This is a genomic window from Nocardiopsis nanhaiensis (assembly GCF_054778635.1).
The window spans coordinates 115,669-156,506 of the sequence record NZ_BAAGZJ010000005.1 but is presented as its reverse complement, the minus strand read 5'-3'; the positions used below and the strand labels follow the sequence as shown (position 1 = coordinate 156,506).

45 protein-coding genes and 3 pseudogenes are annotated in these 40,838 nt (G+C 69.7%); 28 read left to right on the top strand and 20 right to left on the bottom strand.

Going from position 1 to position 40,838, the window contains the following annotated elements; all coding sequences use genetic code 11:
* Window positions 1-130: 130 nt before the first annotated feature.
* The gene (locus tag ACYVD1_RS04130) at window positions 131-313 is read right to left on the bottom strand and encodes an alpha/beta hydrolase (protein ID WP_460767924.1); all 183 of its coding nucleotides are present in this window, start codon (window positions 311-313) and stop codon (window positions 131-133) included.
* Between the two features lie 215 nt (window positions 314-528).
* On the opposite strand from ACYVD1_RS04130, the pseudogene ACYVD1_RS04125 reads away from it, so the two are divergent.
* Window positions 529-1,371, top strand: a pseudogene (locus ACYVD1_RS04125) (helix-turn-helix domain-containing protein); the annotation flags it as partial.
* Between the two features lie 174 nt (window positions 1,372-1,545).
* On the opposite strand, the gene ACYVD1_RS04120 reads toward ACYVD1_RS04125, so the two are convergent.
* Window positions 1,546-2,178: a TetR/AcrR family transcriptional regulator gene (locus ACYVD1_RS04120; protein ID WP_460767921.1), complete on the bottom strand. Its 633-nt coding sequence runs from the start codon at window positions 2,176-2,178 to the stop codon at window positions 1,546-1,548.
* 70 nt (window positions 2,179-2,248) lie between these two features.
* Between ACYVD1_RS04120 and ACYVD1_RS04115 the strand changes: the two genes are divergently transcribed.
* The 6 genes from ACYVD1_RS04115 (at window position 2,249) to ACYVD1_RS04090 (ending at window position 8,442) form a co-directional block, all read left to right on the top strand.
* Entirely contained in the window at window positions 2,249-2,938 is a 690-nt protein-coding gene (locus tag ACYVD1_RS04115) for a GAP family protein (protein ID WP_460767918.1), read from the top strand.
* Window positions 2,939-3,043: 105 nt separating this feature from the next.
* Window positions 3,044-3,772, top strand: a complete 729-nt coding sequence (locus ACYVD1_RS04110; protein ID WP_460767915.1) for a sensor domain-containing protein — start codon at window positions 3,044-3,046, stop codon at window positions 3,770-3,772.
* Between the two features lie 140 nt (window positions 3,773-3,912).
* Window positions 3,913-4,830, top strand: a complete 918-nt coding sequence (locus ACYVD1_RS04105) for a P1 family peptidase (protein ID WP_460767912.1) — start codon at window positions 3,913-3,915, stop codon at window positions 4,828-4,830.
* 182 nt (window positions 4,831-5,012) lie between these two features.
* Window positions 5,013-6,899, top strand: coding sequence for an ABC transporter ATP-binding protein (locus ACYVD1_RS04100; protein ID WP_460767909.1), 1,887 nt, complete (start codon window positions 5,013-5,015; stop codon window positions 6,897-6,899).
* Between the two features lie 104 nt (window positions 6,900-7,003).
* The gene (locus ACYVD1_RS04095; protein WP_460767906.1) at window positions 7,004-7,642 is read left to right on the top strand and encodes a GNAT family N-acetyltransferase; all 639 of its coding nucleotides are present in this window, start codon (window positions 7,004-7,006) and stop codon (window positions 7,640-7,642) included.
* Window positions 7,643-7,713: 71 nt separating this feature from the next.
* Window positions 7,714-8,442, top strand: a complete 729-nt coding sequence (locus tag ACYVD1_RS04090) for an SDR family oxidoreductase (protein ID WP_460767903.1) — start codon at window positions 7,714-7,716, stop codon at window positions 8,440-8,442.
* Here ACYVD1_RS04090 and ACYVD1_RS04085 read toward each other — a convergent pair.
* The 4 genes from ACYVD1_RS04085 to ACYVD1_RS04070 all read right to left on the bottom strand — a co-directional run bounded on the left by ACYVD1_RS04085 (window position 8,423) and on the right by ACYVD1_RS04070 (window position 11,155).
* A complete protein-coding gene (locus tag ACYVD1_RS04085) occupies window positions 8,423-8,800 on the bottom strand; it encodes an MmcQ/YjbR family DNA-binding protein (RefSeq protein WP_460767900.1) in 378 nt (125 codons plus the stop codon). The genes ACYVD1_RS04090 and ACYVD1_RS04085 overlap by 20 nt on opposite strands.
* A gap of 64 nt (window positions 8,801-8,864) precedes the next feature.
* The gene (locus ACYVD1_RS04080) at window positions 8,865-10,055 is read right to left on the bottom strand and encodes an acyltransferase family protein (RefSeq protein ID WP_460767897.1); all 1,191 of its coding nucleotides are present in this window, start codon (window positions 10,053-10,055) and stop codon (window positions 8,865-8,867) included.
* A gap of 49 nt (window positions 10,056-10,104) precedes the next feature.
* Window positions 10,105-10,716: a TetR/AcrR family transcriptional regulator gene (locus ACYVD1_RS04075; RefSeq protein ID WP_460767894.1), complete on the bottom strand. Its 612-nt coding sequence runs from the start codon at window positions 10,714-10,716 to the stop codon at window positions 10,105-10,107.
* Window positions 10,717-10,777: 61 nt separating this feature from the next.
* Window positions 10,778-11,155, bottom strand: coding sequence for a VOC family protein (locus ACYVD1_RS04070; protein WP_460767891.1), 378 nt, complete (start codon window positions 11,153-11,155; stop codon window positions 10,778-10,780).
* A 64-nt stretch (window positions 11,156-11,219) separates the two neighbouring features.
* Here ACYVD1_RS04070 and ACYVD1_RS04065 point away from each other — a divergent pair, with 64 nt between their 5' ends.
* The 5 genes from ACYVD1_RS04065 to ACYVD1_RS04045 all read left to right on the top strand — a co-directional run bounded on the left by ACYVD1_RS04065 (window position 11,220) and on the right by ACYVD1_RS04045 (window position 13,920).
* Window positions 11,220-11,645 (top strand): fluoride efflux transporter FluC, encoded by a 426-nt coding sequence (locus ACYVD1_RS04065; RefSeq protein ID WP_460767888.1) that lies wholly within the window; start codon window positions 11,220-11,222, stop codon window positions 11,643-11,645.
* A complete protein-coding gene (gene crcB / locus ACYVD1_RS04060; protein WP_460767885.1) occupies window positions 11,642-12,004 on the top strand; it encodes a fluoride efflux transporter CrcB in 363 nt (120 codons plus the stop codon). The genes ACYVD1_RS04065 and crcB overlap by 4 nt, the downstream gene beginning before the upstream one ends.
* An 86-nt stretch (window positions 12,005-12,090) precedes the next feature.
* Entirely contained in the window at window positions 12,091-12,642 is a 552-nt protein-coding gene (locus ACYVD1_RS04055) for a Uma2 family endonuclease (RefSeq protein ID WP_460767882.1), read from the top strand.
* A 231-nt stretch (window positions 12,643-12,873) separates the two neighbouring features.
* Window positions 12,874-13,560, top strand: coding sequence for a hypothetical protein (locus ACYVD1_RS04050; protein ID WP_460767879.1), 687 nt, complete (start codon window positions 12,874-12,876; stop codon window positions 13,558-13,560).
* A gap of 189 nt (window positions 13,561-13,749) precedes the next feature.
* Window positions 13,750-13,920, top strand: a complete 171-nt coding sequence (locus tag ACYVD1_RS04045; protein WP_460767876.1) for a hypothetical protein — start codon at window positions 13,750-13,752, stop codon at window positions 13,918-13,920.
* A gap of 40 nt (window positions 13,921-13,960) precedes the next feature.
* Here ACYVD1_RS04045 and ACYVD1_RS04040 read toward each other — a convergent pair whose 3' ends face one another.
* The gene (locus ACYVD1_RS04040; RefSeq protein ID WP_460767873.1) at window positions 13,961-14,659 is read right to left on the bottom strand and encodes a hypothetical protein; all 699 of its coding nucleotides are present in this window, start codon (window positions 14,657-14,659) and stop codon (window positions 13,961-13,963) included.
* A gap of 34 nt (window positions 14,660-14,693) precedes the next feature.
* Between ACYVD1_RS04040 and ACYVD1_RS04035 the strand changes: the two genes are divergently transcribed.
* Window positions 14,694-15,329 carry a TetR/AcrR family transcriptional regulator gene (locus ACYVD1_RS04035; protein WP_460767870.1) on the top strand — a complete coding sequence of 212 codons (636 nt, stop codon included), beginning with the start codon at window positions 14,694-14,696 and terminating at the stop codon, window positions 15,327-15,329.
* 36 nt (window positions 15,330-15,365) lie between these two features.
* Here ACYVD1_RS04035 and ACYVD1_RS04030 read toward each other — a convergent pair.
* From ACYVD1_RS04030 to ACYVD1_RS04020, 3 genes and pseudogenes are all read right to left on the bottom strand, one after another.
* Window positions 15,366-16,253 (bottom strand): annotated as a pseudogene (locus tag ACYVD1_RS04030) (phosphotransferase).
* A 48-nt stretch (window positions 16,254-16,301) separates the two neighbouring features.
* Entirely contained in the window at window positions 16,302-16,790 is a 489-nt protein-coding gene (locus tag ACYVD1_RS04025; protein ID WP_460767867.1) for a GNAT family N-acetyltransferase, read from the bottom strand.
* Between the two features lie 104 nt (window positions 16,791-16,894).
* Window positions 16,895-19,168, bottom strand: coding sequence for an ATP-binding cassette domain-containing protein (locus ACYVD1_RS04020; protein WP_460767864.1), 2,274 nt, complete (start codon window positions 19,166-19,168; stop codon window positions 16,895-16,897).
* Between the two features lie 82 nt (window positions 19,169-19,250).
* On the opposite strand from ACYVD1_RS04020, the gene ACYVD1_RS04015 reads away from it, so the two are divergent.
* A complete protein-coding gene (locus ACYVD1_RS04015; protein ID WP_460767861.1) occupies window positions 19,251-20,060 on the top strand; it encodes a TetR/AcrR family transcriptional regulator in 810 nt (269 codons plus the stop codon).
* Window positions 20,061-20,140: 80 nt separating this feature from the next.
* Entirely contained in the window at window positions 20,141-20,695 is a 555-nt protein-coding gene (locus ACYVD1_RS04010; protein ID WP_460758288.1) for a pyridoxamine 5'-phosphate oxidase family protein, read from the top strand.
* A gap of 235 nt (window positions 20,696-20,930) precedes the next feature.
* Here ACYVD1_RS04010 and ACYVD1_RS04005 read toward each other — a convergent pair whose 3' ends face one another.
* Entirely contained in the window at window positions 20,931-21,695 is a 765-nt protein-coding gene (locus tag ACYVD1_RS04005) for a class I SAM-dependent methyltransferase (RefSeq protein WP_460767858.1), read from the bottom strand.
* A 133-nt stretch (window positions 21,696-21,828) separates the two neighbouring features.
* The gene (locus tag ACYVD1_RS04000) at window positions 21,829-22,152 is read right to left on the bottom strand and encodes a hypothetical protein (protein ID WP_460767856.1); all 324 of its coding nucleotides are present in this window, start codon (window positions 22,150-22,152) and stop codon (window positions 21,829-21,831) included.
* 213 nt (window positions 22,153-22,365) lie between these two features.
* On the opposite strand from ACYVD1_RS04000, the gene ACYVD1_RS03995 reads away from it, so the two are divergent.
* The 5 genes from ACYVD1_RS03995 (at window position 22,366) to ACYVD1_RS03975 (ending at window position 25,560) form a co-directional block, all read left to right on the top strand.
* Window positions 22,366-23,184 carry a helix-turn-helix domain-containing protein gene (locus ACYVD1_RS03995; protein WP_460767942.1) on the top strand — a complete coding sequence of 273 codons (819 nt, stop codon included), beginning with the start codon at window positions 22,366-22,368 and terminating at the stop codon, window positions 23,182-23,184.
* A gap of 2 nt (window positions 23,185-23,186) precedes the next feature.
* On the top strand, window positions 23,187-23,372 hold the full coding sequence (locus tag ACYVD1_RS03990) for a DUF397 domain-containing protein (protein ID WP_460767939.1): 186 nt from the start codon (window positions 23,187-23,189) through the stop codon (window positions 23,370-23,372).
* A gap of 141 nt (window positions 23,373-23,513) precedes the next feature.
* Window positions 23,514-24,299: a phosphodiesterase gene (locus ACYVD1_RS03985; protein ID WP_460767853.1), complete on the top strand. Its 786-nt coding sequence runs from the start codon at window positions 23,514-23,516 to the stop codon at window positions 24,297-24,299.
* A gap of 84 nt (window positions 24,300-24,383) precedes the next feature.
* Window positions 24,384-24,836, top strand: a complete 453-nt coding sequence (locus ACYVD1_RS03980; protein ID WP_460758268.1) for a pyridoxamine 5'-phosphate oxidase family protein — start codon at window positions 24,384-24,386, stop codon at window positions 24,834-24,836.
* Between the two features lie 70 nt (window positions 24,837-24,906).
* Window positions 24,907-25,560, top strand: a complete 654-nt coding sequence (locus ACYVD1_RS03975) for a CatB-related O-acetyltransferase (protein ID WP_460767850.1) — start codon at window positions 24,907-24,909, stop codon at window positions 25,558-25,560.
* Window positions 25,561-25,592: 32 nt separating this feature from the next.
* Here ACYVD1_RS03975 and ACYVD1_RS03970 read toward each other — a convergent pair whose 3' ends face one another.
* Together ACYVD1_RS03970 and ACYVD1_RS03965 are read right to left on the bottom strand one after the other, a co-directional pair.
* Window positions 25,593-27,746: a hypothetical protein gene (locus ACYVD1_RS03970; RefSeq protein ID WP_460767847.1), complete on the bottom strand. Its 2,154-nt coding sequence runs from the start codon at window positions 27,744-27,746 to the stop codon at window positions 25,593-25,595.
* Window positions 27,747-27,921: 175 nt separating this feature from the next.
* Window positions 27,922-28,428 (bottom strand): DinB family protein, encoded by a 507-nt coding sequence (locus ACYVD1_RS03965; RefSeq protein WP_460767843.1) that lies wholly within the window; start codon window positions 28,426-28,428, stop codon window positions 27,922-27,924.
* 172 nt (window positions 28,429-28,600) lie between these two features.
* Here ACYVD1_RS03965 and ACYVD1_RS03960 point away from each other — a divergent pair, with 172 nt between their 5' ends.
* Together ACYVD1_RS03960 and ACYVD1_RS03955 are read left to right on the top strand one after the other, a co-directional pair.
* Complete coding sequence (locus ACYVD1_RS03960; RefSeq protein ID WP_460767839.1) at window positions 28,601-29,575, top strand: aldo/keto reductase; 975 nt, start codon at window positions 28,601-28,603, stop codon at window positions 29,573-29,575.
* Between the two features lie 28 nt (window positions 29,576-29,603).
* Window positions 29,604-29,990: a VOC family protein gene (locus tag ACYVD1_RS03955; protein WP_460767836.1), complete on the top strand. Its 387-nt coding sequence runs from the start codon at window positions 29,604-29,606 to the stop codon at window positions 29,988-29,990.
* Between the two features lie 111 nt (window positions 29,991-30,101).
* On the opposite strand, the gene gdhA is transcribed toward ACYVD1_RS03955, so the two are convergent.
* The gene (gene gdhA / locus ACYVD1_RS03950; protein WP_460767833.1) at window positions 30,102-31,469 is read right to left on the bottom strand and encodes an NADP-specific glutamate dehydrogenase; all 1,368 of its coding nucleotides are present in this window, start codon (window positions 31,467-31,469) and stop codon (window positions 30,102-30,104) included.
* Window positions 31,470-31,844: 375 nt separating this feature from the next.
* On the opposite strand from gdhA, the gene ACYVD1_RS03945 reads away from it, so the two are divergent.
* Window positions 31,845-32,606 (top strand): phosphotransferase, encoded by a 762-nt coding sequence (locus ACYVD1_RS03945; protein WP_460767936.1) that lies wholly within the window; start codon window positions 31,845-31,847, stop codon window positions 32,604-32,606.
* Between the two features lie 60 nt (window positions 32,607-32,666).
* On the opposite strand, the gene ACYVD1_RS03940 is transcribed toward ACYVD1_RS03945, so the two are convergent.
* From ACYVD1_RS03940 to ACYVD1_RS03930, 3 genes are all read right to left on the bottom strand, one after another.
* Window positions 32,667-33,563 (bottom strand): NADP-dependent oxidoreductase, encoded by an 897-nt coding sequence (locus ACYVD1_RS03940; RefSeq protein ID WP_460767830.1) that lies wholly within the window; start codon window positions 33,561-33,563, stop codon window positions 32,667-32,669.
* A gap of 403 nt (window positions 33,564-33,966) precedes the next feature.
* Window positions 33,967-34,467: a DinB family protein gene (locus tag ACYVD1_RS03935; RefSeq protein WP_460767827.1), complete on the bottom strand. Its 501-nt coding sequence runs from the start codon at window positions 34,465-34,467 to the stop codon at window positions 33,967-33,969.
* Between the two features lie 35 nt (window positions 34,468-34,502).
* A complete protein-coding gene (locus ACYVD1_RS03930) occupies window positions 34,503-35,129 on the bottom strand; it encodes a class I SAM-dependent methyltransferase (protein WP_460767824.1) in 627 nt (208 codons plus the stop codon).
* A gap of 87 nt (window positions 35,130-35,216) precedes the next feature.
* On the opposite strand from ACYVD1_RS03930, the gene ACYVD1_RS03925 reads away from it, so the two are divergent.
* Window positions 35,217-35,813 (top strand): helix-turn-helix domain-containing protein, encoded by a 597-nt coding sequence (locus ACYVD1_RS03925; protein WP_460767821.1) that lies wholly within the window; start codon window positions 35,217-35,219, stop codon window positions 35,811-35,813.
* A gap of 60 nt (window positions 35,814-35,873) precedes the next feature.
* Here the strand turns inward: ACYVD1_RS03925 and ACYVD1_RS03920 are convergent, their stop codons facing one another.
* Window positions 35,874-36,434 carry a helix-turn-helix domain-containing protein gene (locus tag ACYVD1_RS03920; RefSeq protein WP_460767818.1) on the bottom strand — a complete coding sequence of 187 codons (561 nt, stop codon included), beginning with the start codon at window positions 36,432-36,434 and terminating at the stop codon, window positions 35,874-35,876.
* Between the two features lie 41 nt (window positions 36,435-36,475).
* Here ACYVD1_RS03920 and ACYVD1_RS03915 point away from each other — a divergent pair, with 41 nt between their 5' ends.
* On the top strand, window positions 36,476-36,994 hold the full coding sequence (locus ACYVD1_RS03915) for a GNAT family N-acetyltransferase (RefSeq protein ID WP_460767815.1): 519 nt from the start codon (window positions 36,476-36,478) through the stop codon (window positions 36,992-36,994).
* Window positions 36,995-37,156: 162 nt separating this feature from the next.
* A complete protein-coding gene (locus tag ACYVD1_RS03910; RefSeq protein ID WP_460767812.1) occupies window positions 37,157-38,128 on the top strand; it encodes an EamA family transporter in 972 nt (323 codons plus the stop codon).
* 27 nt (window positions 38,129-38,155) lie between these two features.
* Here ACYVD1_RS03910 and ACYVD1_RS03905 read toward each other — a convergent pair.
* Window positions 38,156-38,723: pseudogene (locus ACYVD1_RS03905) on the bottom strand (ribonuclease Z).
* 325 nt (window positions 38,724-39,048) lie between these two features.
* Here ACYVD1_RS03905 and ACYVD1_RS03900 point away from each other — a divergent pair.
* Window positions 39,049-40,668 (top strand): sodium-dependent transporter, encoded by a 1,620-nt coding sequence (locus ACYVD1_RS03900; RefSeq protein WP_460767809.1) that lies wholly within the window; start codon window positions 39,049-39,051, stop codon window positions 40,666-40,668.
* Window positions 40,668-40,781, top strand: a complete 114-nt coding sequence (locus ACYVD1_RS03895; RefSeq protein WP_460758206.1) for a methionine/alanine import family NSS transporter small subunit — start codon at window positions 40,668-40,670, stop codon at window positions 40,779-40,781. Before ACYVD1_RS03900 ends, ACYVD1_RS03895 begins: the two co-directional genes overlap by 1 nt.
* The last annotated feature ends 57 nt before the right edge of the window (window positions 40,782-40,838 follow it).

The following is a 40,838-nucleotide window of genomic DNA, read 5'->3' as shown; positions in this document are numbered from 1 at the left end:
GCTAGGTCTTGGGCGGACTTGCGCCGCCGGACCCACCGCTCCAGCTCGGCTCGGTCTTCAGCGGTCAGGTCCAGCGGTGCGAGTTTGGGTCCCGGTCGTGCCATGGCACAACCCTAGGCAATTTAACAACTCAGGACACTAGGTAGGACACGGCGGTCCGGAAGTCGTCGGCGCGCTGGAAGGGGTCCTCCAGCCCGCGCGGCTCACCCTGGCTCTCACCCTGGTAGGCGGCGTCGAAGGCCAGCGTGACGAAGCCTCGGTCCGCGAGCCGCTGGGCATAGATCCCGGCGGTCTGCTCCTTGACGCTCGTCATGGGGTGTCCGACCACGATGGCGGGGCGGCGTTCTCCATCGGTGAGGTCTGCGGGCGTGTACAGGTGCCCGGCTAGGTCCAGGCTGTTGTTGGGAAAAGTGACGTGCGTCTGTATTGCCTTTGTATCTTCCGTCGTGAAAAGGAGATCAAGCGGCCGGAGAAGCACTTCTCCGTCGGCCACATGATCAAGCTTCACGCGGGCAGCGCCTTCGCACAATGGGACATTTACAGCCTTGGACGGGTGTGTCCCAGGGGCAGGAATGGCCCCCTCACACGCGCGGGATTTTCCGCGAGACTGGCGCCATGAGCGGCAACGAGCACTCCAACGAACTGGGCGCGTTCCTCAAGGCACGGCGTGGCGAGCTCATCCCGCACGCGGCCGGCCTGCCCGACACCGGTGCCAAGCGGCGGGTCAAGGGCCTGCGGCGGGAGGAGTTCGGCCTGCTCGCCTCGATCAGCATCGACTACTACACCCGCATCGAGCAGGGGCGCAGGCTGGCCTCCGAGCTCGTTCTGGCAACCCTCGCCCAGGTCCTGCGGCTGAGTGACGAAGAGCGCGCGCACCTGTTGGAGGTGGCCGGTAAGGACGCCGCCCGGCCGCGCCGGCAGGCAATGCAGAAAGTCCAACCGCAGCTTCGCCGCATACTCGACGAGTTGACCACGTCCCCGGCCATGGTCCTGGGGCGCCGAATGGACATTCTCGCGTGGAACCCGATCGCGGCCACCCTGTTCACCGATTTCGCAAATTTTCCCGAAGGGAAACGTAATTACGCGTGGCTCATCTTTACGGATGCAGATATCAGGGCGCTGCACACGAACTGGGAGCGTGAGGCCCGCGGTTGCGTAGCGATGCTGCGAATGGAAGCGGGGCAGAACTCGAAGGATCAGCGCATGGCGTCTCTGGTGGGTGAGCTCTCGATGCGCGACGACGACTTCCGCCGCTGGTGGGGCGAGCACCACGTCGCCACTCGGAGCAAGGGCACCAAGGTGTTGCGCCATCCGGTCGTCGGTGAGCTGACCCTGGACTGGGACGCCCTCGCCTGCGCTGGGGACCCCGAACAGCAAATCGTCGTCTGGACTGCCGAGCCCGGCACCGCCCCGCACGACGGTCTGCGCATCCTCGCCTCGTGGAGCGCCGAACCCGCCGAACCCGCGGAATCCGCGTCCGGATCCGCCGCTGAGCCCACTTCGGGCTCCGCTTCGGGGCCTCGGACTGACCCGTCTCGGCCCGGGTCAGGCCCCGCCGCGCCCCGCGCGCGTGGACTCGATGTGGGCCAGGAAGGCGCGCAGCTGTCGGCGGGCGGCCTCCGGCGGGAACTGCTGGGGCGTCACCATGGTCTGCAGGGAGAGGCCGTCGACGAACGCGTGCAGGTGCTCCGACCAGGTCTCCAACCAGGGGTCTGGGTGGACTTGGGCCGGGTCCTCGGGCGGGGCCAGCCCGCCCAAGCCGGCGACCAGCTGCCGGTAGAGGCTTCGCTGCTTGTTCCAGCGCTCCTCCAGGCGGGGGTCATCAGTACCCAGGTCGCCGGTGGCCTCCCACGCGCGAAACTCCGCCCTGCGCGTCTCGTCCAGGGGCATCATCTGCTCGGCGAAGCCCGCGACCCGCTCGACCACGGGGGCCTCGGGATCCAGGGTTCGCGCGTGCTCGTGCATTCGCTCGGCCACACGTTCCTGGGACCGGTCGATCGCGAAGACCAGGAGTTCCTCGCGGGTCTGGAAGTAGTGGCGCAACGCTCCCGCGGACAGGCCCGCCTCGGCGGCGACGCTACGGATGGACACGGCGTGCGGGCCGGAGGCGGCGATCACTCTCCACAGGGCTTCGGCGAGCTCGCGGCGGCGCTCTTCGTGGTCGACGATCTTAGGCACCTCCCTTTTTTATCACACCCGGGCTATTTTATTTAACACAGTCGGGTTTCCAAAACGGGGAGACCACACCATGCCACCTCTGGACGTCCTGATACCGGTCGCCGGGCTCGCCCTCCTGGACACCCTGAGCCCCACCACCCTGGGGGTCTCGCTTTTCGTCCTCCTGAGCGGGGCCGGCTCGATCGCCCGGCCGCTCTTCGCCTACCTCGGCACCGTCGCGGTCTTCTACTTCACCCTTGGCTGCGCGCTGATGCTGGGCCTGGGCGCCGCGATCAGCAGCCTGTCCCACCTGGCCGACACCCCCGCCGCGGGCTGGGGCATGGTGCTCCTGGGCGGGGGCCTGCTCGCCTACTCCTTCGTCATGCCAGCCAAGGCACGCCCACCGCGCAGGCCCGCCTCCTTCCGCACCGGCACCATGGTCGCCCTGGGGCTGGCCACCGGCCTGCTGGAGGCCGGGACCGCCTTCCCCTACCTCGGGGCGATCGGCATCATGGGCACCGCCGGACTGGCCGCACACACCTGGGTGCCGATGCTCGCCGCCTACAACCTGATGATGGTGCTGCCACCCGTCCTGCTCTACCTGGGCCACCGCGCCTTCGGCGAGCGCCTGCGCCCCCGCCTGGACCGCTGGCGGGAGAAGGTCGACGCGGGCTCCCGCGAGGCACTGGCCTGGACCATCGGCATCGTCGGCGTGATCGTTCTCGCCAACGGCCTCCAACAGGTGGGCGTCGCCGACCTCATCGACGACCTTCCACTCTGAAGCACTCACCCGCCATGCCCCAGCGTGGGGTAGAGCCAGCACCACCCCCGATCCTCACGTCCACCGCCCTGACCCGACGCGGTTCTCGGGCGTACCTTCGAGAGCATGAACTCCTCCTTCCTTTCCCGGCTGGCCCGAGACACCCGCTACTTACTTCTGGGCTTTCCCCTGGCGGTCATCTCCTTCGCCCTCGTCCTGCCGGGCCTGGCTGCCGGAATCGGCACCTCAGTGATCTTCGTGGGGCTGATCCTGCTGTCCGGCACGCTGGTCATGGCCCGGGGTCTGGCCCACGTGGACCGCATCCGCCTGTCCGACCTGTACCGGCGACCGGTGGTACGCCTGCCCTACCGTGCGGCCCCGGCCGCGGCCGGACCGGTGCGCCGCCTCCTGAACCCGCTGACCTGCTCCCGCAGCTGGTTGGACGCGCTGCACGCCCTGCTGCGCTTTCCCGTCTCCGCGGTCGCCTTCCTCGTGGCCGTACTCTGGTGGGCCCTCACCCTGGGCGGGCTGCTCTACCCGCTCTGGGGTTGGTCGCTCTACCTGGTCCCCGGATACACCGACGTGGGCAGCTTCATCCTTCCGGAGTCCCCGGCCCTGGCCACGCTCGCCGTCTACATGGTGGGCGGCGCACTCTTCGGGCTCACCCTCCCGCTGGTCCTGCGCGGCCTGGCCCAGGCAGAGTCCACCCTGGTCCGCGCCCTCCTGCTCGCCCCGGAGGACACCAGCGTCCAGGTGCTCACCGCCCGCAGCGGCGGGACGGAGCGGCCGCAGGGCCAAGATCACACCGAGTCCGAGCAGGTGCCAGCGGACCGAAGGATCGTCTCCGCCCGCTGACACGGTGGCGGTGCGCCCCGGCGCCGCGGCACGACAGCAGTAGTCTTCGACCGCGGCTCCGGCAGCCAGGGGAACCGTCCCGCACCGGATGCCGCCATCAGTACCACACCCGACAGCGATCCGACCATGGAGGCCGCACCATGACCGATCCCGGGCGCTCGGACGCGCCACAGGACGCGGATCGTCAGCACAGGCGCGTGGGCGTCGACGGTGTCCGCGTCGGCCACTGGACCGACGCGGTGTCGCAGACGGGCTGCACCGTCGTCGAACTCCCCGAGGAGACCGTGGCCTCCTGTGAGGTGCGCGGCGGCGCGCCCGCCTCTCGCGAACTGGACCTGCTGGGACCGGACAAGACCGTAACGCGCGTCGACGCGGTGCTGCTGACCGGCGGATCGGCGTTCGGTCTGGCCGCCGCCGACGGTGTCATGCGCTACTACGAGGAACTGGGGCGCGGGGTGGCGACCCCCGGAGGGGTCGTCCCGATCGTCCCGGCGATGGCGCTGTTCGATCTCGCGGTCGGCGACCCCAGGGTGCGGCCGACAAGCGAGTCCGGATACCTCGCAGCTCAGGCCGCCCGGGGCGAACAGCGACTCACTGGACGGGTCGGTGCCGGGGCCGGGGCCTACGTCAGCCATTGGCGAGGCCCGGAGGGCCGTCGGCGAGGCGGGCTCGGCTACTCCGAGCACAGCATGGACGATCTGGTGGTCGGCGCGCTGTGCGCCGTCAACGCGTTCGGTGACGTCGACGACGGGCAGAGGGGGATCTCGCTCGACGCGGTGCGTGCCTTGGCGAAGCCGTTCGAGATCGCACCGGAGCGGACCCATACGACCATCGGGGCCGTCGTCACCAACGCCCGTCTCGACAAGGTCGAGTGCCGGATCGTGGCGCAGGGGGCCCACGACGGGCTCTCGCGAGCACTGACCCCGCCGCACACCCGCTTTGACGGCGACGGTTTCGTCGCCGCCGCGACCGGCCACGTCGCGGCGCATGTGGACACGGTCAGAATGCTCGCGCTGGCAGCGGTCACCGAGGCCGTCCGCTCGGTGGGGCACTGGTGAGGGCAGCACCCCTGGAGCGGCCGCTCCGCGGGGTGGTCAGCGCGGCGACGGTGGGCTGACCGGGGGCGGCGGGGCCTGTTCTGTAGGGAGTCCGGGGAAGGTTTCGCCCCGCGGAGTTGACCTCAATCAATCTTAAGGTTCTACGGTTCAGGGGAACCCAACCCAACGGACCGGTGACCACCATGAGCATGGAAATGGCCGCGTGGAGCTCGATGTACCACGCGATACACGCCAAAGAGGACCAGCGCCCCTTCTCGATGCAGGTCCTGCGCAGAATCGGCTCCTTCGCCCGCCCCTACGCACGACACCTGGCCTGGTTCCTCGGACTGAGCATCCTGACGGCGGCCCTGGCCGTGGCCTCACCGCTCCTGGCCGGCGAGGTCGTCAACGAGATCATCGACGGCTCCGCGCTCAGCGCCATCCTGTTCCTGGCCGGCCTCATCGCCCTGGTCGCGGTCGCCGAAGCCAGCCTCGGCCTCATCGTGCGGTGGCTGTCCGCCCGGGTGGGCGAAGGACTCATCCTGGACCTGCGCACCACCGTCTACGACCACGTCCAACGCATGCCGGTCGCCTTCTTCACCCGCACCCGCACCGGCGCCCTGGTCAGCCGGCTCAACAACGACGTCATCGGTGCCCAACGCGCCTTCAGCGACGTCCTCTCCGGCGTGATGAGCAACTTCGTCACCCTGATCCTGGCCCTGGTCGTCATGGTCACCCTGTCCTGGCAGATCACCCTCATCGCACTCCTGCTGCTGCCGGTCTTCGTCCTACCCGCCCGCCGCATGGGCGCCCGACTCGCCAAGATCGAACGCGAACGCACCGTCCACAACGCCGCCATGGGCACCCAGATGACCGAGCGCTTCTCCGCACCCGGCGCCACCCTGGTCAAGCTCTTCGGCCGCCCCGACGAGGAGTCCGCCGAATTCACCCGGCGCGCCTCCCGAGTCCGCGACATCGGTGTCCGCACCGCCATGCTCCAAGAGGTGTTCTTCACCGCCCTGACCCTGGTCTCCGCGCTCGCACTCGCCCTGGTCTACGGACTCGGCGGCTTCTACGCCCTGCGCGGCCAGCTCGACGCCGGAACCGTCGTCGCCATGGGCATGCTCCTCACCCGCCTGTACGCCCCGCTCACCGAGCTGGCCAGCGCCCGCGTGGAGGTCATGAGCGCCCTGGTCAGCTTCAGCAGGGTGTTCGAGGTCCTCGACCTCAAGCCCTTGGTGGACGAGAAACCCGCCGCACGCCCCGTCCCCAGCGGGCCCGTGTCCCTGGAGTTCGACGACGTCACCTTCGGCTACCCCAACGCGGAAAAAGTGTCCCTGGCCTCCCTCGAGGACGTCGTCACCCTGGACACCGTCGAAAACGGACCCGTCCTACACGACGTGTCCTTCCGCGTCGAACCGGGCCAGACCGTCGCCCTGGTCGGCTCCTCCGGCGCCGGCAAGTCCACCATCGCCCAACTCACCCCGCGCCTGTACGACGCAGACGAAGGCACCGTCCGACTGGGCGGAGCCGACATCCGCGACCTGACCTTCGACTCCATCCGCGCCAACCTCGGCATGGTCACCCAGGACGGACACCTCTTCCACGAATCCATCCGCGACAACCTGCGCCTGGGCTCACCCGAGTCCACCGACGAGCAGATCTGGGACGCCCTGCGCCGCGCCCGCCTGGACGACCTGGTCAGGAACCTTCCCGACGGACTCGACACGGTGGTCGGCGAACGCGGCTACCGCTTCTCCGGCGGCGAACGCCAGCGCCTGACCATCGCCCGCCTGCTGCTGACCGGACCCGAGGTGGTCATCCTCGACGAGGCCACCTCCGCACTGGACTCCACATCGGAGGCGGCCGTCCAGGCCGCGCTGGCCGAGGCCCTCGAAGGGCGGACCGCGCTGGTCATCGCCCACCGGCTGTCCACCATCCGGGCCGCCGACGCCATCCTCGTCGTCGAGGAAGGGCGCATCGCCGAACGCGGAACCCACAGCGAACTGCTGGCCCGCAACGGCCGATACGCCGAGCTGTACCGGACCCAGTTCGCCGGAGGGGAAACCGAACCGGCCATGACGGGGTAAGCACCCGAACAGAACTCCGTCCCCCGGTGGCGCCACACCGGGGGACGGTCGCGTTCGAGCACCCGGACCGGATCCCCCGCGGGCCCGAACGCGACAATGAGGCCATGACCAAGAGCGTGGCGCACCCCGAACGGATCAACCGATTGGCCGAACAGTGGGTACACGGCTGGGCTATAGCCCGCAGTACGCCCGCACCCGTCCGCGTCCCCCACGGATACCGCCTGGACGTCGGCCTGCCCGGCCACCGAACCCGCCATGTCCTGACCGACCCCGGGCCCGTGGCTCGCCTCAGCAGGATCCTGACCGCCCCGGACACGTGGTTGAAGGTGTGCGGCCCGCGCGAGGCCGCGGTTTCCACCCTTGACCCGCGTTGGCGCGTGGGCGAGACCGAGTACCTGATGACCGCCGAGCTCTCCCCCGATCCCGTCCCGGCACCGGATCACTACACCGTCAAGGTCACCGAGAGCCACCGGTGCTTCCAGGCACGGGCGTGGTCCGCTACAGGCACCGAAGCAGCGAGCTCGATCATGGCCCTCCACGCGGGCACAGCCGTCTTCGACCGCGTGGTCACCGACCCCGACCACCGCCGACGCGGACTGGGTAGGGCGCTCATGAACACCCTCGGCCGGGCCGCCCTCGACCAGGGGCCGAACACGGACTCTTGGTGGCGACCGACGACGGCCGCGGCCTGTACGAACGCCTCGGTTGGGAACTGGTCTGCCCGGTCACCCCTGCCCGTCTGATGGGCTGAGGCCGGACCCTTTCGGAACCAACCCCTTCGCCCCGGTGCGGCATCCGTGCCGAGATCCCCCGCATGGAAGCAGACGAGAAGCACGACGGGGTGCTGGTGACCGGGGCGACCGGAGGGATCGGCTCAGCCCTGGTGGACGCACTCGTGGAACGCGGTCGGCCCGTCCTGGCCCTGGGCCGCGACCCCGAACGCCTCGCCGGACTCACGCGCGACAGACCGCAGGTGCGCGCGGTACGGGCCGACCTGCGCCGCCCCGAGACCCTCGCCGATGCGGTGGCCGGGATCGCCAAGCTGGACGCCTTCGTGCACTGCGCGGGTGTGTCCCCGGTGGCGTCGGTCGAGGATTCGTCCGTGGGGCTGTGGCAGGAGGTGCTGACGGTCAACCTGGTCTCCGCCGCCGAACTCACCCGTGCGCTGCTGCCAGCGCTGCGCGCAAGGCGGGGGCACGTGGTGCTGGTCAACGCCTCCCCCGGCCTGCACGGCGTACCGAACTGGGCGGCGTTCACCGCCAGCAAGTCGGGGTTGAGCGAGCTGGCCGACGCTCTGCGGCAAGAGGAGGCCGCGCACGGGATCCGGGTGACCAGCGTCCACCCGGGTGGGACGGCCACGGACCTGCTGCGCGAGGTCCGGAGCGCGTTCGGACACGACTACGACCCGGCGGCGTGCATCCAACCGGCCACCCTGGCGAGTGCTGTCGCCGACGTCCTGGACCTACCGCGCGACGCGCAGGTCACCGAGCTCAACCTGCACCCGGGGCCCTGCACGGGGCCTGCTAGCTCTTCGGGTCGGTGAGGCGGCGAGGCCCGCGGAACCGCCAGGCTTCGTCCAGCAGTTCCGCCAGTTCTTCCGCACCGATCTGCTCCAGGCGCACCAGAACACTGGCGTGTCCCCGATAGTGGTCGGTCGTGCAGAAGACCTCCGGGGCACTGTCCAGCAGCTCTTGTCGTTCTTCGACGCTGGCGCACCACAGGACCAGGACACCCGGCTGATCGTGGAACCGGGCGAAGATCTTGCCCGCCACGTAGAAGGCGGGCGTTCCGTAGCAGAGGCGTTCAGTGACCTCCGATAGCTCCAGCGCGATCCGCCGTACGTCGTCCTCGGTGGCCATGCCCATCTCCGCCTCTCCCAGGCGCCGCGCCCGTGTGGTCACGGTAGCTGTTTTCCGGCCTCTGCCCGCCGACATGGTGGCGGGCAGAGGCTCGGCAACCGGCCGGTCAGAGGATGCGCTTGACCCCCGGGACCGCCCGCAGGGCCGCGGCAGCCGTCCAGGTCAGGGGTACGGCCAGCGCGGCCAGGCCCGCGAACTTGGCCAGCGCGCTCGCCTCCCATCCGCTCAGCGCCACAGCGACCGCGACCAGCACCAAAGCGTGCAGGACGTAGACAGCGAAGGCGTTGTCGGCGAGGAAACCCAGAAAGCGGTTGCTCCGGTTGAGGAAACGGCGGAAGAACACCAGCAGGGCCAGCACCACGCCCATGGTGAAGAAGGACTCCACCAGGATGTGGACCAGCGCTTGCCAGGAGCCTGGGACCGAGAGCGCCTCACCGAGTGCCCCCATCACCACGGTCAGGCCGAGAAAGCTCACCGCCGCCATGGCCAGGCCGCCCCAGCCCGCCGAGTTCGGCAGCCGCATCAGCCAGTTCCCCCGGTAGGCGAACACCCCCGCGGTGAACAGGGCGGCGTACTGCGGCAGGTAGCCGGGGCTGGGCAGCCCCACGAACGGCCAGTACGGGGCGGGGAAGGCGTACCGCCAGGCGAAGGTGGCCAGGGCCAGACCCGCCGCGAAGAGCATGGCCGGGCCCAACCACCGCAGCGGGACGGTGTCGGCGGAGCGTTCGACCGGGCCCGTCACGCTTGCCATCACGCCCCCGTCGGCGGTGGCACGGCGCTCACGGAACCGGCGGACCATCACGTAGACCAGGCTCATGACCAGCAGGACCTCCACGAACCACATGGGCCCGGGGTCGATCGTGACCAGGTACAGCAGCCAGTACGGCAGATCGGGGTCGGCCGCGAGCGCCTCGGCGTGGGAGGGCGCCATGGCCAGCGGCCGCAGCAGGATCACGAACAGCAGCAGGGGTAGGCCCAACCGGACCAGGCGTTCGCGGACGAACCCGCGTCGGCCCCTGCGGTCCGTCGCTCCGGGGACGAAGTACCCCGCGAGCAGGAAGAACATGCCCATGAAGAAGGTCTGGTTGAGGATCACGAACAGGTCCAGCACAACCCCGGTGGGGTCCTGGGCGGGTTCGGTGTAGTACCAGACCGGGATGTTGCCGTAGGTGATCGCGGCGTGGTGCAGGACGACGAGGAGGGTCAGCACGACCCGCAGGTTGTCGACGAAGAATAGGCGCGTCCGGGTGGTCAGCCCCGGTTCCGCGGTGGTGGGTGGTGCTTTCTGGTGTGTCATGGTGCCCTCGTTGGTCGGGGTGTGCGAGGGCCAGTGGCCGTCAGTCGGCTCAGGTGGCACGGACCAGGAGTTCGCCCAGTTCGTCGGCGTGTGCGAGCAGGTCGTGGTCGGGATGGACCCGCCAGTACTCGAACATGGCGTCGATGGACGCCTGATGGCTGATCGCCATCACCCGCACGTCGAAGCCGCGGAACTCGCCGCTCTCCTGACCGCTCCGGTAGAGCCCTTCCAGGGACTCGTAGAGCGGTTCGGCCTGGCGCCCCCCGAACCGGGGGTTGCCTTCGGCGTCGCGGGCGTGGATGAAGATCTGGCCGACGGCCGCCAGGCGGCCGCGGTGCGCCAGGCCGTACTCGGCCACACCCCGAACGTGTGTGCGCAGCATCGCCGCGGCGTTGTCCTGCGCCAGGATCCGGGGGACGACAGTCTCCGCGATCTCCGTGTAGACGCCCGTCACCACCTGGTCCATCAGCTCGTCCTTGCCGTTGAAGTGGTAGGAGATCACGCCCTTGCTGATCCCCGCCGTCCGTGCGATCCGAGCCAGCGACGCGTTGGGGTAGCCCACCTCGGCGATGGTGTCGATCGCCGCGTCGGTGATCTGTGCCCTCCGCGCCTCCTCGATGAAGGACCGCTTCTGGCCATCTGGCTTGTTTTCTGCCTGCATGGCCAGAATCTAACACGCGGGGCCAGACAGCTATCGGGTATGTCCCTGAGCCTCCCGCCCCTCAGCCGTCGATCAGGCAGAACTCGTTGCCCTCAGGGTCGGCCAGCACCACCAGGTCAGGTCCGCGGTCCACCACCGATGCGCCCAGGGACAGCAACCGCTCCAGCTCCGCGTTGTCACCCGCCAGGTCCACGTGCACCCGGTTCTTGACCGTCTTGGGCTCGGGAACCCGCTGGAAGAAGAAGGACGGGCTGCCCTCGGGCCCCTCGACCAATACCTGCGGGTCGTCCTCGGGGTCGAAGACCCCCTCCGAGCGCAGCCGGGCCAACTCCTCCTCGTCGTAGGGCGCCACGGCGTACCCCTCCATGGCGGCCGCCCAGAAGCGGGCCAGCGAAGCGGGGTGGCGGCAGTCGACGACGATGTCACGCATACGGGCCATGCAGCGACCCTAGATACACGCGTGCCGGAAAGCCCACGGGTTTTCACGGGTGCAGGATGGGTCCATGCCACCCACCACCCAGGGCCCGCTGTGGCCCCTGGTCGCCGCGGTGTCCGCTGGCGGGGCCCTGGGCGCCCTGACCCGCCACGGCCTGGACGTGCTCTGGCCACCCGCGGCCACCGGGGTCTCCTGGACCATCCTGGCGATCAACGTCACCGGAAGCCTGCTCATCGGCCTGCTCATGGAACTCATCGCCCACCGCTGGCCCCGCAACCGCTACGTCCGGCCCTTCTGGGGTGTGGGCTTCCTCGGCGGCTACACGACCTTCTCCGCCTACGCCATGGACGTCGTCACCGCGCTGGAACGCGGCCACCCCCAGGTCGCGCTCGCCTACCTGGGCCTCACCTTGGCGGGAGCGGTGATCGCGGCTTGGGCCGCCTCGGCCCTGGCCCACCGCATCCTCTTCCAAGGCGGGGGGCGGTTCCCGTGAGCGCGCTGATGGTCGCCCTCGGGGCAGCCGTGGGAGCTCCGGTGCGTTTCCTGGTCGACCTGGCGCTCAAGCGCCGCTTCGGTGAGGCTTTTCCGTGGGGGACGCTACTGGTGAACGTCGCGGGCAGCCTGATCCTGGGCACGCTCATGGCGCTGCCGGTGTCCGCAGAAGCCATGGCGCTGGTGGGCACCGGGCTGTGCGGGGCGCTGACCACCTACTCCACGTTCGCCTACGAGACCGTCCAACTCACCCGGACCGGAGCCCGCCTCAGGGCGCTCCTGTACGTCCTGGCCAGCCTCGCCCTGGGGATCGGTGCAGCGTGGCTGGGGCTCGCTGCCGGGACCATCCTCCTCGGCTAGGAACGGTGCCGCCGCTACCGTTCCGTGCCTGACCCTCATCGCCCGCCTGGCCCTGGTCCACGACAGAAGAAGGAGTGCACACGACCGTGACCGAACAGTTCGAGAGCATCGCCCAGGCTGCCACCCGTGAGGACGCATCCCTCGAATACCTCAACGGCCGGACGCAGATCAGCACCGTGCCCGACGGCGACCACAACGCGATCCTCATGTGGTTGGTGCGCCAGTGCATGGCGCAACGGGCGGACCTGGACCTCAACGTCACCGGTCAGGGCCTCAAGGTCGACTCCTACCGCAAGGGCCGTGCACGCCCGGACGGCATACTCGCACCGGTCGACCACTTCGCCGGACAGGGCGAATGGGCCGATCCCCATGGGGTTCTCGCGGTCGTCGAAGTCACCTCGTGGGACTCCGACACCAATGCCCGGGACCGGACCGAGAAGGCGCGCGCCTACGCGGCCTGCGACATCGGCGTCTATCTGCTCGTCGACCGGGACGACGACAGCGTCACCTTCCACAGCGAGCCCGCGGGCGGCCGGTACCGCAGCGTCGCCAAGCTCGGCTTCGGGCACACCATCGACATCCCCGGGGTCGGGATCACCCTGAACACCGACGGGCTCAAGCGGTACGCCGGGAACTGAGCCCCAGCCCAGCCACCCCCGGGACCGGGCAACGGGGTGGTGGCCAGACGGCGAGCGGAGTATCGTGGGAAGCGGCGCGGTCCCGCGCCCAACCTCCGGCCCTGGCGCCCACGCCGTCGGCCTCGCGGAGGCAAAGGGGACCCTGGAGTTCTCGGGACGCCGGTCTGACGCAAGCCCTTCCGGCGGGGCGACGGGAGCGTGGGTTCTGTCGCGGACCGCCGAGGAGCCGTCATGACCAGCCAGAAGTCCTTCAAGCAGCGGGTGCGCGCCCGGATGGACAAGACCGGCGAGAGCTACACCGCCGCCCGCGCCCACCTGATCACCGAGCCCGAACCGGCGCCCGTCGAAGCACCTGCCTCTCCCAGCGCCGCCACCATGCGCGCACGCGTGTCCGGGGACAAGGTCCGCGAAGCCACCGGCCGCGACTACGAAGCGTGGTTCGCGCTGCTGGACGCGTGGGAGGCCACCACCAGGTCCCACACCGAGATCGCCGCGCACCTGACCGGCGACCACGGGGTCCACGACTGGTGGGCCCAGACCGTCACCGTCGCCTACGAACAGGAGCGCGGGCTGCGCGTGCCCGGGCAGAAGAAGGACGGGTTCGCGGCGAGCGCGAGCAAGACCGTGAACGTGCCGGTCGAGCCGTTGTTCGCGGCCTTCGCCGACCCCGAGACGCGTGCCCGGTGGCTTCCCCAGGAGGCGACGGAGCGCACCGCCAAGCCGGGCAAGCGCTTCACCGCGGACATGCCGGAAGACACCCGTATGGCCGCGACGTTCCAGGCCAAGGGCGAGGGCAAGGCCATGGTGGGCATCGAGCACACCCGCATCGACAGCGCCGAACGCTCCGCCCGGTGGAAGGCCGACTGGCGCACGTGGCTGGGCGACCTCAAGAAGCTCCTGGAGGACTCCCCCGGCTGACCCCCGACCATCGGCGCCGGGGCACGTGAACACCACGTGCCCCGGCGCCCGGTTGCGCTTTGGGACACCCACCCCCGGGCCGTAGAGGGCTTCGACCGCCGGTTGAGGGTTGTTGGCGCGTTGCCCCTGCACCGCCGGTTCTGATCGGACCAGAGTCTCCGGGGCCACTTCAACGGAATGCTTGAAGACATGCACGGAGACCAGAACCAACACCCCTCCTCTGACCAACAGCCCGACGAGGGGCGCAAGGCAGCCGCCGGGGTCGCCACCGTGACGACCCTGGCCATCGCGTTCGGCACCTCGGTCGCTGGGGTCCTGGTCAACGTGGGCGAAGGAGTCATGGTCGACTCCGCCCGCTAGGTGCTCTTCGGTTTCGCGGCCCTCTGCGCGGTCGGCGTCCTCACCGCGGTCGCGGCCCGCCGCCCGGTGCGCGCCACCTGACCAGGGCCACCCCGTAGGCGACGATCCAGACGACCCACAGCAGCCAACCGGCCAAGCCCACCTGCCCCCAAAGTCCACCATGCTCAATCACCCAGGGTGTGAGCGTGGCGGACCCGAACAACAAGGCGGCCGAGACCAACCCGAGCCCCGTGTGCCAGCGGCCGACCACACCCGAGCGCAGTCCGCTCACGGACAGGCCGAGCAGGGCCAGGGCCAGGAAGGTGCCGTTGAGGGTGAACAGGGAATCGTGCAGCGCCCACAGGGCGGGCGGCGCGCTCTCGGTGGCGGCCAGGGCCAGGCGGATCGCGATGACCCCGCAGAAGGCGGCGTTCTGCAGGATCAACCCGGCCAGGCCCACCAGGGACCAGGCCTCGTTGCGATCCCCTTCCGAGCCTCGGGTGGCCGCGAACACCCCCGCGCCGAACAGCACCGCCAGTACCCAGGCCGTGGGGATCAGCGCCGAGGCCAGGCCCACCGCGTCCCCGTGCGAGCCGAAGAACGCGGCCGCTTCCTCGATGTCGGACCCCGCGTGCGGAAACCCGGCGGGGACCGTGATCAGGTTCCCGGCGACGATCAGGATGGCGAAGCCGATCGCCGCGATTCCGGCCAGCCGGGTGAAGGGCAGACGCGGTGCGCCATTATTAGATACATGTGTCATATATTCAATATATGAGACGGAAAACCGGAGGGCGATGATGGGTACCGAAACGGGGCGACGGCGCTATGACTCCCTGCGGCGCACCGCACAGGCACAGGAGACCAGGGGCGGGATCGCCCGCGCCGCCCGCCGACTCTTCGTCACGCGCGGGTGGTTGGCCACGACCGTGCGCGAGGTGGCGCACGAGGCAGGCGTCTCGGTACCGACCGTCTACGCGGCCTACGGCAATAAGACCGGTCTGCTCCTGGCGCTGACCGAGGCGGCCAACCTGCCCGCCGACGCGGAGCGCATGCTCGCGGAGCTGGAGGACACGGCGGCCACCCCCGAAAACGAGCTCCTGGCGATGGCCGCCTTCGACCGGCGGCTGTTCGAGCACTCGGGTGATGTCATCACCCTGGTGCGCGAGGCGGGCCGCACGCACCCCGAACTCGCCGAGGCCTACCGGGAGGGCCGCCGCCAAGGCGACCAGACCCGCGTCCAGGTCCTGTCCGCCTGGCCCGAGGGCACACTGAGGCAGGGGTTGGACGTGCCCGCGGCCGTCGACGTCTACGCGGCCCTGTGCAACATCGACGTCTACACCACGCTCACGGTCGAGCGCGGTTGGGAACCCGAGCGGGTGGAACGCTGGTGGGGTGGGGCGCTGGTGCGCGAGCTCCTAGCCCCCGGCTGAACTCCTCCAGTCGAACGGGTTCCGACCCAGCGTGCGTCACACACCCTGCAGAACACGATCCAGTGCTGCCCGACCCGCGGGTCCCCAGTGCGGCTTGCCACCGGCAAGACCCCGGTCCCCGTTCTGCCCCATGAGCATCAGGAAGAGGCTCTTCATGGCGGCCAGCCCGCGGGCGCGCCGGATCGCCGCCTCATCCGCCCGCGCGTATACGTCGAAGAACCGTGCGGCCGTGCCCGCGGGTAGCAGCACCCATGCGGCGGCCAGGTCCCACGCTGGATCGCCGGCGAACAGGTCACCGAAGTCGACGATGCCCGAGAGTGTTCCGTCCGAGACGACGACGTTGGCGGGATGCAGGTCGCCGTGCACCCACACCGGCGGGCCCTGCCACGCCTGGGTCGTGACGGCCTCGTCCCACACGGTCCGGACGTCAGCGGCGATGTCGCCGGCAACGGCCTGGAGGAAGTTCTCGAATCCGTCCGTGCAGTCCTTGGGATGGGCACCGCGGCCCGTGGCGATCGGCGCCTCGGCGGGCGCCTGGACATGGAGCGCCCGGAGGAATCCCGCCAGAGTGTCGGCCGCGTGGGCGCCGCGGCTGATCGAGCCTTGGTCCAGCGGTTCGCCGGGAACCCACGTCATGACGGTCCAGTGCTTGGGGAAGCGCTCGGACGGCGCGCCGAACCGCACTGGGGCCGGCACGGGGAGCGGCAGGCTCGGCGCCAGCAAAGGGAGCCATCACCGCTCCTTGAGTTGGAGCTCCGGGGTGGGGTCCATGCGCTGTACGCGCACGGCCAGGTCCTCCCCCAGGCGCCACATCTGGTTGCCCCAGCCGCCCGGTACCTCACGGATGGGCAGCCCAGCAAGGTCGGGATGTTGCTCCCGCAAAAGGTCGCGGATCAGGTCCGCGGTGATCTCGGTGTCACTCATAGGACGGCACACTACTGAGGCAGGCAGGCGCACCAACACCGCCCGCGCTCAGAGCAGGCGGTACATGATGTGCAGCCCCACAAAGCCGTGCTCGGGGTGGCGGAAACCCTCCTTGAGGGTTCCCACCACCTCGAAGCCGAGCGACTCGTACAGCCCCACCGCGCGGGTGTTGGTCGCCGCGACCGCGTTGAACTGCATGGCCCGGTACCCCTCCGAGCGGGCCCACTCCAGCGAGTACGCACACAGCGCACGCCCCACCCCTCGGCCGGTGTGGGCAGACGCGACCATGTAGCTGGCCGAGGCGATGTGGGAGGCGTTGCCCATGTGGTTCTGGTTCATCTTCGCCGTGCCCAGAACCGTCCCGGTCTCGTCCACGGCAACCACCGTCCGGTCCGGGGCGGCCAGCAGCCACCCGTCATGGGCCTGCTTCTCATCCATGTCCGACGAATAGGTGAAGGTGTCCCCCGCCGCGACGATACGGCTCAGGAACGGCCAGATCGCGTCCCAGTCGGACGCTTTCGCTTCTCGGATCAGCATCCGGACAGCATGGCAGGGCACCCGGCGGGCCGCCCCTGGTTTTTCGGGCGGCCCGCCCGTCCCTGCCCTCTGATGCACCGGGACCGCACGAACCCGCTCCCTGGCTACCGCCCCAGGTAGGTGCGCAGGTGGCGGGCGGTCAGGGACTCACCCTTCTCCACCAGCTCAGCGGGGCTGCCCTCGAAGACCACGCGGCCGCCGTCGTGCCCGGCGCCCGGGCCGAGGTCGATGATGTGGTCGGCGTGGGCCATGACGGCCTGGTGGTGCTCGATCACCACCACCGAGTTCCCGTCGTCCACCAAGCGGTCCAGCAGGGCCAGCAGCCGGTCCACGTCGGCCAGGTGCAGTCCGGTGGTGGGCTCGTCCAGCACGTACACCGCGCCCTTCTTGGCCATGGAGATCGCCAGCTTCAGGCGCTGGCGCTCACCTCCGGAGAGCGTGGTCAGCGGCTGGCCCAGCCCCAGGTAGCCCAGGCCGACGTCGTACATGCGGTCCAGGATGGTGCGGGCGTTGCCGGTGGTGAAGAAGTCGCGCGCCTCCACCACGGACATGGCCAGCACCTGGCTGATGTCCTTGCCGCGCAGCTTGTGTTCGAGCACCTCGGCCTTGAACCGGCGCCCCTCGCACTGCTCGCAGGTGGAGGCGACCCCGGCCATCATGGCCAGGTCGGTGTAGATGACCCCGGCGCCCTTGCACTCGGGGCAGGCCCCCTCGGAGTTCGCGCTGAACAGGGACGACTTGACCTTGTTGGCGCGGGCGAAGGCGGTACGGATCGGGTCGAGCAACCCGGTGTAGGTGGCCGGGTTGGACCGCCGGGACCCCCGGATCGCCGACTGGTCGACGACCACCACGCCCTCGCGGCCGGGCAGCGCCCCGTGGATGAGCGAGCTCTTGCCCGACCCGGCCACGCCGGTGACGACGGTGAGCACCCCCAGGGGTACGTCCACCGACACGTCCTGGAGGTTGTGGGAGTTCGCCCCGCGAATGGGGATGGCCCCGGTGGGTGTGCGCACGCTCGCGCGCAGCGCGGCCCGGTGGTCCAGGTGGCGCCCGGTGAGGGTGTCCGAGGCGCGCAGCCCCGCGACGTCGCCGGTGTAGGTGACGGTGCCGCCGGTGGGTCCGGCGCCCGGGCCCAGGTCCACGACGTGGTCGGCGATGGCGATGGTCTCCGGTTTGTGTTCGACCACCAGCACGGTGTTGCCCTTTTCGCGCAGGCTGATGAGGAGGTTGTTCATCCGTTCGATGTCGTGCGGGTGCAGGCCCACGGTGGGTTCGTCGAAGACGTAGGTGACGTCGCTGAGGCTGGATCCCAGGTGGCGGACCATCTTGACCCGCTGGGCCTCGCCGCCGGAGAGCGTGCCCGATTCCCGGTCCAGGCTCAGGTAGCCCAGCCCCACCTCCACCAGGGAGTCCAGGGTGTGGCTGAGGGTGTCTGCCAGCGGCTTGACGGAGGGCTCATCGATCCCGCGAACGAACTCCGCCAGGTCGCTGATCTGCATCGACGCGCACTCGGTGATGGTGCGCCCACTGACCTTCACCTCGCGGGCGGCGGCGTTGAGCCGGGTACCCTCGCACTCGGGGCAGACCGAGAAGACCACGGCACGGTCCACGAAGGCGCCGATGGTGCTCTGCATCTTCTCGCGGTCCTTGGCCAGGTAGGTCCGCTTGATCTTGGGGACCAGGCCCTCGTAGGTGAGGTTGCTGGTGCCGACCTTGACCTTGGTGATCGGCTTGTACAGGAAGTCGTGCCACTCCTGGTCCGTGTAGTCGCGCAGCTTCTTGTCCGGGTCCAGCAGCCCGGAGTGCGCGAAGATCTGCCAGTACCAGTGGTCCACCGCGTACCCGGGGACGGTGATGGCGCCCTCGTTCAGGGAGAGGTCGCGGTCGTAGAGCTCGTCGAGGTCCATCTGGTTGGTGCGGCCCAGGCCCTCGCACTCGGGGCACATGCCCTCGGAGTTGTTGAAGCTGAAGACGCTGGAGGGCTCCAGCCGCGGGGTGCCCACGCGGCTGAAGACGATGCGGAGCATGGCGTGGGCGTCGGTGGCGGTGCCCACGGTGGACCGGGAGTTGGCGCCCATCCGCTCCTGGTCGACGATGATCGCCGCGCTGAGGTTGCGCAGTGCGTCCACGTCCGGTCGGGCCGTGCTCGGCATGAAGGACTGGATGAAGGCCGTGTAGGTTTCGTTGATCAGCCGCTGGGACTCGGCGGCGATGGTGCCGAAGACGAGCGAGGACTTACCGGAGCCGGACAGGCCGGTGAAGACGCTCAGCCTGCGCTTGGGGATGTCCACGGAGACGTTGTCGAGGTTGTTCTCCCTGGCCCCACGGACCTCGATGGTGTCGTGGGTGTCCGCCATGGTGGTGGGTACGGAAGACAAGCTGCTCCTCAAGATCCTGGGAAATCCTTATGCGGTAAACTAACAGCCAGCGAACATTAGTTTATTCCGTAAGGAGATGCAAGTGGTGATCTACGCCGGGCAGGGTGACCCCCGCCGCTCCATGGCTCTGCTGTGGCGCGAGCACGAACCGGCCGAGCGCACCGGCCCCGGACCCAAGTCGGAACTGAGCGTGGACCTGGTGGTGGAGACCGCCATCGCCGTCGCCGATTCCGAGGGCATGCAGGCCCTGTCCATGCGCGCCGTGGGCGAACGGCTCGGCCGCACCGCCATGTCCCTGTACACCTACGTGGCCAGCAAGAACGAACTCATCGACCTCATGTACGACCACGCCGTCGGTGAGCTCACCGGCCGGGGTGAACAGGCGGAACACCCGGGCTGGCGCGAGGCCACCTCGGACTGGTCCGCCCGCCTGTGGGACTTCTACCTGCGCCACCCGTGGAGTCTGGACATCTCCCAGGCACGGCCGGTCCTGGGGCCCAACGAGTACCGCCTCTTCGAGTCCCTGGCCACGATCCTCCACCGCGCGGGGATGGAGCCCAAGGCCATCAGCAGCGCCTTCGGCAGCCTGGTCAACCTGGTGCGCGGCATGGTCCGCACCGCCGCCGAGGCCCGCCAGGCCGAGGCCGTCACCGGGGTCCCCGAGGACGCGTGGTGGTACGCCCGCTCCGCCCAGCTGGAGGAGGTGGCCGAGGACTTCCATGAGCGCTTCCCCACCCTGACGCTGATGGCCAAGAGCGGGGCCTTCGACAACGAGAACACGCAGGAGCCCTACCTGGCGCAAGAGGCCTGGGAGACCTTCCAGTTCGGACTCGAGGCCCTGCTCGACGGGATGCAGCGCCAGATCGACGCCAGTGCTGGCGGCCCTTCCTGACCCGCGGGGTCCTGCCTCCGGGGGCGGGGCGCCACGAAAGCCCCGTGACGGGCCAGGTCCCACATGACAGACTTCCGGCCATGGGAAAAATCCACGATGGCATCGACGCCCGCATGGAGCGTTTCCTCCTCGACCAGCCGGTGTTCTTCGTCGGAACGGCGCCGCTGGATCCCGGCGGCCACGTCAACATCTCCCCCAAGGGCATGAGCGGGACCTTCGCGGTCCTCGACGAGCACCGGGTGGCCTACCTCGATTACACCGGGTCGGGCACCGAGACCATCGCCCACCTGCGGGAGAACGGCCGCGTGGTGCTGATGTTCTGCGCCTTCGAGGGGCGGCCCAACATCGTCCGCCTGCACGGCCAAGGGCGGGCCGTCCTCGTGGCCGACCCGGAGTTCGCGGCGCTGCGGGCGCACTTCCCCAAGGAGCGCACCATCGGGCAGCGCTCCATCATCGTGGTCGACGTCCAGCGCGTCTCGGACTCCTGCGGGTTCTCCGTCCCCCTGATGGACCTGCGCGGCGACCGAGACGTGCTGGACCGGGTCCAGGAGCGCAGTGACCAGGACTTCTTCGACGAGTACTGGCGCGAGAGGAACGCCACCAGCATCGACGGCCTACCCGGCGTTCCCGGATGAGCGCCGCCACGACCACGGGCCCCCTTTCGTCAGCAGGGGCGCACGGACGGCTCCGCGGACGCGCGGCCTCAGATCCAGCCCAGCAGGATCAGTAGCACCAAGGTCAGGGCGGCTGAGACCAGCAGCGACACCATGCAGCCCCAGCGGCTGTTGTAGAAGAAGAACACCGGCACCTCCTCAAGGACTCTGCACGACCCAGTATCGCGAGCACGGCAACTCCAGCGGGACCACTTGCTCAGGCGGGGCGGGCGAAGGTGATGATCTCCGCGCTCGTCTCGGTGAGCGGGCTGCGGTCCCAGTACCCGTACTGAGCGCTCACCTCCAGCCCGGCCTCAGCGAGAAAGGCGTTGAGGCGCTCGGCGTTCAGGAACCGCAGGGTGCTGCGGCTGACCAAGGGCTCGAACCAGCCTTCGAGACTGTAGTCGGAGGTGAAGGTGACCAGGTCACCGTCGACCTCGCGCAGCCGGTGCACGCAGGTGGCCGGTTGCCCGCCGGGGCCGTCCACGGTCCGCACCCGCTCGGGGTCCCAGGCCTCCCAACCGCGCGCGCCCGGGTTGCGGGTTTCGAACACGAACCGCCCCTGCGGGGTGAGCGCCCGCCGAAGGGCGGCCAGGTTGGCGCGCAGCTCCTCGTCGGTGAGGAATACCTGGAAAGCGTGCCCGGACATGGTGATCAGGTCGAACTCGCCCTCCCCCAGCGGTTCGGCCTCCCCGTCGTAGGGGCCCGCGACCAGGTCGCCGAGGATCCATTCGATGTCGTCCCGGTCGCGGCGGCCGACCTCCAGCATCGCGTCCGCCGGGTCCAGCCCGACCAGGCGCCCGGTGTGCCCGCGCTCGCGCGCCACTCGGTGGAGCTTGCCGGTTCCGCACCCCACGTCCAGGACCGAGCGGGCGTCCATCACCAGGTCGAGGTAGAAGTCGTCCTGCGGGGAGACCCGCCAGGAGCTGAAGTAGTCGTAGAGCTCGGCGAGGACCGGCTGGGAGAAGTGTCGATCGACCATCCGGACATTGTGCTGCTCCGCTCCCCCGCGACCAACGGGTTTTCCGGTGCCTGCGGGTCCGCTGCCCGCGTCCGTGCGAATGGGCGGTACCACCAAGCGCGGTGGTACCGCCGACTCACAGGGCCGCGGGGTCTCAACCGATCTCGTAGGTCACCCGCCTCGTGTCGATGAGCTCCGCGCCTTCGGGTAGCGGCGGTGGCGTTTGGGCCGTGCCCAGGACGCGCAGCCAGATGGCGCTCTGGGCGTTGTAGGGGTTGAGGCGGTCGAGGTCCTCCCAGAACCCGTACGGCAGCGGGGCGCAGGTACAGGCACAGGACCGGTCCCGCAGGGTCGGGGTGAACGGGGAGACCCGACCGGCCAGCGGTATGCCGTCCTCGTCGGGTTCCCCACCCTGGATGATTTGGACGACTTCGGTGTAGGCCTCGCTCGAGCTACGGGCACGGGCAGGTGACGCCATGGAGTCTTCTCCTTGCCGAGAGGAGTGAGCGCCGGACAGAGGTGCTCAACTAGCTCCAGTATGCATGTGTTCAAACACAACGGCAAGGCGTTATTGTGTTCTCGCAAGAAAATTGTCGGATCCGCGTGCACCACTACCATCGACACACGAACGCACTGCTTGGAAGGGGTTTCCGTGACTGGTGGGCACTCGCCCGGGGTGCGACGGCGGCGACTGTCGGCTGCGCTCAAGCGACTCAGGTCCGCGAGCGGGATGACCGCCGCCGAGGCTACTAAGCGGTTGGGTTGGTCATCGGCGACCAAACTGACCAGAGCCGAGCGCAACGAGTGGAAGTTCCCCAAGCGCGACGAGGTCGAGGCCCTGCTCGACCTCTACGGGGTGGAGGGTGACGACCGCGCGCATCTTCTGAGTCTGACCGAGGAGGCTCGCGGCCGCAGCGATTGGCACAAGTACGCGGACCTATTTACGGGGCCCCTACCCGACCTGGAGGCCGAGGCCGTCCGAATTCGGACCTACGAGACGGTCCTCATTCCCGGCCTGTTGCAGACCCCGGACTATGCCGCAGCAGTGTCCTTGGCCAGTCAGGTGGTTCCGCCCGAGCAGATCGACCGCAAAGTCGAATCGCGCATGGCTCGACGTGCAGTGCTGGATCTACCCGACGGGCCGCGTCTCAACGCGATCATTGATGAGGCAGCCCTGCGCAAGGTGGTGGGGTCGCACTCGATCATGGCTGAACAGCTTCGCTTCCTGGTGGGGGTGGCTGCCCACTACAAGGTGACCGTCCTTGCCCTCCCTGATGACGCGGGTGCCCACCCGGGTATCGACGGTGCCTTCGCCCTATTTGATTTCCCCAGGCCTGAGCCAGGGATAGTCTCCATCTCCACTGGAGTAGAGACGCTGTACGTTGAAGATGGAGACTACGTTGATCAGCACGAACTGATTTTCGATGCTGTTCAGAACCTGGCGCTGGACCCCCAGGGGTCACTTGACCTCATCGGGTCCATCGCCGCCGAGCATGATAAGCGAGCTTGAACATGTTGCTGGAGTTCCGCAAGTCTTCCTACTCCTCCGGACAAGATAACTGCGTGGAGATCGCGGCGCTGCCCACCGGTGCCGCTATCCGTGACTCCCAGAACCCCGAACTGGGTTTCCTGCCCGTCGGGGCCAGCGAGTGGACCGCCTTTGCGCACCTGATCGCCGCCGAAGCCCCTCGGGCCTGACACCTGCCCGAGCGCACTGACCGGTGAGAGTGGTGGGCCGATCCCCCGGCCCACCACCTCCCCAACTTCGCTGCATCCCTACGTCAAGCCCTCGGCGTGACCCATTGCCGCTGCACCCCGCGTTGGGGCACGGTGGCCAGCATGTCCCTCTCTATCGCCCACCTCAGCGACCCCCACGTCACCGCGGGTCCGCTGGCCGCCGAACCGGCCACCGGCCTGCACCGTGCGCTCAGCCGCGTGCTGGCCCTGGACCCCCGGCCGAACTACGTCGTCATCACCGGTGACCTCGTCGACCGCGGCGACCCGGACGAGTACGCCGCCTTCGGCGAGATCATCGACCGCTTCCCCCTCCCGCTGCACGTGGCCGCCGGCAACCACGACGACCGCGAGGCCCTGAGCGACGCCCTCGGCCACACGCCCCACCTGGGTGAGTACGGCAGCACCCGCTACCTCGTCGAGCACCCCGAAGCCACCCTGGCGGTACTGGACTCCCTCGTGCCCGGCTCCCCCGCCGGAGGGTTGGGCGACGACCAGCTGGCCTGGCTGGACACGGCGCTGGCCCGGCGCCCCGACGTACCGGCCTTCGTGTGCGTGCACCATCCGCCGGCGCCCATCGGCATCCCCTTCCTGGACGGCATCGGCCTCGAGGACGGCGAGGCACTGGAGGAGACGGTGGCCCGCCACCCCAACGTCGTCCGGGTCCTGGCGGGCCACGTCCACCGGCCGATCAGCACGGCTTTCGGCAACAGTGTCCTGACGACCGCGCCCAGCACCTACCGGCAGAGCGGGCTGTGCATGAGCCCGGGACAGCCCATGGGGTACGTGCACGAGCCCACCGGCTTCCTCCTGCACCAGCGCACCGGCCGCGGCTGGGTGAGCCACACGGTCCAGGTCAGCCACGCGGGCGCCCTGACCGGCCACTTCTAGCCGTTCGGTTACCGGCAGGGCGCGTTGTCCACAGCCCCGGAAAACCCGCTTTCCCCGCCGCGGCGCCGAACCTAACCTGAGATGGTGACTGACACCGCCAGCAGCGCCCAGCACGCCCATCCCTTCGACGTCGACGCCTTCCTCGCCCGCCCCCTGGTCGCCCGGGTGGCCACCGCCAACACCGCCGGGGCGCCCACGGTCAGACCGGTCTGGTTCCTGTGGGAGGAAGGGGCCCTGTGGTGGATCACCGGTGAGTACGCCGTGATGGCCAAGCACCTGGAACGCGATGCGCGCACCGCCGTGGTGGTGGACACCTGCGACCTGGAAGCCATGGAGTTCCTCCAGGTGATCATGCGGGGCAAGGCCGAGGTGGTGCCCTTCGACCCGGCGCTGGCCAGACGCAAGCTGCGCCGCTACCTGGGCGATGACGAGACCGCCTGGCACCCGGACTTCCGCTACTTCGCCGACGACGCCCGCCTGGTCCGCTTGGTCCCCGAGCGCACCGTGGTCAAGGACCTGTCCAAGACCATGGCCTGACCAGAGCACATGCTGACCGGACCGCCCCGCCCTCCGCGCTCCTGCACTGCCGCTCACCCCGAGGAGACCCGTGCCCGTTCCCGACCCGAACCAGGTCCATCCCACCACCCGCCCGGAACTGACCAACGTGGTGTTCCTCAAGGCGCAGGTGACTTCCGATCTCATCGAGGTGGGCGAGTACACCTACTACGACGACCAGGGCAGCGGGGTGCCGTTCGAGCAGGCGTGCGTCCTGTACAACTACGGGCCGCAACGCCTGGTCATCGGCAAGTTCAGCGCCATCGCCCCCGGCGCCACCATCCTGATGCCCGCGGGCAACCACCCCACGATCGGTCCCTCCACCTATCCCTTCACGATGTTCGGCGGGGACTGGGCCGAGCGGACCCTGGACACCTACCTGTCGGCGCCGACGCCGCCCGACACCCGGATCGGCAACGACGTGTGGATCGGCCGGGGTGCGACGATCATGCCCGGGGTGGCCATCGGGGACGGCGCGATCGTGGCGGCGCACAGCGTCGTCACCAAGGACGTGGCGCCCTACGCGCTGGTCGGGGGCAACCCGGCTCGGCACGTCCGGAGCCGCTTCTCCGAGGAGGACGTGGCGCTGCTGCTGGAGGCGCGGTGGTGGGACTGGCCGGTGGAGGCGGTGACCGAGCACGCCGCCCTCATCATGGGCGGCGAGCCAGCCGACCTGGCCGCGGTCGCCCGCAAACTGCGGGGGTGAGCCCGGGCTCCGTGCCCGAGTCCAACGTCCGGTCACCCTCGCGTGTTCGACTCCTGCAGGTGTTCCAGGGCTTGGCGGGCCAGGAGGGTCTCCTCGTGTGCGGGGCCGTAGAACCGCACCAACTCGGGGATGAGCGCTTCCCAAGTGAGTGCCGACCCGGTGCGGTCTCCTGCCCGGGTCTGCCAGTGCGCCAGGCGTGTGCGCGTCTCGATCCGGAATTGGGTCACGGTGTCGAGCAGCCGGTTCCTTCCACCGCTCTTCAGGTTCCGGTGCCGCCTTTCGATGTCGCTCAGCTCGCGCACGGCCACTGCGGCGCCTTCGACTTCGCCCCACCAGTGGGCCAGTTGGATGTGCAGGAACATCGCGTACTGGGGGTGGGCTTCGTGCGGGTGTTCCGCGATCCGTGCCCGGTACTGCGCGTCCAGCTCGCGTAGTTCGCGCAGCGCCCCGGCAAGGTCGCCCGCCTCACCCGCCCACGTGGCGAAATGGGCGCGGTGGAAGAGGTCGGAGGGTTCACGTGTCCAAAGCTGTCGCAGCTGCCGCCCCAGATCCGCGGCGCGGCGCGCATCGCCGGTCCGGGCGCAGAGGTCGGCCAAGGTGAACACGGCCAAGCGCGTCCCGAAGTCGTTTTCGCGGCCATGGAGGCGGGCCTGTTCGACTCGGGCTTCGCTGCGCCGCAGCGCCTCAGTCTTGTGCCCGACCGCCCCCAGATAGATGGTCGAGAACGCCAGCACGTCCGTGTTCGACTCCGCCAACCAGTCCCGCAGCACCCTGCCCTGCAATGTGCGCCCGGCGAAGGTGTCCTGGTGACGGCGCACCTGGTAGCGGTAGGCGCTGTCGTAGGCCGGAAAGGCGAGGGCGTCATCGACGATCGGGGAGTGCAGGCCGTCGATCTTGAGCAGCAGCATCATGGCGCCTTCGAGGGTGATGGCGGTGTCAGCGCGTTCGCGGGCCATGCGCTGCAGGTCGGGGTGGATCCCGTGGACCGTGGCCGCGCCGTCCGCCCACTCCGCTGGTTGCCGCGCCGGCACGACCAGACCCAACCTGGACAGTACGGCGCACGCCTCATCGACCTGTGCGGGGGTGACCTTGAATGCATGGTGGAGCGGGTTGTCGCTGGACTCCAGGGCCGAGTCCAGGCGCGCCGCTGCACCGGCTGAGCCCAGCGCACCGAGGTCACTCACCAGGGCTGACACCTCCTGCAGGCTGCGGGCCAGGGATTCTTCGCTCTGCTCTCCCCGGGGGCCCTCCTGGCCGGGCAGCGGGCCGTTCTCCTTCGCCCTTTGACGCGCCCGCTTGCCCAGGTGGTTCAGCGCCCGGCTCGTGGTGCCCAGCGAGCGCGGGATCGCGGTGGGCGCGACGTGGGACCACAGGTCCAGGAGGGCGCCGGGTACCCACGGCGGGCGGCACGCGGTGTCGGCGGTGTCCACGGCCATTTCCCAGACGGCCGCCGCGGCCCCGCCGCCGCTCCGCCGGGAGGTTTCCTGCTCTACCTGGGCGGTATGCTCCTCCAGGAGCGCACGGTAGCGGCCGCACCCCACCCCTCGTTCGACCATGGTGGCTGCGGCCAGCCCCAGGCTCTGGGGGTGACCGTTCAGAATCTGGGCCAGCTCACCGGCCTGATAGGGGTCGTCGAAAAGCCCTGGCTCCTCCAGAACGTCCCGGAGGTACCCGACCGCCTCGGGCGAGGAGAACTCCCCCAGCGTGTGCGTGTTCCGGCGGCCCGCCACCCCTTGCAGGGCCAGGTCCTGGCCGGTACCCACCCAGCGTCCACCCGGTTGACCCAGCGGGGGCAGCAGGTCGTGAACGGCTGCCACATCGTCCACCCCGTCCCAGAACACCGCCCACCGCACCCGCGACTCCTCAGCGTGGTGGTTCAACCAGTCCAGGAACAGCTCGGCCGCGGGTTCGGGCTCGCGCGGGGCCCGGTGGAAGAGCCGGCAGGCGGCCTGGCTGTAGGCGTGGACGATTCCCGCCCGGGTGCCAGCGTCGGCCCACACGAGCAGGGATGTGCCTTGCTGGGAGCCGTCCACCAGCGGGCGTGCCAGGGCCGCGGCGGTCTGGGTCTTGCCTACGCCGCCGGGCCCGTGCAGCGCCGCGGCCGGTGCGTCGGCGAGCCGGGCGGTCTCCGGGCGGGGCGAAAATATGCCGCCCTCGCGGGGATCGCGCCCACGTGTACCGGCCACTGGACGTCGGGGTTGCGCAGGGGGATCAGGGTCATCGTTCTCCGGGTAAGAGCCTCAGGGAAGTCCGGGCCGGGGCGGACCGCACCCCTTCCAGACGCTCGCCGGACGCCCCCGGTTCCGGCCCAGTCCCGTTCTGGTCGCCACTGGGATCGGGCACGCCTGGGCACGGGCCGGGTCACTCGCCCGTGGCGCCGTCGATGCGCTCGCGGATGAGGTCGGCGTGCCCGTTGTGGCGGGCGTATTCCTCGATCATGTGCACCAGGACCCAGCGGTGCGAGCAGTCCTCACCGTGGCGCTGCTTCTTGCCGACCGCGTCCAGGGGCAGGGCCGCGGACACCTGCCGGGCGTGGGCGATCTCGGCCCGCCAGAGGGCGAAGGCCTCCTGCGGGGAGGCGGTGTCCACGTCGAGGAAGGCGCCGTCCGGGTTGTCGGGCGTCGTGATCGGAGGCGGGGTGTCGTCACCCTCGATGACGATGCGGAACCAGATGTGTTCCACGTCGATCATGTGCCGTACCAGGCCGATCAGGGACATCGGTGAGGGCGGGACGGAGCGTTCACGCAGCTGCTCGTCGGACAGCCGTTGGCACTTGACCTCCAGGGTCTCGCGGTGCCAGTTCAGCCAGTTGGTGAGCATGGTGCGCTCGTCGGCGATGAAGGCGGGGTCGACCCGCGGATCGGTCATAGGCCGCGACACTAGATCCTGCCGACCCCCGGGTCAACGCGTTTCCCGCCTCCCCGAACACCCGCCGAACACCTATCGGTCACCGTCCGGGCCAGAGTATCCACGAGCAGAGCCGCGCCCAGGGCCGAAAGCCCCACCTGGGAGCGGTTCCGGAGGCCATAGGATCTCAAGCATGAACACACGCGAACTCGGTTCTGTCGCCAACGTGGGCGTCGTTGGCTTCGGCGCCTGGCAAATCGGCTCCGCCTGGGGTGAGGTCAGCGAATCCGATGCCATGGCCGCCCTCAACACGGCCGTGGAGGAGGGTGTCACCTTCGTCGACACCGCCGACGTCTACGGTGACGGCCGCAGCGAACGACTCGTCGGGCAGCTGCTCAAGGACCACCCCCACCTGACCGTGGCCACGAAGATGGGCCGTCGCATGGCCCAGGAGCCCGCACACTACAACCCGGGCAACTTCCGGGCCTGGAACGACGACTCCCGCCGCAACCTGGGCGTGGACACCGTCGACCTCGTCCAGCTGCACTGCCCGCCCTCGGCGGTCCTCGACACCGACGCCGTCTTCGACGACCTCGACGCCATGGTCGCGGAGGGGCGCATGCGCACCTACGGCGTCTCTGTGGAGACCTGTGAGCAGGCCTTGGCCGCCATCGCCCGGCCCAACGTCGCCTCCGTTCAGATCATCCTCAACGCGTTCCGCCACAAGCCCCTGGAGGGCGTGCTGCCCGCGGCCAAGACGGCCGGGGTGGGCGTCATCGCACGGGTTCCCCTGGCCAGCGGTCTGCTGTCCGGGAAGTTCAGCGCGCGCAGCAGCTTCGGGGAGGACGACCACCGCAACTTCAACCGCCAGGGTGAAGCCTTCGACAAGGGCGAGACCTTCTCCGGGGTCGACTACGAGACCGGCCTTGAGGCCGTCGAGCGCCTGCGTCCGCTGGTCCCCGAGGGCGTCACCATGAGCCAGTTCGCGCTGCGCTGGATCCTGGACCAGTCCGGGGTGAGCGTGGTCATCCCCGGCGCCCGCAACGCCGAGCAGGCCCGCGGCAACGCCGCCGCCGCGCAGCTGCCCCCGTTGGACGCCAAGACCCACACCCAGGTCCGCGAGATCTACGACGATCTCATCCGCCCGCAGGTCCACCACCAGTGGTGAGCTGAGTCCCCGTCCGGGAGGTCCCGCCATGGCCAGTAAGTTCACCGAGCTCGCGGTCGACTGTGCCGATCCCGTCGCTCTGGCGCGGTTCTGGTGTTCGGTCCTCGACTACGAGGTGCAGGAGGAAGCAGACGGGGATGTGACCATCGGTTCCCCCGAGGTACCCGAGGGCAGGAGCCGCCCCGGCCCGGTGCCGCCGACGTTGACCTTCGCCCGCGTGCCCGAGGGAAAGACCGTCAAGAACAGGCTCCACATCGACGTCAACGCGACCGACCGGGAGCAGGACGAGGAGGTCCGTCGCCTGCTCGACCTGGGCGCTCGGCAGGCCGACGTGGACCAGGGAGAGGTGAGTTGGGTCGTCCTGGCCGACCCGGAGGGCAACGAGTTCTGCGTGCTGGCGGGCCGCCGCCCCTGACCGCTAGCGTGCGCCGCTCCCCGCCGGGGCCGCGCACCGCCGGAACCGCGGAGGGCCCATTCGCCCCGTACGGCGAATGGGCCCTCACTGCGCGGGAACCGGGCGGGGAAGCTAGATGAGGCCCTGGGCCAGCATCGCGTCCGCGACCATCTCGAACCCGGCCACGTTGGCGCCCAGGACGTAGTCGCCCTTGGCGCCGTGCCGTGCGGCGGCCTCCTCGCAGCGGTCGTGGATCCCGGTCATCGTCTCGGCCAGCTCCGACTCGGCGTGCTCGAAGGACCACGAGGTGCGGCGCGCGTTCTGGCGCATCTCCAGCACGCTGGTGGCCACACCACCGGCGTTGGCGGCCTTGCCCGGGCCGAACAGCACCCCGGCCTCGCGGAACACCTGGACCGCCTCGGGCGTGGTGGGCATGTTGGCGCCTTCGGACACCGCGACGACACCGTTGCTCACCAGCGTCTTGGCGGCGCTTTCGTCCAGCTCGTTCTGGGTGGCCGACGGCAGCGCCACCTCACACGGCACGTCCCAGACGTTGCCGCCCTCGACGTAGTGGGCGCCCTTGCGCCGGTCGGCGTAGGTGCTGATCCGCGCGCGCTCGACCTCCTTGATCTGCTTGAGCAGGTCCAGGTCCAGGCCCTGGTCGTCCACCACGTAGCCGGCCGAGTCCGAACAGGCGACCACGGTGGCACCCAGCTGCTGGGCCTTCTCCACCGCGTAGATCGCGACGTTGCCCGAACCCGAGACCACCACGCGCATGCCGGTGAGGTCGCGTCCGTTGCGCTCCAGCATCCGCTCGGTGAACAGCACCGTTCCGTACCCCGTGGCCTCGGTACGGACCGCCGAACCACCCCAGTCCAGGCCCTTGCCGGTGATGACACCGGCCTCCCAGCGGTTGCTCAGCCGCCGGTACTGCCCGAACAGGTAGCCGATCTCGCGGGTGCCCACACCGATGTCACCCGCGGGGATGTCGGTGTACTCACCCAGGTGGCGGTGCAGCTCGGTCATGAAGGACTGGCAGAAGCGCTCGATCTCGGCGGCCGAGCGACCCTTGGGGTCGAAGTCGCTGCCGCCCTTGCCGCCACCGATCCCCATGCCGGTGAGGGCGTTCTTGAAGATCTGCTCGAAGCCCAGGAACTTGACGACACCGAGGTTGACGCTGGGGTGGAAGCGCAGGCCGCCCTTGTACGGGCCGAGCGCGCTGTTGAACTCCACTCGGAAACCGCGGTTGACGTGGATTTTCCCCTCGTCGTCGCGCCACGGTACTCGGAAGATGATCTGCCGTTCGGGCTCACAGAGGCGTTCCAGAACACGCTCGTCGGCGTACTGGGGGTACCGGGTCAGGGCGGGCGAGAGGCTGTCGAGCACCTCCAGTACGGCCTGCTGGAACTCCGGCTCGTCGGGGTTGCGGCGCGCGACGTGCTCGTAGGCACTGCGCACCCCCGGGTGGTGATCATCCCGGGCGCCATTGGAAGTTGGCATGCGAGTGCGTTCCCCTCTCACTGCTGGAACGGGCACCCTGCACGCCGTTGTGCGGGGAACCTCGGTCGTTTACGGGTGATTGATGGACACCGGTCCCATGGGTCCCATAAGGGTCGTACCCACCCATCGTGTTTCCAGTGTATTACCTCGATGTCAACATATCCTGGCAGTTTCGCAGGTACGGGACGGCGGACACCCAGGTGACCGTGAGTCCTGAGCCCCGAGCCCGCCCTCCTTCCACGCGCGAACCCTCAGCCAGTAGGTTGGTACCTCCGCAACGACACCGCTCCCCGTGCGGAGCCCCGGGCCTCCCAAAGGAGCGGAACCGTCTTGAACAGGGAAAACGTGGAGAAGGGACACCCGCTCAGCGGCGGCATGATGAACACCGTCGTGCGCCGCGGCGACCGGGTCGTGCGCAACGCCCCGAACCACGCGCCCGCCCTACAGGGATTCCTGGCGGCCCTGACTGCAGCGGGGTTCGACGGGGCACCCCGGCCGCTGGCCCTGCACGCGGACGGACGCGAGGAACTCACGTTCGTGGAGGGCGACGTGGCCGTTCCGCCCTTCCCCGAATGGGCGTTGGAGGACCGGGTGGTGACCGAGAGCGCCAGGCTCATGCGCCGCTACCACGACGTGGCCGCCCGCGTCCGCTTCGACCCCGGCACGCACTGGCCCGCCGCCCTGAGCGACCCCGAGGGCGGCCCCCTGCTGTGCCACAACGATCCCTGTCTGGAGAACCTGGTCTTCCGAAACGGCGCGGCCGTGGCCCTGATCGACTTCGACCTCGCCGCACCGGGGCGCCCCCTGTGGGACGTGGCGGCGCTGGCCTTCTACATGGGCCCGACCCTGGATCCGGAGTCTGCCGCCGGTACCGTCTTCGCCGGTCTCGACGCGTCCCGCCGCCTGCGCCTGATGGCCGACGCCTACGGGCTCTCCCACCACGACCGCTTGGCACTGCCGGAAACCGTCCAGCAGTACAACGAGGTCTCCCGGGAGTTCGTCCGGGGGATGGTCGAGGACGGCAATCCGCTGTTCGTCCGCGACTTCGAGCGGCTGGGTGGCTGGGCACGCTGGGACCGGCGCCGCGACTGGCTCATCGAGCAGCGCCCCGTCTTCGTCGAGGCCCTCACCGCCTGACCCTCCACCCGCCGGTGTCCCTTCCACACTGCCTCCGCCACCCCTGGCCAGCCCCTGAGGTCAGGGCTCCAACACGGCCTTGCCCAGGCCCTGAGCCAGGTGCGCGTCCCCGGCCTCGTCCAATCCGAACCGGCGCACCACCGGAAGCCGGATCCGCCGCTCGGCCGCAGCCTCCAGCAGAGTGGTCAGCACCTGCGGAGTCTGGTCGTCGGCTCCCCCGGACAGGAAGGGAACCCCCAGATCGAAAGCGGCGGAGTCGGCGACCGTGACCACGCGGTCCACACCCCCGCGCAGCGCGACCAGCGCCGGAAGGGCCCCGTTGCCGGCCGAGTCCAGGACCGCGTCCACCCCCTGAGGCGCGAGCTCGCGGACCCGATCCACCAGGCCGTCCTCGTATGTGGTGGCCACCGCGCCCAAGGCCCGGACCCGTTCCTGGTTGCGTTCTCCGGCCGCGCCCACCACGGCGATGCCCTGCCCGAGCGCGATCTGGGTGGCAACGGACCCCACGCTGCCCGAGGCGCCGTTCACCAGCAGGGTCTCCCCCTCCTTCGGATCCAGGGCCCGCAGGCACCGCAGGGCGGCCTCACCCGGTACCGGCAGTGCCGCCGCCTCCGCCCAGCCCAGAACCTCCGGCTTGGGCGCGTACACCGACAGCAGGGCGTATTCGGCGTATCCGCCGGTGGCCGACCAGCCGACCACCGCATCGCCCACCGCCACGCCGGTGACTCCGGAGCCGACGGCGTCCACCACACCCGCCACCTCGGAACCCAGCACGTGCGGCAAACTGAGCGGCATCACCTCGGCCATCTCCCCAGAGCGCAGCTTGGCGTCGATCGGGTTGACCCCGGCGGCACGCACCTTCACCCGCACCTGCGCAGGACCGGGTTCGGGCACGTCGGCATCCACGACCCGCAGCACGGACGGGTCACCGTACTCGGCGAAACTCACAGCGCGCATGGTGTTCTCCTCAGGAATCCTCGTGTCGGGGCTCCTCCCCACTGTTCCACGAACACCACGGTCAACGGCGAAGGGCCCCACACGCCCCAACCGGTCGGGCAGTGCGGTGCCCCGCGCCGATCCCGGGGGCGGGTCAGCCATCGAGGAATTCGAGCAACTCCGCGGTGACGTACCCGTGGTTCTCCTCGACGAGCCAGTGCCCCGTGTCCGGCACATCCACCGCGCGCACGATGTTGTCCATGCGTGTGTCCACGCTGGCTTGGACCGGGTCGAGTTGCCCCGCGCGGTCAGGAGCGGGACAGGGAGCCTGGCGGTCACCGCCTCCCGCGCGGATCGAAGAAGGCCGCGCGGGGCCGGCTGTGGTGCGGCGAACATGTGTTCCTTCGTCGAAGGCTTAGCGGAGTCAGCGCCCGGTGGCGCCGTCGATCTGCTCGCGGAGGATGTCGGCGTGTCCGGCATGGCGGCCGGTCTCCTCGATCATGTGGGCGAGTGCCCAGCGCACGCTGGGTGCGGGGCGTCCCGTTCGCGGCCGGGGAACCGGTGCGCCCGGGTCGGCGCACTCGTCGAGAACCCGGTTCGCGCGCTCTACCGCATCGCGGTAGCGGGCGACGACATCGGCCGCGCTGTCCGTCGGCGCGGCCTGGAACGTCGCCGGCCAGTCGGTGGCTCCGTCCCCGAGGAACGTCGCGCGCTCGACGTAGGTCAGGTGGTTGAGCAGACCGAGCAGGTTCGTTCCCGACGGCACTCCTGCTGTTCGGACGTGCGGCTCGGGGGCACCGTCGACCTTCGCGGCGATCGAGGTCCGCAGGTAGTCGAGGAATCCTCGCAGAACCTCGGTCTCACTGTTCCCGGTGCGGGGTGGCGGGGTGTCGACGCGGCGGCTGTGGCGGGAAGTGGCAGGCATGGTTGTCTCCTTCACGGGGCGCTCTTGGCGCCGGGTCAGGCGGTGCTGCGGATGAGCAGGACGTGGTCGGTGACCTCGGCGGTGCGCCCGCCCGGGCCGGTCGCGATCCGGCGGGGTGCGTCTGCCCGCTCTACCGTCCACGTCGCCGGGTCCAGGTCAAGGCCCGCGGCGACCTCCCGCGGGCTCGGGTGCCGGACTCCGGGATCCTGGTCCCACGACCACGGCGCGGCTGAGCCGTGGTCGACAACAAGCAGCAGCCCGCCCGGCCGCAGCGCGTGGGCGGCCCTGCGCAGGACGGTCGCCCGGTCCAATTCGAAGGGGGTGTGGAAGTAGTGCGCGCAGACCAGGTCGAACCGGCCCCGCGGGAAGGACTGGTGCAGGTCATGCCGTGTGGTGGTGACCAAGTCGCCCAGAGTGCGTGAGCGGGCCAGGTCGGCGAGCCGGCTGACCGCCATGGCCGAGATGTCGACCGCGGTGACGTTCCACCCGCGGTGGGCGAGCCACAGCGCGTCGCCGCCATCGCCGCATCCGAGGTCCAACGCGTAGCCGGGCGGTAGGTCGGTGACCGTCTCAGTGAGCCGGTCGTTCGGCCGAGGGTCGGTGGCCGCGGTTCGGGCTGTGTAGAGGTCTTCCCAGAACGTGACAGCGTCGGTGGTGTCCATTGAGGCTCCTTCTGTCCGGAGGAGCTCAGTATCACCGCTCTCCTCACGACCTGGCACGAAATCTTGCGGTTATGGCAAGGTGGTCGCGTGGACCACGAAACGGAAGACGTGCTCGATGTGGTGGGGTCGCGGCTGCGTGCGCTGCGGCGCGACCGAGGCATCACCCTCGCCGACCTCGCGGTGACGACCGGGGTGTCGGAGAGCACCCTGTCCCGGTTGGAGAGCGGTCAGCGCCGGGCGACCCTGGAGTTGCTGCTGCCTCTGGCCCGTACCTACGGCGTCCCGTTGGACGACCTCGTCGGCGCCCCGCGCACGGGCGACCCCCGGATCCACCTGAAGCCGATCCGGCGGTTCGGGATGGTTTTCGTTCCGCTGTCCAGGAGGCCGGGCGGGACACAGGCGTTCAAGATGATCATCCCCGCTCGGCCGGAACCGCTCGAGCCCTCCCCGAAGACGCACGAAGGCTTCGAATGGCTGTACGTGCTCAACGGTCGCCTGAGGCTTGTGGTCGGCGAGCGCGACTTGACGTTGCCACCGGGTGAGGCGGCCGAGTTCGACACCTCCTTGCCGCACTGGCTGGGCAGCGCCGACGGCGGCGGAGTCGAGCTGCTCGTCCTGTTCGGCCTGCAAGGGGTGCGCGCGCACGTGCGCTCCGAATCCGCGAACGGGACCCGGCCCCACTGACCGGGCACGGCTCTCCACTGGCCGTCAGCCGGGTCCTCGACCAGGTCCAAGGCTGTTCGCCTAACCCCGGCGGGTGATGGCCACGAGGTAGCGGCAGGGCTCCCGGGTCGGGTTGCGGTAGGCGCAGGGCACGGGCGGGCCCAGCTGGAGGCAGTCCCCGCGGTCCAGGACGTGCTCGACCGACCCCTCGCGGAAGGCGAGCGTGCCCTCCAGTACCCAGATCTGGTGGTGGGTGAAGCTGTAGGACTCGGCCAGGTAGTCCACCCGCGCACCAGGGGGTAGCTCCACCTCGACCAGTTCGATGGGTCCACCGGAGGTGGGCGAGACGGCACGGCGCCGGTACCCGGTCTCGGGGTCGGTCCAGGTGGGCTGCTCGTCGAGGCGGGCCAGCCACCGGTCGCCCTGCTCGGCTCGGGCGATGAGTTCGGACAGGGTGATACCCAGCGCGCCGGACAGACGGCCCAGCAGGGAGGCGGTGGGTTGGGCGTCACCGTTCTCGATCCGGCTGATCATGGCTCGGGAGACACCGGAGAGCTCAGCCAGTCCGGCTCCGCTCAGGCCCTTGTTCCGGCGCAGTTTCTGGAGGGTCACGGCGAGGGCGGGCCCCAGTTCGTCGCTCATGCGTTCACCATAGTAGACATGTTCGCTTACCATAATGGCCTATGAGCTCCCTGCTGACACACGCCAGCGCCCGTGACGCCACCGTCGCCGACGCGGCGGCCTGCGCGGCGATCTACGCGCCCTACGTCACCGACACCTGCATCACCTTCGAGTTCACCCCGCCCACGGCGTCGGAGATGGCCGAGCGCATCACCGCGGCCCAGCGCGAGCACGCGTGGATCGTCTTGGAGGACGAGGAGTGCGTCATCGGCTACGCCTACGGCGGCACCTTCCGCAGCCGCGCAGCCTACCAAGCAACCTGCGAGGTGAGCGTCTACCTGGACCGGGAACAGCGCGGCCGCGGCGCGGGCCGGGCCCTGTACGAGGAGCTGCTGCCCCGCCTGGCCAAGCGCGGCATGCGTACCGCCGTCGCCTGCATGACCCTGCCCAACGACCCCAGCCTGGCCCTGCACCGGGCGGTGGGATTCGAGGACGTGGGCATCATGCGGGGCGTGGGCCGCAAGCACGGCGGCTGGCACGACGTGGCCTGGGCCCAGCTGGACCTGGCCCCCGAGGGCTGACCGGCCCCGCGGGAAGGTCGGCGACCGTGCGCACGGAATCCTGCACAGGGCCCGAGTGCCCCCAGCCGAACACGGGGCCAGGAATCCGCCTGCACGGATCCGGGGCGCGACCGTATGCTCAAGCAGGTCCCATCTCCCCACCACCGCCCCCTGGAGTGTTCCGTGTCCGTGCACACCACCCGCCACCGCCCCTCGGGGCTGGCCTTCGCGCTCGCCTCCGCACTGGCCTTCGGCGGTTCGGGGGTCTTCGCCCGTCCCCTGCTGGACGCGGGGATGGATTCACTACACGTCACCTGGCTCCGCGTGGCCGGTGCCGCGCTGATCCTGCTCCCGGTGGCGATAAGGCACTGGCGGGTCGTCCAGCGCAGACCCCTGCTGGTCCTGGCCTACGGCGTCTTTCCGATGGCCGGCGTGCAGGCCCTGTACTTCGCCGCGATCGCCCGCATCCCCGTGGGCATCGCCCTCCTGCTGGAGTTCCTCGGCCCGGTCCTGGTCCTGCTCTGGGTACGGGTGGTACGCCGCAACAAGGTCTCCCCCGCGGCCGTGGTCGGCGTGGTCCTGGCCGTGGCCGGACTCGGGCTCCTGCTGGAGGTCTGGGCGGGAATGCGCCTGGACGCGATCGGGGTGGGCCTGGCCCTGGGTGCGGCCGCAGCCCAGGCCGCGTTCTTCCTGCTGGGCGATGCCATGGGCGAGGACGCCGACCCTCTGGCCGTGATCGCCTTCGGATCCCTGGTCGCCACCGTCCTGCTGGGTGTGCTCGCCCAACCGTGGACGCTCCCGTGGGGCCTGCTCGCCGAACCGCTCGACCTGGGCGGGATCGCCCTGCCCGGCTGGTCGATCGCGCTGTGGCTGGGCCTGGTGTGCACCGCCATCGCCTACTTCACCGGGGTCTCGGCGATCAAGCGGCTGTCCCCGCAGATCGCCGGCGGGGTGGCCTACCTAGAGGTGGTGACCGCGATCGTGCTCGCCTGGCTCCTGCTGGGCGAGGCACTCACCCCCATGCAGATCATCGGTGCCGTGGTCATCGTCACGGGTGCCTTCATCACCCAGACCGCGGTACCCACCACACCCGTCACGACGTCGGCGACCGACCCGGCCCCCGCCGACGTCCGCGCGTCGCTGGACCGCCGCTGACCCACCCACGGCCCGCGCTTCTCCCGGTCAGCGCCGTGCGGGCAGCGGGATGCGCTCCAGGTCGGCGGCCAGCACCACGTCACCGTCGAACTCCGCGCGCGCCTGTTCCACGAAGTGTGCGTCCTCGTCCTCGGTATAGCGCTCCGAAAGGTGGGTCAGGACCAGCAGCCGAACACCCGCCTGGGCCGCGATCCGCCCGGCCTGCCGCGCGGTCAGGTGCCCGTAGTCCTCGACCAGCCCCTCTTCGGAGTCCAGGTACGTCGACTCGATGACCGGCATGTCCGCACCCTGGGCCAGCTCCACGGCCTGCTCGGCACACCCCGGTGTCCATGACGAAGGCGAACACCTGCCCCGGCCTGGGCACCGCAGTCGGCCAACTCCACCACCCGTCCCTGCGGCAGCTCCAGCGCGACCTGGCGCTGGAGCCGGGAGATGTCGGTGGCCGCCAACCCGGCCAACCGCATCTGCCGCTGCGTCCCCCCGGGTCGAACAGCACACCCTGGTCGCCCCAGCGCAGGAAGTACCCGTTCTGGTTGCGCCGCCGGGTGGGCACCGCACTGGAGGTCCCCAGAACCACGAGCTCTCGGACGGACATGGGCCGCATTGTCCCACCGCTGGCGGCCCGCACCGGCCGGGTTCAGCTTGATGTGGCGCGGAGCCCCGGCCACCCCGGGCGGGGCGCTGACCCGCCCGGGCCCTTCCCCGCGCACGGCCCGCCACGCGCGGACTCAGCACGCCTGAAGGTGTCCGGTAAGTCCCGCTTGACTTGTTCGCCCTTCGCTGAATCCCTAGACAAATCTGCCCCAAGAGCCCGCACTGAGGCGACATCCAGCTCGTGTACCAGGCCCAACGATGCCTAAGGGTCTCGTTCCTGCTAGCGTGCGGATCGCGAAATACGGGATGATTTAGGAGACCTGAACATGGGGCAACAGCCTCGCGAGCAGTGGGGGACGCGCGCGGGATTCCTTCTGGCCGCGATCGGATCGGCCGTCGGACTGGGCAATATCTGGCGATTCCCCTACGTCGCCTACGACAACGGGGGCGGGGCCTTCCTGGTCCCCTACCTCATCGCCCTGTTGAGCGCGGGTATCCCGCTACTCATCCTCGAGTACACCATCGGACACCGGTACCGGTCCTCCGCACCGCTCTCCTACCGGCGCATCTCCCGCCCCGCCGAAGCCATCGGCTGGTGGCAAGTGGCGATCTGCTTCGTCATCGCGATCTACTACGCCGTCATCGTGGCCTGGGGTGTGCGCTACACCTGGTTCGCCGTCGGCCAGCAGTGGGGCAACGACCCGGACGGCTTCTTCTTCAACGACTTCCTGCAAGTCAGTGACGAGCCCGGCATGGTCTCCGGCTTCGTCTCCGGTGTGGCCTGGCCACTGGTCGCGGTCTGGGCGGTCGTCCTGGTCGTGTTGGCGCTGGGCATCCGACAGGGCATCGAGAAGGCCAACAAGGTCTTCATCCCCCTGCTGGTGGCGCTCTTCGTGCTGCTGGTCATCCAGGCGCTCACCCTGGACGGGGCAGCGGCGGGCCTGGACGCCCTGTTCACCCCGGACTGGGGCGCCATGCTCGACGGCGGGGTGTGGATCGCCGCGTACGGACAGATCTTCTTCTCCCTGTCCATCGGCTTCGGCATCATGGTCACCTACGCCTCCTACCTGCGCCGCAAAGCCAACCTGACCGGCTCGGCGATGGTCGCGGGCTTCGCCAACAGCTCCTTCGAGATCCTGGCCGGCATCGGTGTCTTCGCCGCTCTGGGCTTCATGGCCGCCGCAGCGGGCACCGCGGTGGACGAGGTCGCCACCGACGGCATCGGACTGGCCTTCGTCGCCTTCCCCCAGATCATCTCCACCCTGCCGCTGGGCGGAGCGCTCTTCGGGGTACTGTTCTTCGGCTCCCTGGTCATCGCCGGCATCACCTCGCTGATCAGCATCGTCCAGGTGATCATCTCGGCGGTGCAGGACCGCACCGGACTGGGCCGCGTCCAGACCGTCCTGCTCGTGGGCGGTGCGACCGCGCTCGCCTCGATCCTGCTCTTCCCCACGCCCGAAGGCCTGTACATCCTCGACACCTTCGACCGCTTCATCAACCAGTACGGTATCGCGCTGGCCGGCCTCGTGATGATCGTCGTGTTCGGCTGGGCGCTGCGGAAACTGCCCCTGTTCGAGAAGCACGCCAACGCCGTCTCCTCCGTCCGGCTGGACTGGTGGTGGAAGGTCGCCCTGGGCGGCATCACCCCCGTCCTGCTCGGCTTCATGATGTGGGACAGCCTGCGCACCGAGCTGACGACCAACTACGAGGACTACCCGACCAGCTTCCTGCTGGTCGCGGGTTGGGGCCTGGCCATCGGCGCGATCGTCATCGGCATCGTCATCGCCTGCTTCCCCTGGAAGCGCGCCGACGCCATCGCCCGCCGCGACGCCGACCGCGCCGCCAACGGGCACAGCGGTGACGATCCGAACGAGCTGGACGAACCCAACCAGATCACGCAGACCGGTGAGGCCGCAGGGCCCGCCGACAAGGAAGGGGGTCGCTGATGTCCACCAGCGCCATTGTCATGATGGTCTTCTCCATCGTCCTGCTCTGGGGCGGGCTCATCGCGGCCATCGTCCACCTGCGCCGCCACCCCGACGAACCCGAGTCGGAGTAGGCAGCACGAAAAGCCACGGGTAGCGGGGTCGCGGACACGTGTCCGCGACCCCGCTAC

Excerpts from the sequence above, each read along its gene's own strand:
- ACYVD1_RS04040 (WP_460767873.1), bottom strand. The coding sequence starts at position 14,659 with ATGACACATGTATCTAATAATGGCGCACCGCGTCTGCCCTTCACCCGG.
- ACYVD1_RS04025 (WP_460767867.1), bottom strand. The coding sequence starts at position 16,790 with ATGCTGATCCGAGAAGCGAAAGCGTCCGACTGGGACGCGATCTGGCCG.
- ACYVD1_RS03900 (WP_460767809.1), top strand. The coding sequence starts at position 39,049 with ATGGGGCAACAGCCTCGCGAGCAGTGGGGGACGCGCGCGGGATTCCTT.
- ACYVD1_RS03920 (WP_460767818.1), bottom strand. The coding sequence starts at position 36,434 with ATGAGCGACGAACTGGGGCCCGCCCTCGCCGTGACCCTCCAGAAACTG.
- ACYVD1_RS03955 (WP_460767836.1), top strand. The coding sequence starts at position 29,604 with ATGGCCAGTAAGTTCACCGAGCTCGCGGTCGACTGTGCCGATCCCGTC.
- ACYVD1_RS04110 (WP_460767915.1), top strand. The coding sequence starts at position 3,044 with ATGAACTCCTCCTTCCTTTCCCGGCTGGCCCGAGACACCCGCTACTTA.
- ACYVD1_RS04080 (WP_460767897.1), bottom strand. The coding sequence starts at position 10,055 with ATGACACACCAGAAAGCACCACCCACCACCGCGGAACCGGGGCTGACC.
- ACYVD1_RS03915 (WP_460767815.1), top strand. The coding sequence starts at position 36,476 with ATGAGCTCCCTGCTGACACACGCCAGCGCCCGTGACGCCACCGTCGCC.
- ACYVD1_RS04045 (WP_460767876.1), top strand. The coding sequence starts at position 13,750 with ATGCACGGAGACCAGAACCAACACCCCTCCTCTGACCAACAGCCCGAC.
- ACYVD1_RS04090 (WP_460767903.1), top strand. The coding sequence starts at position 7,714 with ATGGAAGCAGACGAGAAGCACGACGGGGTGCTGGTGACCGGGGCGACC.
- ACYVD1_RS04095 (WP_460767906.1), top strand. The coding sequence starts at position 7,004 with ATGACCAAGAGCGTGGCGCACCCCGAACGGATCAACCGATTGGCCGAA.
- ACYVD1_RS04010 (WP_460758288.1), top strand. The coding sequence starts at position 20,141 with ATGGGAAAAATCCACGATGGCATCGACGCCCGCATGGAGCGTTTCCTC.
- ACYVD1_RS04105 (WP_460767912.1), top strand. The coding sequence starts at position 3,913 with ATGACCGATCCCGGGCGCTCGGACGCGCCACAGGACGCGGATCGTCAG.
- ACYVD1_RS04100 (WP_460767909.1), top strand. The coding sequence starts at position 5,013 with ATGAGCATGGAAATGGCCGCGTGGAGCTCGATGTACCACGCGATACAC.
- ACYVD1_RS04075 (WP_460767894.1), bottom strand. The coding sequence starts at position 10,716 with ATGCAGGCAGAAAACAAGCCAGATGGCCAGAAGCGGTCCTTCATCGAG.
- ACYVD1_RS03930 (WP_460767824.1), bottom strand. The coding sequence starts at position 35,129 with ATGGACACCACCGACGCTGTCACGTTCTGGGAAGACCTCTACACAGCC.
- ACYVD1_RS03990 (WP_460767939.1), top strand. The coding sequence starts at position 23,187 with ATGTTGCTGGAGTTCCGCAAGTCTTCCTACTCCTCCGGACAAGATAAC.
- ACYVD1_RS04070 (WP_460767891.1), bottom strand. The coding sequence starts at position 11,155 with ATGGCCCGTATGCGTGACATCGTCGTCGACTGCCGCCACCCCGCTTCG.
- ACYVD1_RS04035 (WP_460767870.1), top strand. The coding sequence starts at position 14,694 with ATGATGGGTACCGAAACGGGGCGACGGCGCTATGACTCCCTGCGGCGC.
- gdhA (WP_460767833.1), bottom strand. The coding sequence starts at position 31,469 with ATGCCAACTTCCAATGGCGCCCGGGATGATCACCACCCGGGGGTGCGC.
- ACYVD1_RS03940 (WP_460767830.1), bottom strand. The coding sequence starts at position 33,563 with ATGCGCGCTGTGAGTTTCGCCGAGTACGGTGACCCGTCCGTGCTGCGG.
- ACYVD1_RS03985 (WP_460767853.1), top strand. The coding sequence starts at position 23,514 with ATGTCCCTCTCTATCGCCCACCTCAGCGACCCCCACGTCACCGCGGGT.
- ACYVD1_RS03945 (WP_460767936.1), top strand. The coding sequence starts at position 31,845 with ATGATGAACACCGTCGTGCGCCGCGGCGACCGGGTCGTGCGCAACGCC.
- ACYVD1_RS04130 (WP_460767924.1), bottom strand. The coding sequence starts at position 313 with ATGACGAGCGTCAAGGAGCAGACCGCCGGGATCTATGCCCAGCGGCTC.
- ACYVD1_RS04115 (WP_460767918.1), top strand. The coding sequence starts at position 2,249 with ATGCCACCTCTGGACGTCCTGATACCGGTCGCCGGGCTCGCCCTCCTG.
- ACYVD1_RS04050 (WP_460767879.1), top strand. The coding sequence starts at position 12,874 with ATGACCAGCCAGAAGTCCTTCAAGCAGCGGGTGCGCGCCCGGATGGAC.
- ACYVD1_RS04065 (WP_460767888.1), top strand. The coding sequence starts at position 11,220 with ATGCCACCCACCACCCAGGGCCCGCTGTGGCCCCTGGTCGCCGCGGTG.
- ACYVD1_RS03960 (WP_460767839.1), top strand. The coding sequence starts at position 28,601 with ATGAACACACGCGAACTCGGTTCTGTCGCCAACGTGGGCGTCGTTGGC.
- ACYVD1_RS03965 (WP_460767843.1), bottom strand. The coding sequence starts at position 28,428 with ATGACCGATCCGCGGGTCGACCCCGCCTTCATCGCCGACGAGCGCACC.
- ACYVD1_RS04005 (WP_460767858.1), bottom strand. The coding sequence starts at position 21,695 with ATGGTCGATCGACACTTCTCCCAGCCGGTCCTCGCCGAGCTCTACGAC.
- ACYVD1_RS04000 (WP_460767856.1), bottom strand. The coding sequence starts at position 22,152 with ATGGCGTCACCTGCCCGTGCCCGTAGCTCGAGCGAGGCCTACACCGAA.
- ACYVD1_RS03935 (WP_460767827.1), bottom strand. The coding sequence starts at position 34,467 with ATGCCTGCCACTTCCCGCCACAGCCGCCGCGTCGACACCCCGCCACCC.
- ACYVD1_RS03895 (WP_460758206.1), top strand. The coding sequence starts at position 40,668 with ATGTCCACCAGCGCCATTGTCATGATGGTCTTCTCCATCGTCCTGCTC.